This is a genomic window from Pseudomonas sp. NPDC089422 (genome assembly GCF_044749405.1).
Lineage (GTDB): Bacteria > Pseudomonadota > Gammaproteobacteria > Pseudomonadales > Pseudomonadaceae > Aquipseudomonas.
Genome location: NZ_JBIVHW010000014.1, coordinates 1 through 56,891, shown reverse-complemented (window position 1 = coordinate 56,891; position 56,891 = coordinate 1). Strand labels below are relative to the sequence as shown.

The following is a 56,891-nucleotide window of genomic DNA, read 5'->3' as shown; positions in this document are numbered from 1 at the left end:
GATTGGGTAGATGACTAAACGGTGGGAGGAGATGATCTACCTCGTCCTCAGACATGCAAGCTGGATCCACCATCCTTGCGATGGCGATGATTCCCAAACAGTACTGCTGGAAGAGAGCATGCCAAGAAGGATGCGTCGCGCTAGGCGCGAACATCGCTCGATAGATCTCACGCGCGAGGCTAGGCAGTGCCTCACGCATCTCCACAGCATTGATATCTGACCACGCGGTCAACACTGCACCGTAGGCCGTGGCAAACATCCGCTCGGGGACGTATGGGTCTGAAACGGCAACTGACTCCACTGCCAGCCGAAAAAACTCCCTAGGCCGCTTGGCTGCGAATTCGTACAGGGTCTTGGTGGCCACGTCGCGCAGGCTTCTGGACGTCGACGTCAGCGTCCACATTACCCAGCGCGCTCGCCGGATCTCTCGCTCGTCTAGGTCCCCCGACTTCCACTTGGTCGACAGGAATTCGAAGTCGTCTTTAACGTCCTCAGATCTCTCGCGAACCCACTCCGACCAGGAAAGATCGCGCTGCGTATTCGGCATGGCCAACAGAACGCCGTGCAAGAAGTCCATGTCAAACGGATGCGCTCGCGCTGCCCTTGTACTTCGAAGCCTCGTGAAGGCGATCCGTGCAAACTGCTTCGACTCCTGCATCGCGCGCGCGAACCGTTCGACGGTCTCCCGCCCGATGTGCCTTGGGTCTGATTGCGCCGTCAACAATAGTGCGTTCATGACGAGGTTCTCGTCCGACAAGTCTTGCCAAAGCTGGCGCCTGTCAAGGCGTTGCGGATACAGGCCTACCAGAGCCTGGAACACGTCATAGGCGAAGGTATGCGAACCACGCTCACGGAATTGAAAGTGCGCGCGTCCTTCATCGCTTTGCAGCCACTGCGCCAAGGCAGGCCGGGCAAGCAGGTAGTGTGCCATCATATGTCCAGCCATCAGGTCGTACGAAAACGCGATTCCTTGTCCGCCTTCTCCAGAAGTCGTTCGAACAAGGACACCTTCGGACTCCAGTGCGCGAATGATGCTGACGTCCCACCGGCCCACGTCTTGAACTGCCGTCCGAGCAGCTTTGAACTCCACGCTTCTCGCGTTGCCCTCCCAGAGGAGACCCGCGATCGTCAGCAGCGCATCTTGGACTTCATCTTGATAGATGCGATGCGCCGTTGGTGAAAGCTCAGCAACCCGTTCGGCAACCTTGTTGAAGTGCGCTTTAAACAGGCTTGCAAGCGAACTGGGCAGCGCCTCCACTCCGACAACGTGCTGGCGGCGAGGGTTCGCCACCTCGCAGAAAACTCTCAGCGTCAACGGGTGCTGCAAGAACTCGATTGGCAGATCCGCGTCGGTGGCGTCGATCTTGTAGTACTCAAAGTACTTGTCGATGGCCGTCTGCGGATCTTCTTGGAACCCGTTGTGCTCAACTTGAGGAAACTCCTCCGGTAGGCACATCGGTGCGAACTCATTGCGTAGCGTGACAACCAGCATGGCGTACGGAAAGTCTTTCAGGAGCTCATCCGCCCGGAAGAGCTCATCCCTCCAGTTTCTCGGGTCTTCTGCTTCATTCAAACCGTCGATGACAATTGGGATGCGCTTGCCCGCGCGCTGCCCCGCCGCATCAACGGCCTCAACCAGCCGGTCGAAGCTCTCCGCTGGCCTGCCAGAAATCTTGAAGGCAGACACAAGATCGTCAAGCCCCTGGCCTGCATGAAGATTCTTGCCCAGCAGCAAGACACCACCGGTGAGGTCTCCGTCTGGCTGCGTCACCTTGACGGCAAGCTCGGATTTTCCTTCACCCGCAGCTGCAAGTACGGCTACGGCTCGAACGCCGATCGATCTCTCCAGACTGAGCAGCGCCGACGAAACTGCGTGGATATCCGCGACCAGATTTGCGGTTAACGGAGCCCCACCTGAACGAGCCCCACGCAGCGTCGAGAGAAGCCTGTCGTAGCGCACCGGTTGCGGCGGGTTCGCCGCCAGCAATTGCTGTACAGCGTCGAAGTCGCCCTTGCCGAGCGCTGCGTGCAGGTCATCTAGCAGGCCAGCCAATACGATGGCTCGAGCCAGGAGCGAGTCGACTTCGGCCTTGAGTTCGGCTTTGAGTTGCCCCGTGAGCGAAGCGATGTCCGTGCAATTCGTCTTGAGGGCACTTGAGAGTTTCTCCAGTGAGTCCCAGGCACCCTGGCCGCCCAGATTCCTGAGCACCTTTTGCTCTGCTCCTACGACAACATGAACTTCCTGTTGGTATCGGCGCTTGAATGGAGCAGCAGCGAGCCTATGCTGCTCAGCAAGCAATGCAGGCGTCAGAACGAGCTCGCCGAAGTAGGTTTCTCGAAGTAGTGCTCCCGGCCCCACTAGGAGGTCTTCGAGGTCCGTTGCCGTCAGCAGCTCCAACTTCAACTCGGGGAAGCGGTCTTTCTCAAGTGCGAAGAACCACTCTTGGTCCCCCTTTGTCAGCGTGTGGTGCGTCCAAAGCTTCCAATCGGTCACACCTGGGACATGCTTGCGCGTCTTCTCCATGCCCTCGATGATCTTTTGTTTGCGCGTGGCCCCCAAGTCTTGTCCGTTTGCCAGCTCATACCATTTGCATTGCCAGCCAATCCAGCGTGGTGGCGCTCCGAGATCACAAGATTCAGTCAGCTGAAGATGAAACTCTACGCCAGGCTGATTTGCGAGTTGCTTGAAGCGACCGTGGTGTCCGTAGTGTCGGCGCACCAGAGAGCGGCAAAGCTTCTCGAAGTTTTCGTCCGCGGCTCCAGGTAGCTCGCTGAATACATCCCAATTTGCTGCAGGCATCGGCGTTTTCCCTGTCAGCTGGCATCGGCAGAATCGGACGGATAGTCGTGCGCAGAGAAGACCTCAACCTTAGCCCCGGCCTCAATGAAGAGCTTCACGAATGCGGACACCTCCGCCTCGTCAGTCGTGACAGTGATTCTATCGCCCTCACGCGAGAGGTGATGATCGGATACCAACTGTCCGAGATCAGCCGGCCCTAAGGTGTTGAGGTTCAGACTGCACAGCAACGAGAGCATGTTATCTGAAAACTTCTGATTCTCAGGTTTAGCAAAATGGATGGAGTGGCTGTCGTCTTTAGCAGCCTGATCGCTGAGCTTGTCAATGTCCTTCTCGACCTTCTCGGCGTCTTGCGCTCGCTTGAACTTGCCGATGAGAACCAGGTTCATCGAATGCTCAGATCCGTATCCGTTCCAAATCTTCATGATCGCGTCTCTCCTTGGATCTCAATGGTATTTCTGAGTCGCTGAAGCGCTGACAGAACGCCCGCGTCTCCAATCTTCGCGCCGGCGGGCGAGTAAGAACTCGCGCGAAGCATGCCGGATGCATCTATATGCGCATAGGCCTGAAGGCCTCGTTCATCGGGAAGCGGGTCGCAGGTAGGCAGTCCTGAAGCCCCAGCCTCACTGACCGCAAGACGAACCTTACCTCTGTAGTTGGAGACCCAGTCCTGAAGGGCTCGGCCTACCACTTCATCCATGCTTGCGACCGCGGTTGTTGCTTGCTGAGGAAGCAACAGCAATTCGCTAGCTCCAACGTTTTGCGCCAGCTCACTCATCGCGTCAAGTTCCGCGACAGTGCGCTCGTTGACCACGACGTTGAGCCCAAAGGGCGACAAGGTTGCAACCGCCTCTATGCTTCTGAGCAAGCTGGAAAACTGCTTCCCACGCTGTTCTTCATAGGTGCGACCAATCCCGTCGACGCTGATACGTGCGAAGTGGATCGAGCCCTTGAGGCGCTCGACCAGCCGTGGCGTCAGGCGATGACCGTGAGTGGTAAATGTGACCGCGAGCTGAGTCTCCCCCGCAACCTGTTTGCATATGTCGATGAAGTCAGGGTGCAGCGTAGGCTCGCCGCCGCCAAATCCGACGCCGAGGCAACCCTCAGTATCCAGTTCTTTCAACCAGCCGAGCATCTGATCGGTATGCAGCGTCGCCTTGTGCTTCGGCGCGTAGCAGTATGCGCAGTGAAGGTCGCAGACATTGGTAAGTGCAATGGATACCTGGCGGGGGGATGTCGACCAAACTGCCTCTTCCGGGCGCAGCTCGTCCAGCAGGAGATTCAGGCCTGAAATTCGATCGAAAAAATGCACCCCGTTTGGGCCGTATCTGGATTTCATAAGGCATTATCACCGAAAGCAGTTCTAGCTTAAATGGGTGACCGACGCGAATGTACTATCGTTTTGTCACAGGTCTTGGCCTGGTCAAAGATGTTCACCCGCTGTACCTCAAACATTGCTATGACAGCTTCTAAACTCTCGCGACCGTTTTAATTCTCCGTCAAGAGCGCGTTCTTCACCGACCGGGTTCCTCCCACGGGGGCCTTATCCCTTGATGCGAGAGATCGTCGCCGCGCTGCCAGAAGGTAGCGACCTGCTGAAACGTGCGCAAAGTGCGCTGAGCGCCTCGGGCATGGTGTCGGGAGCGTATGGCTTTGCTGGACGGTATGGCGAGCGCAAGCCGCTGCCGCGGCTGGCGCCGGTCAAGAACGCTGACGCCGTTTCTGCTGCAGGGTATCGCGCAGCTGGCCTAACTGCAGGTCCAGGGTCTGCGCACGGGCTTCATGGGCTGCCGCGCAACGCTGCGCCTCCCCCCGTTCCACCTCCGCGCGCTGCAGACGGTCCTGCAAGGCCTGGCGTTGCTCGCCCGCTTGCTGGGCGGTGAGGCGTGCCTGATCCCGCTGTTCGGACAGTGCCACGCTCTGCGCCTGGGCCGTGCTGCGCTGTTCGCACGCTTCGGCCAGGGCCTTCTGCGCGACTGCCAGGGTCTGTTGCACCCCGTGCAACCGACCTTGGGTGTCCTTGAGTTGGGCGCTCAGGCCCTTGCTCTCTTCGCGGGCGCGATCAATCTCGCGATAGGCGCGGTCTTCGACATCGCGGGTATAGCGCTGTTGCTCAACACGCGCCTGCTCGGCCTGTTCGCGGCTGTCGTGCAACTGTTGCCGGAGCTCGGCCACCTGCGTCTGGGATTCGTCACGCTGCGTCTGCAGCGCGTCGCGTTGCCCGCGCAGGTCGTCGATTTGCGCCTGGCGCTGAACCAGCAGCTGTTCCAGATCGGCCAGGCGGGTTTCCACGCGTTGCCGTGTGGTGACTGCCTCAGCGGTCTGCTGCTGTGCCTGGACTACCTCCAGTCGGGCGCGGGCTTCCAGCGCTCCCAGTGCTTCGCGCTCCTCGGTGAGCACCTGCCGCTGGGTATCAAGAGCCTGCTCGGCGACACCTTGCGCCATCAGCGTGGCCTGCTGCCAGATGGCCACGAAGGCTTGCGCCACTTCCGCCGGCAAGCCGGGCAGTCGGGTTTCGCCGCGCAGGCGCCCGGCAAGCTGTTCCCACCACTGATCGAGCAAAGCACCGACCCGCGCCGGGCTGCCGCGCCCTAACTCCAGGCGTACCCTCTCCACCGTTGGCCGCTCTCCACGGGCTAGGACTGCGTCCGCCGCGGCATAAACATCGTTTTCTGGTACGCCTACTGCCATGCCCTACCCTCCACCCAGTTAGGTCTGATAATTAAATCTTATCCGACCTAATTCGATAAAAACCAAATTAATAATACGTTGAACGTAATAAATAATACAGTTGTGCCTGAAGGTACGGCGAAACTACCGCTGGCGCTGGATGCCTTGGCGCATGACGCCCGCGCGGCCGCCGAGGCGTTTATTGCCGCCGGGACCGCCGCAAATACCGTGCGCAGCTACCAGAGCGCCCTCGCCTACTGGTCTGCCTGGCTGCAATTGCGCTATGGTCGGACGCTCGGCGATGGGGAACTGCCGTCCGCGGTCGCCGTGCAGTTCTTCGTCGATCATCTGGCTCGGCCCGAAGTAGACGGCGGCTGGAGTCACCTGTTACCGCTGGACATGTCAACATCCTGATGCACACTGCTTAACCGCCCGATCTTGGTTGGCCAGATTGCTTCTCGTATCATCAGCCCTTTCGATCTGGAATGATTTACGTGAAGCCGTCACCTGGAAGTGCCCAGCCCATCACTGCGAATGCCAAAACCCCAACGTGGGGTTTCGGCGAAGCGGTCAGCCAGCTTTCCTGGGACGACTTGCGGATCATCAAAACGCTGAGTGACTGTGGCAACCGAGCCGCCACAGCGAAGAGGCTCGGCATCAATGTGTCCACGGTCTCGCGCCGTGTCGCGCAGGTTGAGAAGACACTTGGCGTCGCACTTTTCGATCATCGCAAGGCGGGGTATCTGTTGACTGCCGAAGGTGCAGAGCTGCGTGCACTGGCCGAGCGCGTTGAACTGGACATCGTCAGTGTCACCCGCAGAGTGTCTCGTGCCGGCCAGGGCCCCCTGGGGAAACTGCGAATCACCACCAGCGACTCGCTGCTGCTGTACTTTCTCACGCCGATCATCGCGGACTTCAAAGCCCTTAATGAGGGCATCACCATTGAAGTGCTGGTCGGCAACCAGACGTTGAGCCTGGCGAGGGACGAGTCGGACATCGCGATACGTGCGACGAAAAAACCGACAGATACTCTTGTGGGTCGCAAGCTCGCCAACATTGCCTGGGCGCCATATGGCAGCGTCAAGCAGGCAGCGATTGCCGATCCTTTCGCTGAGGGCCAGTCCTGGGTGTCCTACTCCGGAGGCCTGTGCGGATTGAAGGCAACGAGCTACGTCGAATGTCGAGTGCCCCCGGAGCACATTTCCTACCGCACCGATTCCGTGGCGGCAGCCAGCGCTGCTATTGCGGCAGGCCTGGGTTATGGCTTCCTCCCCTGCATGCTGGGCGACATTACCCCAGGATTGGTTCGGGTCGGCTCCGTAGTGCAGGAGCTTCAGGATGAGCTGTGGCTGCTTACCCACCAGGACATCAGAAAATCCTGGCGGGTGAAAGCATTCATGACGTTCTGCGCCGCTGCCGTGGCCGACCTCAAACCGCTGGTCGAAGGTCAGCAGCCCAACCCGGCTTCTTAGTCGAAACCGGGAAAGCCGGTCACTTGGCTTGGGCGCCGATCACAGCACGGCACACAATCTCGATCAACTGGGGACGCTGGGCGAGCCGCGACACACCGATGATGTTGCTGGCCGCCTGTGGGCGCTCGGTGCCATAGGCCTCCTTGCGCACCTTGCCGACAACGGCAAAGGCCGCGTCCATGTCCAACACATACAGCGTCTCTTCAACGACATCCTGCATCGTGGCGCCATACAGGGCCAACAACTTGGCAATATTGTCGTAGGAAACCCGCATCTGTTCGCCCATCGACGAGAAATCGCTTGGACGACCGTCAGCATCCAGTGGCGCCGGCGCTACCAGGTTGCCCTCTTCGTCGTGATTGAACTGGCCCGAGATGAAGATCTCGCTCCCAACTCGCCGTGCCTGCGGGTAGCCATAGCCCTCCTCCCATGAAACGCCCCAGTAGGCGGTGTCGTCGTTGAAAGGTCGTGAAGCGGCCATTGGATTCTCCTTGGCGAAAAATGGATCGACGTGATCCGACTGGCCGAGATCCTAGCATCGGATCGGACGCTATCTGCGGTGCATTAATGCGACTCCAAGGGCGCAAAAGTGCGCCACAGCTTCGCTCAGGGGTTCGCTATCTTGTGCTGGCACTCGGCGACGACCCGCCGAGCAAGCTCTCACCACCGTTCAGCAAAAGGGAAGAACAATGAGCAATCCACACACTGAAGTCCTGACCCCGCTCAACAGCCAACTGATCTTCATTGATCAGCAACCGCAAATGGCTTTTGGCGTGCAGAGCATTGACCGGCAGACGCTGAAGAACAACACCGTCGGCCTGGCTAAAGCAGCCAAGATCTTCAATGTGCCCACCGTCTTCACCACGGTCGAGACCGAGAGTTTCTCCGGGCATACCTACCCCGAACTGCTGGCGGTCTTCCCTGACGCTCCGTTGCTTGAGCGCACGTCCATGAACTCCTGGGACGATCAGAAAGTGCGCGACGCACTGAAGAAGAACGGTCGAAACAAGATCATCGTTTCGGGCCTGTGGACTGAGGTCTGCAACACCACCTTCGCACTGTCCGCCATGCACGATGCAGGCTATGAGATCTACATGGTTGCCGACGCTTCCGGGGGCACGACCAAGGAGGCCCACGACTACGCCATGCAGCGCATGATCCAGGCTGGGGTGGTGCCGGTGACCTGGCAACAGGTGCTGCTGGAGTGGCAGCGCGACTGGAAGAATCGCGGCACCTACAATGCCGTCATGGAACTGGTCAAGGAACATTCCGGCGCCTACGGCATGGGCGTCGACTACGCGTACACCATGGTGCACAAAGCGCCAGAGCGTGTTCAGCACGGCCCCACCCTGGCACCTGTGGCCGCATCTATCTGAGGCATCAGCCCTGCCTTGGTTTCTGATCAACAAGCGGGGCTGGCACAATCTGATCCGGGTGACCAATCGTGACGGGAGTGTTCTGAAGCCTCAGCAGAGGCTTCACCGAACCGTGCTGCCCGGATCAAACTATCTGCAGGTTTTTCAGGATGAATTGATCCCCATGAACAGTGCTAACGGCATCGTTATAGTCACCGTCGCAATTCAGTCGACGGGGCGGCTCAAACCCTGGCAAGTCACCACGGCCAAGCAGATGATGCTGGATCATCTGGATACCGGTATATCTGTCACCGCACTTGCCGAAGCATGCGGTCTGTCACGTAGTCATTTCTCGCGAATGTTCAAAGAATCCACTCAGGTCTCTCCGCAACAGTGGTTGCGTGAGCAGCGGCTCAGGAAGAGCAAAGAACTGCTGGAGGCATCGACGATGATGCTCGCAGAGATCGCCCTTGAGTGCGGCTTCTACGATCAGCCACATTTCTGCCGGACGTTTATGAGATCCGAAGGAACGACGCCCCAGGCATGGCAACAGCAGGCCAATTTAACTGGTAGAGCGGATCCTAGCCTTGCCCTACCAAGCAGCCACCACCTGCACCTTCCTGATTATTCCGACTTGCACAGTCATACTCGGCCTCAGCCCGCGTGGGATAGTTGAAAGCTAGCCGTGTTTTGCCATGGGTATCATAGAGATCGTACCCAGCACCTAGGGCAGCCGGGACGCCAATACGCCGAGGAAATTGCTCTTTCTCTTGTGGCATGGCGGGGATTACAACAAAGCGTGTCTGCATGACCATCCCTCTTCGTAGCAGTCCTTTAGTATTAGTCCGGCCCTGTGAAAGCATCAAGGCAACTGGTAGCTGCTACGACCTTGAAATGCCCCGAGATGATTGAGAGCCCCGATGCAGTCGAAACGGGCTAGGCTGTTCCTGATGGAGATGTAATCAGGAGGCAAGGATGCGACATCGTGGAACAGTATTTTGGGCTTGGGCCGATCCGAGCCTGCAGCACCATTCCCATGAGGAAATGCTCGTGGACGGAGCGAGACTGGATGTCCAAGTGAGGCTTTCCCGCACCGGCGACACACAGTTGTTCATTGGGATTTATGAGCGCTCTGGCCTGGCCCGGATTGAAGAAGCCTATGCCAAGCGGCCTGGCGAGACAGTTACGCGGGCGATGGTATGGGGCGCAGGCAGAGGACGAGCCTTGGCTGAGATTGGGATGGAGTGCAGTGGAGCAAGCTCCCGCCAGAAGGTGAAAGAGGTGGATGCCCATGGCAAATCAGATTGCAGAGCTTGATGCGCACCTGGAGCTTCTTACCCAGGTAGCCGACGAGCTTGAACGGCAAGTAGCGCCCTGCCCCACTACTCGACCGATGCTGATCGCGTGGTTGACTGAGTGGATTCGAAGCCCTGAAGCGTTGGGCGAGATCAGGCGTGAGCTTCCTCGCCTCCCCCATGTGTTGAAGTCGGCGTACAGCGATTGGAATCACCTGAGGGGCGGCCAGTAAGTCGCCGCTACCAACTGCTTAGACCAAGCTTTACGCTAACTGCCGTACAGCAGACTGCTGATTGGTCGCAAGGCATCGAGCACGTCCCACACCCCACGCCAGGGCTTGAGTCATTGACTCACCAGGACACGAAGCGAAGGCTTCTTCATGCAGTACCATCCCCGTCCCGGCATACACCCCGACGAACATGTAAGGCGGAACCCTCGTATCCGTACATCATCTCCGCACAAGGTGAGGAGCTCGCATGCATTGCCGACTGCGGGTACTTCCTGATGTGTTCGAACCCGCAGCTGACCTGGCAGCACATGCAGTACCGGGTAGTGTGATCGTGAAGATATCTGGGCAGCCGGCAGCGGCTGCCCGGGCAGGGGCTCAGCCGCTTGCGCTTGAGTAGGCCTGGCCGCCGCGCAGGCCGGTGTTCTCCTCAACCGCGCCGGTGCCGTCAAGGTAGCCATGCTTACGCAAGTCAGGCATAAGCACGGCAGCCAACAGGGTGATGGCGCTCATGGCCGCCACATAGTAGTAGAAGTACGACTCCACTCCCGCGCCGCGCAATGACAGCGCGACGTACTCGGCCGTGCCCCCACATAGCGCATTGCCCAAAGCATAAGGTAAGCCTACCCCCAGCGCGCGCACAGTGGCGGGATACAGGTCAGCCTTGAGCACGCCGGTCACTGGCGTGTAGAACGCTGCAATCAGCAGCCCGAGCATCACCAGCGCAAAGGCCTCGTACGGGTTGCTAACGCTTTTGAGGCCCGTGAGCAACGGCACGATCAACACGCTCGACAGCAGGCCGAAAGCAATCATGCTGTTACGTGAGCCGATCCGGTCAGCCATCATCCCGAAAACCGGCTGCAGGCACATGAACACCACCAGCGCGGCTGTCATGATAAAGCTGACCTTCGAGGGGTCGAAGCCGGCCGACACCACCAGGTATTTCTGCATATAGGTGGAGAATGTGTAGAAGTGCAGCGAGCAACCGGCCGTGATGGCAATGGTCAGCACCACCGCTTTCTTGTGTTTCATCAGCGCCTTGATCGAGCCGGCTTCCTTGTGCTTAGCCCCCTGGGCATGGGCGGTCTCAAGCATCGAGCGGCGCAGGTACACCACTACCAGTGCGCTGACCGCACCGATGAAGAACGGAATCCTCCAGCCCCAGGCCTTTAGCTCCTCGATTGGCAGCACATTTTGCAGCACCACCACCGTCAGAAGCGCGAGCAACTGGCCGGCGATGATGGTGAAGTACTGGAATGAACCAAAGAAGCAGCGCTTGCCCTTGCGGGAAATTTCGCTGATGTAGGTGGCCCCGGTGCCATATTCAGCACCGACCGAGAGCCCCTGCATCAAGCGGGCTACCAGCAGCAGCACCGGAGCTGCCATGCCGATGGACTCATAAGTGGGCAGTACGGCGATCATCAGCGAGCCGCCACACATCAGGAACACAGAGATGATCATGGAGAACTTGCGACCACGGGTGTCGGCCAGGTAGCCGAAAATCCACCCGCCTAACGGGCGCATGAAGAAGCCTACGGCGAAGATTCCGGCGGTCGCCAGTAACTGCGTAGTCTGGTCGCCTTGGGGGAAGAACAGGGCTGCGAAGTAGATCGAGGTGTAGGCGTAGATGAAGAAGTCGTACCACTCCACCAGGTTGCCGGAGCAGGCGCCGAGAATGGCGCGAATTCGTTGGCGGTTGGTCAGGTTGTGTATATCAGGCGCAGCGGGATTGTTATTGTTGGCGTGCATGGGATAACTCCAGATCTAGGGCAAACGCAAGGCAGGAACGACAGCGTTGGTTTACGTTCGATTGATCGGCTTGGAGTCGTGGTGGGAAAAATCGGGCGGCAAAACGCAAGGCGATGAAACGCGCATCATGGGGGTACCTTCTGGGATCTATTATTTTACAAGTCAGCGGAAGCGCACTGACTTTTATTCCCGAGCAAAGCTACGCCCTCACCTGAATAGCGGCCAGACCAGCTACCCTCTAGCAGTTATGCCTCAATTGAATAGCTGGCGGTGTCAGAGCATATGCCCAGCCCAGATACCTTCGGCCACCAGCTCCGAGGCAATGTCGACGAAAGTCTGGCCGACATAGCGGGTAGCCGGGCTCACCTGGCGATCGGCCGGCAGCACCAACACCAGTTTTCGCATGGGCGTGGGATCAACCAGCGGAGCGGCGCACAGTGTGCCGTCGTTCAGGCGGGAATAAATCGACGCCAAAGGCAACGCGGTGTAGCCAAAACCGTTGCGCACTAGGTCGATCATTGCGCCGAATGAATCCGCCTCGACGCTAGTGGTGATCTTGAAGCCGCGCTCCAGGGCACATTGGTCCATGATCTTGCGTAGCCCGTGACGGGGGCTGGGTAAGACCATCGGTTCACTAGCCAACTGTGCGAAAGGGACCGCCGTATCTAGATTCAGCCCAGAATCGGGAGGGCCAACCAGCACCAGGTTTTCCATCATCACCGGTTCGATGCGCAGTGTATGCAGGGGCTGCGGATCGTAGGAGATGGCCAGTTCCAGTTCGCCCCGCTGCAACCAGTCCAGCAGATAGCCACTGAATGCCGATGAAAAGCGGATGGAGAGATCCGGGTGGGTATCGCTGATGCGCTTGACCAGCGGAACCGTGACGATCTCGGCGATCGTCGGCGTGGTACCGATGGCGACCATGCCGCGGAAGGCCGCACGCCCGCCGGCTACCGAGGTCCGAATGGACTCCAGCTCGTTCATGATGCGGGTGGCCCGCTCAAGTACCTCCAGCCCTGCCGCAGTGATTTCCATGCCACGGCCGTGGCGCTCGAACAGGTAGACACCCAGTTCCTTTTCCAACTGCCGGATCTGCCGACTCAGTGCCGGTTGCGCCACGTGCAGGCGATCCGACGCCTTGCTCAAACTGCCAAGCTCCGCCACGTGGATCAGGGTTTTGAGTTGCGTTACGTCCATCGATCAACCAATTGCAGGGAAGGGAGTGCCGCTGGAGCGGCGTATTTGACAGTCTAAAGACGGCCTCGGGCACCAGCTATAGCATTTGAGCATAGCAGTTAGAACCCATTTGGTAGGTAGCGAGCTAGCCCCGGGATGAGGCCAGCCTAGATGGGTACTTTAATGGTGAGGCAAGCGTTGACCTTAAACCGTTGGCCGTTCTGCACTCGAGACAGTGGCGCGCGGGGTTGCCGACTGCATGTCCGGCTCCTGCAACTCCCCTTCCCACTTGGCCACCACCGCGGTGGCGATCGAGTTACCCACGGCGTTGGTGGCCGAACGTCCCATGTCGAGGAAGGTGTCGATGCCCAGAATCAGCAGCAGCCCCGCTTCGGGAATATCGAATTGAACAAGCGTCGCGGCAATCACCACCAACGATGCCCGAGGCACCCCTGCTAGCCCCTTGGAGGTCAGCATCAAGGTCAGCAGCATCAGGATCTGCGTGCCGATTGTCATGTCGATACCGTACGCCTGGGCAATGAACAGCACGGCAAAGGTGCAGTACATCATCGAGCCGTCGAGGTTGAAGGAGTAACCCATGGGCATCACGAAGCTGGAAATCTTGCGGCTGACCCCAAAGCGGTCCAGCGCCGCGAGGAGTTTCGGGTAGGCCGATTCGGAACTGGCTGTGGCGAACGCCAGCAGAAACGCCTCCTTGATGAGGGCCAGCAAGGCGAACACCCTCCGGCCCAGGAACATCGCCCCAGCCAGGACCAGCAACACCCACAGTAAGACCAAGCCCAGATAGAAGTCGCGCATGAACACGGCGAACGTGGCCAGGATCGACAAGCCATTGACCGCCACCGTGGCAGCCATCGCCGCCATGACAGCCAACGGCGCGAGCTTCATGACGTAGCCGGTGATGAGCAGCATGGCCTGGGCCAGCTCATCGGCCAAGCGTACCAGGCCCTTGGCTTTTTCCCCCAGCGCCGCTAGGGCGACCCCAAAGAACAATGAGAACACCACGATTTGCAGGATCTCGTTGTTGGCCAAGGCCTCGGCGAACGACCTGGGTACCAGGTGGGTGACAAAGGCCTTGAGGGTAAAGGCCGAGGTCTGCAGCGAAGTGGTTTCACTGGCATCCGGCAAGGGCAGCGCCAGGTGCAGCCCCGGCTGCAGGATATTGGCCATCATCAGACCGACCGCCAGCGACAGCAATGAGGCCGTCAAGAACCACATCATGGCCTTGCCGAACACCCGGCCTACCGCACCGGCATCGCCCATGTGGGCGATGCCCACCACCAAGGTGGAAAAGACCAGAGGCCCGATCAGCATCTTGATCAGCCTCAGGAACACGTCCGAGATCACCGAGATGTACCCGGCGGTATGGGCGGCTGCAGCTTTGTCCGGGCTGGTGAGAAAAATGACGTAGCCGACCACCACGCCGAGAAACATGGCCAGCAGTATCCAGCCCGCTAACGGTAGTTTGAGTCTCATTGAGCACCTGTATTCAAACAATAGGATCCGTCACCGCCTGAGCAGTGCATTACGGAGCGAAATAGGACAGTGCAAGGTGCCGGAACCGGCAGGGCGAGGATGGCGTGTCGGCCAATGGCGGCTCAGCAGTGAGCCACCCGGCGAGTGTGCGCAGGTAACGAAGCATCATGGATAACCCTCGATCTTATTGTTGTTTTGATTCGACAGCGGCACTGCCGCAACCGAGTAAACAACCTAACGTCTTCGCCTGCCGCCCATAAGCGCTGCACGTGTCTATCAGCTATGCCCGCTTTCTATAGAGGCAGCCTCCCCTGCGCGAGCCATGCCTGACTTTATGCGGCAGCGGGTCGCGCCGAAGGCTGACCCGCCATCCCATGGGCCAACCTATGCCGACCCGGCATATCTCAAAGAAAAAAACGGTAGTCGTCGTGCACAGCAACTCCCCCCATCATGTGGAAAAACAAAAGCAGCACTGCCGGGAGATACCCATGTCATCGCAAGAAGCTGAACAGAACTGGCAAGAGGACGTGTTCCGTGTCCTCAAGGCCCATGACGTCAAGCACGTCGTGTTCGTCCCGGATGCCGGCCACTCGGCGGCCATCCGCATGTCCTACGCCGACCCGGATATCAAGGCCGTTGTGCTCACCACCGAAGAAGAAGGCATCGGTTACCTGGCCGGCGCCTGGCTGGGCGGCGAACGCGGCGCTCTGCTGATGCAGTCAAGCGGCGTCGGCAACTGCATCAACACCCTTGCCCTGCAGAACTGCGCCGGTTTCCCGCTCTTGATGGTGGTGACCATGCGCGGCGACTGGGCCGAGTTCAATGCCTGGCAGAACCCCATGGGCCAAGCCACCGAAGCCTCCCTGAACCTGATGAAGGTGATGACTTGGCGCGCTGACAAGCCTGAGGATGTGGCGCCCCTTCTCCATGGTGCCGCCACCATGGCCTTCAATGGCGATGCCGCCACTGCCCTGCTGCTCGGCCAGCGTCTAATCGGAGAAAAGAAATGGGTCAAGTAAGCGCCAACCACGTGCTCTGCCGCCGTGAAGTCGTCCGTACCCTGCTCGCCGATCGCAACGATGTGCTCGTGGTCACCGGCCTGGGCTCGGCCTCCTATGATGTGATGGCCGCGGGCGATCACGACAACAACTACTACCTCTGGGCTGCCATGGGCAGCGCCATTACCGTGGGTCTGGGCCTGGCCAATGCGCAGCCGGACAAAAGCGTGGTGGTGGTCACCGGTGACGGCGAGCTGCTGATGGGTTTTGGCGCCCTGGCCACGGTTGCCCTGCAGCAGCCCAAGAACCTGACCATCGTGGTGCTGGATAACGGCCACTTCGGTGAGACCGGCATGCAGGTCAGCCACGCCGGGTTCGGCATCCAGCTGGACCGGGTCGCCGACACCTGCGGTTTTGCCTGGACTGAGGAAATCCGTGAGATGGAAGGCGTGCATGCCTTGCGCGAGCGTTTCGCCAACCGTGATGGCGTCAAGCTGGCGACGGTGAAAATCAAGGCCGAGAACCCGCCCCGCGTACTGCCGCCACGCGATGGTTATTACATCAAGAACCGTTTCCGCGCTGCCCTGGGCTTCCAGCCTATCTGACCGTGTTAAAGGGCCGGCCGGCGGCCGAACCACGATGACGCTGCCGGCCCGGCCCACCCTGGAGAATGATGATGCACGACAACAACAACGAAGAACTCAAGGCCATTCGTGAGGGTGTGCGCGCCCTGTGTGGCGACTTCCCGGCCGAATACTGGCGCAAGATCGACGAGGAAAAGGGCTTCCCTGAAGCCTTCGTCAAGGCGATGACCGACGAGGGTTGGCTGTCGGCGATGATTCCCGAGGAGTTCGGCGGTTCCGGCCTGGGCCTGGCCGAGGCTTCGGTAATTCTTGAAGAGGTCAATGCCTGCGGCGGCAACTCTGGCACCATCCACGGCCAGATGTACAACATGTTTACCTTGCTGCGTAACGGCAGCGACGAGCAGAAGCGCTATTACCTGCCCAAGCTGGCCAGCGGCGAACTGCGCCTGCAATCGATGGCCGTTACCGAGCCGTCCACCGGTACCGACACCACCAAAATCAAGACCACCGCCGTTCGCCAGGGCGACAAGTATGTGGTCAATGGTCAAAAGGTGTGGATCTCGCGTGTGCAGCACTCCGACCTGATGATCCTGCTGGCACGTACCACCCCGCTCGCCGAGGTGACGAAAAAGGTCGATGGCATGTCGATCTTCCTGGTCGACCTGCGTGAGGCCATCGGCAATGGCCTGACCGTACAACCGATCGCCAACCTGGTGAACCACGAGACCAACGAGCTGTTCTTCGACAACCTGGAAATCCCGGCCAGTAGCCTGATTGGTGAAGAAGGCAAAGGCTTCCGCTACATCCTCGACGGCCTCAACGCAGAGCGCACCCTTATTGCCGCCGAGTGCATCGGCGATGGCCGCTGGTTTGTCGAGAAAGCCAGCCAGTACGCCCGTGATCGCGAGGTGTTCGGCCGGCCGATCGGCAAGAACCAGGGCGTGCAGTTCCCCATCGCCGAGGCGCATATCGAGATCGAAGCCGCCGACCTGATGCGCTGGCGCGCCTGCGCCGAATACGACAGCGGGCGCAACGCCGGGGCCGCCGCCAACATGGCCAAGTACCTCGCCGCCAAGGCCAGCTGGGAGGCGGCCAACGCCTGCCTGCAGACCCACGGCGGCTTCGGATTTGCCAACGAATACGACGTCGAGCGCAAGTTCCGCGAAACCCGCCTGTACCAGGTCGCGCCGATCTCGACCAACCTGATCCTGTCCTACGTAGCCGAACACCTCCTGGAGTTGCCACGTTCGTTCTGATCCGGACCGCCCCCGTTAACCACGGGGGCCTGCCATAACAAGAGAGACAACCAGCATGAGCCAGCCCATCCGCCCCCTCGACGGCATTACCGTCATCAGCCTCGAACACGCTATCGCGGCGCCCTTCTGCACCCGTCAGTTGGCCGACCTGGGCGCCCGGGTCATTAAGGTGGAACGCCCTGGCAGTGGCGACTTCGCCCGGGGCTACGACCAGCGGGTCAACGGTCTGGCCTCGCATTTCGTGTGGACCAACCGCTCCAAAGAAAGCCTGGCCCTGGACCTCAAGCAGGAAATCGCCGGCGATATTCTCGACCAACTGTTAGAGCAGGCCGATGTGTTGGTACAGAACCTGGCACCGGGCGCGGCCGCACGCCTGGGATTGAGCTTCGAGGCACTGCACGCACGATTCCCGCGGCTGATCGTATGCGATATTTCCGGCTACGGCGCGGGCGGCCCTTATGAACAGAAAAAAGCCTACGACCTGCTGATCCAGAGCGAAGGCGGCTTCCTGTCGGTCACCGGCGGGCCGGGGGAAGACGGGATGGCCAAGGCCGGCAACTCGATCGCTGATATCGCCGCTGGCATGTATGCCTATACCGGTATCCTCTCGGCGGTCTTGTTGCGGGAAAAGACCGGCATCGGCAGCCAGGTGGAAGTGTCCATGCTCGAGGCCTTGGTGGAGTGGATGAACTACCCGCTCTACTACGCCTACGAAGGTGCCGCACCACCGCCACGTGCCGGCGCGGCGCACGCCACCATCTATCCGTACGGCCCGTTTCCGGTGGGTGACGGGAGCACCGTCATGCTTGGCCTGCAGAACGAGCGGGAGTGGCAGCTTTTCTGTGAACAGGTGCTGCAGCAACCAGAACTGGCCAGTGATGACCGCTTCAGCGCCAACTTCAAGCGCGTGACCAATCGCGATGCGCTGCGTGGACTGATCGTCGAGGCATTTGCTGCGCTGGACTTCGACACGGTAATCGGGCGCCTCGATGGGGCAAGCATCGCCAATGCCAAGGTCAATGACATGCAGGGTGTCTGGGCCCATCCGCAACTGCAGGCCCGCGACCGCTGGCGGCGGATCGACACCGCCGCCGGTTCAGTACCCAGCCTGTTGCCGCCCGCCACAAGCAACGCCTATGCACCGCGCATGGACCCGGTCCCCGCGCTGGGCCAGCACAGCGAAAGCATCCTTACCGGGCTCGGACTGCCCCTTGAACGTATTCAGCAACTGCGCGCTTCAGGGGTCATCTGACCCCTCTTTTTTCACGCCCGTTGCCATCGCTTAAACACAGAGTATCCCTGCCTATGAAAGTGCTCGTCGCAATCAAACGAGTGGTCGACTACAACGTCAAGGTTCGCGTCAAGGCGGACAACTCCGGCGTCGACCTTGCTAATGTCAAGATGTCCATGAACCCCTTCTGCGAAATTGCCGTGGAAGAAGCCGTACGCCTGAAGGAGAAAGGTGTGGCGAGCGAGATCGTGGTCGTTTCCGTCGGCCTGACCACCGCCCAGGAGCAACTGCGTACCGCCCTGGCCCTGGGTGCCGACCGCGCCATCCTGGTCGAAGCCGCTGACGAACTGAGCTCCCTGGCCGTCGCCAAGGCACTTAAAGCCGTTGTCGACAAAGAGCAGCCGCAGTTGGTCATCCTCGGCAAACAGGCCATCGACAGTGACAACAACCAGACCGGCCAGATGCTGGCCGCGCTGACCGGCTACGCCCAGGGCACCTTCGCTTCCAAGGTCATCGTGGCTGGCGACAAGCTGAACGTCACCCGTGAAATCGATGGCGGCCTGCAGACCGTAGCGCTGAACCTGCCAGCCATCGTCACCACCGACCTGCGCCTGAACGAGCCACGCTACGCGTCGCTGCCGAATATCATGAAGGCCAAGAAGAAGCCGCTGGAAACTGTGACTCCAGACGCGTTGGGCGTTTCCCTCGCCTCCACCAACAAAACCTTGAAAGTTGAAGCCCCAGCAGCCCGCAGCGCTGGCATCAAGGTCAAATCGGTGGCCGAACTGGTCGAAAAGCTGAAGAACGAAGCGAAGGTGATCTGATGAGCATTCTGGTAGTTGCTGAACACGACAATCGCACCCTCGCCGGCCCTACCCTGCACACCCTGGCCGCCGCTCGCCAGATCGGCGCTGACATCGTGGTGCTCGTAGCCGGACTGGACGCAGCCGGTGTGGCGTTTGCCGCCGCGCAATGCGCTGGGGTGACCAAAGTGCTGCTGGCTGACGATGCCGCCTACGCCCATCAGCTTCCGGAAAACGTGGCCCCCTTGGTGGCCAACCTGGGTCGCGACTTCAGCCATGTGCTGGCCCCGGCCACCAGCAACGGTAAGAACCTCCTGCCGCGGGTAGCTGCGCTGCTGGATGTCGACCAGATCTCCGAGATCATTTCGGTCGAATCCGCTGACACCTTCAAGCGTCCGATCTACGCCGGTAACGCCATTGCCACCGTCCAATCCAGCGCTGCGGTAAAAGTCATTACCGTGCGCTCCACCGGCTTTGAAGCGGTACCGGCAGAAGGCGGCCGTGCGCCAATCGAGGCCCTGGGTGGCGCTACAGATGCAGGTTTGTCGGCATTTGTCGGCGAAGAACTGGCCACGTCCGACCGCCCCGAGCTGACCGCCGCCAAGATCGTGGTGTCGGGCGGTCGTGGCATGGGCAACGGTGAAAACTTCAGCCACCTGTATAGCCTGGCCGACAAGCTCGGCGCTGCGGTTGGCGCTTCGCGCGCAGCGGTAGACGCAGGCTTCGTGCCCAACGACATGCAGGTCGGTCAGACTGGCAAGATCGTCGCGCCGCAGTTGTACATCGCCGTAGGTATCTCCGGCGCTATTCAGCACCTGGCCGGCATGAAGGACTCCAAGGTCATTGTCGCGATCAACAAGGATGAAGAAGCACCTATCTTCCAGGTAGCTGATTACGGTTTGGTCGGCGACCTGTTCGAGATCGTACCGGAACTGACTTCGACGCTGTAAGGACAATAAAAAATGAGCACACCTGCACCCCAAACGTGGATCGGCCGCAGCGAGACCGTCCATGACTGCATCAGCCATAACCTGGTCAGACGCATTGCCGCCACCTTTAGCGAGCCAGCCCCCGCGCCTGGTGATGCCTTGCCAGCGCTCTGGCACTGGGCGTTTTTCCAGGAGCCTGTAGAAGCGGCCGGCCTGGGGGCCGACGGCCATCCCGCGCGGGGCGGCTTTCTGCCGCCGGCGGACAATCGCAACCGCATGTGGGCCGGGGGGCGCTTGGAGTTTATCCGCCCGCTGCGGGTCGATGCCCAGGTATCGCGCCGCTCGACCATCCTCAATGTCGAGGAGAAGCACGGGCGCACCGGCTCCCTGATGTTCGTCACCGTGCAGCATGAATATGTGCAGGACGGGCAGCGAGCACTGGTTGAAGAGCAGGACATCGTCTACCGCGAGCCCTCACCGCCCAAGCTTGGCGGCACCGAGCCGATGCCCCACGGCGATTGGAGCGAAAGCGTGCAGCCAGATCCGACGCTACTGTTCCGCTATTCGGCGGTGACCTTCAACGGACATCGTATCCATTACGACTGGCCATACGTCACCGAAACCGAGGGGTACCCGGGCCTGGTGGTCCACGGCCCCCTGATCGCTACCCTGAACCTGCGCGCCTTCGTGCGCGCGAACCCGCAACTGAACGTCCGCCGCTTCAGCTATCGCGGTGTGCGCCCGCTGATCTGCCCGGATGCGTTCCAAGTCGGCGGGCGGTTGACCGGTGACGGTAAGGCGCAGGTCTGGGCGGGCAATCAGGCCGGTCAGGCGCAGGTTGGCGAAATCGAATTCGCCCAGGGGGGACGCCCATGAACGCCGAGATCGTACGCAGCGCGCTGTTCGTGCCGGCTACCCGCCCAGAGCGCATACCCAAGGCATTGGTCAGTGGCGCAGATCGAGTCATCGTTGACCTTGAGGATGCCGTTGAAGAGGCGCTGAAGGAACAGGCGCGCGACAACCTCGAGCAGTTTCTCAGCGATCAACCCCAGGCCCGAGTGCTTGTGCGCGTCAACGCGCCGGGCCACTGGGCCCATGAGGCCGACCTGGCGCTGTGTCAGCGCCACACCGGCGTCATTGGCATCCTGCTGCCGAAAGCGGAAACCGCCGGCCAGATCGAACGTGCCCATGCCACTGGCAAAGCGGTATGGCCAATCATTGAAAGTGCCAAGGGCCTTGCCGCGCTGCCCCTCCTGGCGGCGGCGCCAGGCGTCGACCGTCTGTCGTTCGGCAGCCTGGACCTGGGCCTGGACCTCGGTCTGAACACTGGCAGTGCCGCTGCCGAACAGGTACTGGACCATGCCCGCTATGCGGTGCTGCTGCACAGCCGTGTCGCCGGGCTTGCCGCGCCGCTGGACGGCGTGTTCCCTGCCATTCAGGACACCGACGGGCTGCAGCGCCAAGTGCGTTTTGCCCGGGACATGGGCTTTGCCGGCGCTCTGTGCATCCATCCTGGCCAGGTCAACGTGATTCACGCCGCGCTCAAGCCCTCGGCTGCCGAGCTGGACTGGGCGCAGCGGGTGGTTGACCAAGCTGAAACTGGCGCCGGCGTATTCACCCTCGATGGCCAGATGGTCGACGCCCCCGTGATCCTTCGCGCCCGGGCCATGCTGCTCCGAGTCGGCTGAAGCCTCCGCTATCGCTCCCGGCACCGCACACCACCTCTGTTCTGACGCGCAGCGGTGAGCGGTACCGGGGGCACTTATCCAGAGAGGTGCCCCCATGTGTCTGCTCACTGGTACATCCCGGCCCCGGCGCCACTGCAAACGCCTGCTCTGCCGGGTACTGCGCGCACTTTCGAGGTTGCCGGCCTATGCTTGAAGCCGCCCGTGACTGTCCCTCCTCCCTGACCCAGGCTGCAACCGAACTGATGGTCGAGATTGGCTATACCGCCATGACCATGAGAAAGCTGGCCCTGCGCGTCGGCATTCTTCCCGGCAGCCTTTACCATCACGTCGATTGCAAACAGGATCTGCTGCTCAATGTAGTGCTCGACATCATCGAACGCCGCAAGCAGGCCTGGGAAAACGGCGCCCAACCTCAAGATCTGCATGCTTATGTGCGTTTTGCGCTGGCACGGCAAGTGGCCCTTCCCCAAGAGGAGATGGTCCTTCGTCACGAAGTCAGGCACCTGGACGACCGCCACCGGCTCTGGCTGGAGCGGGCAATGGGGCAACTGGCCGAGCCACTCCGCCAGATTATCGAGGGGGGGGGCGCTATGGGCCTGTACCGCGTGAGCGACCCTACCCGAACTGCCGTTGCCATCTTGGCTATCATCGAGAGCAGCAACAGTCTGCGGGTTGGCAATACGGCCTTCGATGAAAGTTGGATCGAGCAGCACATCTTGCGGATGTGCAATGCTTTGCTGAAGCCCGAGCAATGCCCCGCCTGACAAACTGCCTTGAATGTGCGCCCGCCATGACCTTGCCGGCGGCGCTGCCTACCTGAATCACAATGTCCTAAGACCTCTCTGGCGGCCTTATCGCGGGCTGTCGCTAGCCCCCACAAATGAAGTGCCAGCTCCGGGCTCGCCGGATACCTGTGGAAGCTAGCGACAGCCCGTGATAAGGCCATAAGAGGGACACCAAGGTGGGGAGGACATGCTCTGGCGGATCAGCGCCCACCAGAGCCAGCTTCAAGCGGCATCAGGTATCGCGATGGTTCTTGGCCTGCAGCCGTTGCCGGAACGCTTCAAACGCCTGCGGATTGACCATGCGTGGCCCCGGCTCCCCGCGCAGCAACTGCAGAATCTGCTCTGCCGCCCACGCGCCCATGCGCTTGCGGGCCTCACGCGTGACGCCTGCGGTGTGATACAGGCCGACCACATTTTCAAGGCCAAGCAGAGGATGATCCAACGCAGGCGGCTCTTGGTCCCAAACGTCGATTCCCGCAGCGCCAAGATGGCCGCAGGCCAACGCGTCATAAAGTGCGACCTCGTCATGCAAGCCGCCACGTGCAGTATTGATGAATACAGCCCCTTTGTGCATCGCTGCGAAAGCCGACGCGTTCATGAGGTTCAAGGTCGAAGCCAGACGTGGGCAATGCAGCGAGACTACATCACTGTGCTGTAACAGGCTCTGCAACGTGCAACTGGTAGCGCCCCGCTGGCCGATCTGTTCCGCGCTCAGCAGGGGATCATGGGCCAGGACCTGCATGCCCAGGGCCTGGGCTATGCGTGCGACACGTGTACCAATCTCACCGATACCGATGAGACCCAAGCTTTTGCCGCACAACTCGCTACCCATCAGATCTTCGCGAGAAAACCCGCGATCCCGGCGCAGGCGCCGGTCCGATTCGCTGATCCGCCGCGCGCAATCGAGCATCAACCCCACCGTGGCCTCGGCCACCGACTGGGCGTTGGCGCCCGATTGGTTGACGACCAGGACACCCGCGTGGGTACAAGCTTCGACATCCACTGTGTCAAAGCCTGCACCATTGGTCGAGACACAGAGCAGGTCAGGCAACTGGCGGAGCAGCGCCTCGGTGACACACCACTGCCGCGGGAGCTCGTCCCGCGCCGAGGGTACCTGGTACACCTGGCAGTTACGCAGCGCCTGCAAGATGACGGCAGGCGGCTGGTCACGTGCGACAGTCTGCAGCACGACATCGGGCGAAGTTTCGAGGATCTGAGCCATCACCGGGTGATACCAGACGTCGAAGCGCACGATCTTCTTCCTTTCAGTAGTCATGCTTGCCTTGCCTCAATGGCTGGGGTGAGTAGGCAGGGATTTGCGCCCCATGAACTTGCGTACGCCGATGTTCTCTTCGACCTTGCCGTCCCCATCGAGATAACCGTGTTTGCCAAGATCTGGCATCAGCAGGGCCGACACCAGGGTGATGGCGCCGATCGCGGCCACGTACAGGTAGAAGTACTGTTCCATTCCCACAGAGCGGAAGGACAGCGCCACATACTCGGCCGAACCGCCGAACATCGCGGCCCCTACTGCGTAAGGTAGGCCCACACCCAGCGCGCGCACAGTCGGCGGATAGAAGTCGGCCTTAAGCACACCGGTGACCGGTGTATAGAAGGCTGCGATCAGCAACCCGGCGAGCACCAGCCCAAAGGCTGCGAGCGGGTCTTGCACTGTCTTGATCGCAGACAGCAACGGGATTACCAGGAAGGTCGATAGCAGGCCGAACAAGATCATGTTGCGGCGCACGCCGATTTTATCAGCGAGCATGCCGAACACCGGCTGGGCCAGCATGAAGATCACCAATGCACAAGCCATGATGATGCTCACCGTGGGGGCCGGGATGCCGACACTCACTACCAGGAACTTCTGCATGTAAGCGGTAAAGGTATAGAAGTACAGCGAGCAGCCAATGGTGATGGTGAACGTGAGCAGTACCGCGCGACGGTGTTGCATCAGGCCTCGGAGCGAGCCAGATTCCTTGCTCTTCATTCCTTCTTCAGTGGCTGTCTCGCGCATGGTACGGCGCAGGATCACCACCACGATCGAAGCCAGCGCGCCAATCAGGAACGGCACCCGCCAGCCCCAAGCCTTGAGGTCCTGCTCCGACAGCACCAGTTGCAGCACCGCAACGGTCAGCAGCGCCAGCAGTTGCCCGGCAATGATCGTCATGTACTGGAACGAGCCGTAGAACGATCGCCGCCCGGCACGGGATACCTCGCTGATGTAGGTGGCGCCGGTGCCGTACTCGGCGCCCACCGACAACCCCTGCATCAGCCGTGCGATCACCAGCAGAACCGGCGCTGCGACACCTACCGTGGCATAAGTGGGCATGACCGCGATCATCAGCGAGCCACCGCACATCATGAACACCGAGATGATCATCGAGATCTTGCGCCCACGGGTATCGGCGATGTAGCCGAAAATCCAGCCACCCAGCGGGCGCATAAAGAAGCCGACAGCAAAGATACCGGCCGTGGCCAGCAGTTGGCTGGTCTGGTCGCCAGCGGGGAAGAACAGTGATGCGAAATAGATCGACGTGTAGGCGTAGATGAAGAAGTCGTACCACTCCACCAAGTTGCCGGAACACACACCCACAATTGCGGTTGTGCGCTCTTTGCGCGTCAACGGACGTGCCGTGCTCATGTCTGCATTCATGATCGCTTACCCTTGTTGTTATTGTTTTGCCAACTCGGGTACAGCTTTGCATAGCGTCGTTTTGGGGGAAGAGGGGCCACAGGTCTAACAGCTATGCCTGACAGGCATGGCCGTCTAGGCTGGGCGTTCGGGCCCTTTGTCCTGCAGGTAGCGGCAGACTTCTTCTCCGACCCGGCTCAGGCAGCCTTTGAAAAAGTGGTCGGCGCCGGCGTATACCGATACGCGGCGGTGTTCGCCAGCGGCCCAGTCCATTAGGCTGACCAGGGGCGCCATCTGGTCATACCCGCCGTGCACCAGCAGGCAATCGTCGGGCAGGTCCGGCGCCGGGTAATGGCGGCCCCCTGGTACATCGCCGACCGGCAGCCCCAGCAGGGCCAAGGCGTCAAACTCTCCTGCCGCTACGCTGACCAGCCGGGCGAACACATAGGCGCCAAAGGAGAAGCCGATCAAGGCGATGGGCAGCCCTGGCATGATTCCCGCCATGTGCTTGAGCACCACCTGGCTGTCCGTAGTCTCGCCGATGCCGCCATCATGACTGCCCTCGCTTAACCCCACGCCGCGAAAACTCGGCCGCACCACCAGCCAGCCGCTGGCACACAACTGTCTGGCAAGGGTCACTGGCACGATGTGCCGAGGGCTGCCGCCCAACAACGGCTGCGGATGGCTGACGATAACCACCCCTTTCGGTGAAGTTGATGGATGGTCGAGCAGCAAGTGGAGCTTGCCCACCGGGCCATCGATTAGTAGTTCTTCACGGTCCAATTGTGACATTGCAATTGACTCCTTGATGGTTGGCGCTCACGCGGGCCGGCCCGGCAGTGACCGCATGACCAGTAGCACCAGCACGACATTGACGGCGGCCAAAGCAGCGAGCGTTGTCAGCACACCCATGGCACCAAAGTGCTGAAGCAGGTAGCCACCGACCAGCGGCGTCAGCGCCTGACCGATGAGCGAAGGCCGCGACATCTTGCCCATCAGCGCGACGTACTGCGCCGGCGGCATCAGCGCAAGGGGCAGCAAACCCCGGACGATGGCCCGCAGGCCATTGCCGCAGCCGTAAAGCAACAGCCCCAGTGCCGTTGCGCCAGGCGCCAGCGCAACCAGTGCCACGCCCACGGCCACTAGCACTGAAGACACCAATGCGGTCCAGATCGGGTGACGTTTGCGGGCGACTATCTGCAGCACGCGCGAAGCCACTTGGCTGGGCCCCAATAGCGCACTCAGGGCGATCGCCGTAGCCAGACTGTGGCCCAACCCCTGCAGCACTGCCACCAGTTGCACTGAAACCGCAGTCATGATGATTGCGCCAATCGCGAAGATCCAGATGAGCAGCAGGTACTGACGTCGTTCCACGCTGACATCAGTCGCCGCCGCCACAGGCTTGCTTGTGGCCCCGTGCGGGCCCGCAGGCAGTACCCAGAGGTACAGAGGCGCGACCACGACAATCAGCATCACCGCATAAGCGGTACAGGTAACTCGCCAGCCGAACTGCTCTATTGCGAACGCCACCAACGGCCAGGTGATGGTGGTGGCGAAACCAGAGATCAAGGTGATGCCAGTGATAGCCCTGCCCGCCCGCTCGGCGTACAAGGCGCCGAGAGTGGCAAACAGGGCTTCGTAAAGACCAATGGCCATGCCGACGCCAATGACGACCCAGGCGAGCAGGAACACTTGCAGGCTGTGAGCGTTTGCTACGATCAACAGCCCCGCCCCCACCACGACTCCGCTCGCGGCCATCTGCAGGCGACCACCGTAGCGAACCACCAGGCGGCTGGCCAGCGGCGCAAGCAGTGCGGACACCATCAAGCTGAGCGACAGCGCTCCATAGACCCAGTGGCCATCCCAGCCGGTCTCGCGCAAGATGGGCTCACCCATCACCGCCAAAATGAAGAAGGACCCACCCCAGACCATGATCTGGAGTACTCCCAGGCAAAAGATGCCGACAGGTCCGGGGAGGCGTAGAGGAGCGTTCACAAACGGCCTTCATGTACGGAGAAGATCGACGCGGGTGAGTACCGTCGCCAACGTGTTTCGAGGGGCACTGTTGCGCGCAAAGCGCATCGCGCGACTACAGAATTCTACTGGGATGAACAAATGGCTGCTATTCAATCCCGGCATTTCAGCTATGCAGGGCGACGCAGTGTTGACGCAATTAGTCGCGGGAAAAACGGCAGGCTCGCCTGTAGTGAAGCGCGCCTGCCTGAGTGAGCGGGCCTGCCTGCGGCAGGCTCTCGTGGCCTTACCCTTTGCGCTGTAGGGTGTGGTAACCGAGGTCTTCGCGGGCCTGCTTTAAAGTTTTACCCTGGCTGATGGCGGCGCGGATATCGGCTTCAACTGCTTCGATCTGGCGGGCAAGCTGGGCAACATCACGGGCACGTCCGCGTGGCACCACCACCACGCCATTGGCGTCAGCCACGACGATATCCCGAGGGCACACCCGCGCCTGTCCGATGGACACCGGCTCGTTGACCGCGCCCACCTCGACCCGGTCCTTGCCGGTGCGCATGAATCGGCCTTTGGTGAACAGCGGGTAGCCATCACCCAATGCCTTGTTGACATCCCGACATACGCCGTCGATCACAGTCGCGGCGATTTTCCGCGAGCCGGCGTACTGGGTCATGATGTCGCCCCAGACGGTGCAATCGGTGCGGCCGTCATTGTCGATCACCACCACATCGCCCTCGCCCACCTCCTCGATGAAATCACCCACGGTCCCGGGCGGCACACTGGCAGACACATAGCGGACGGTGAATGCTGGGCCGACCACCACTTGCTTGTAGTCGACCAACGGCATCACGCCAAAGCAGTGCCCCGGCAAGCCCAGTTTGTCCATGGCATCGGATACGCCGGGGGTGTCGAGGCCCTCGAACAACGCGACCAGTTCTTTGTCTTCGGTATTCATCTGCAGCTCCTTGGAACGGTAATCAAATGGCGGGAGTCGGTACCGGGTCGATTCAGGATGCGGTAGCGCGGGGCGCCGGCTCGATAATGGTCAACAGCAACACGAAACTGACGAACGAACCGATCGCCAGGTAGGAGAAGACGTAGCTCCAGCCGTAGCTATCAAGCAACAGACCGGTCAGGAATGGGGTGGCTGCGGCGCCCAGTTGGCCAACCATGTTGACGATGGCATTGGCAATCGGAAACGTCTGTTTACTGGCCAGCGCCATCGGGTAGACCATATAGGACGAAAAGCCCAGGCTCAGCACCACGCCCGTGGTCATCAGCAGCAGCCCATACGCCAACGGGTCAGCCGGCGAGTTGATCAAAAGGTACATCATCACCGAGGTGCCCAGCGCCGACAGCAGCATCCCGGGCTTGCGACGCCCGGCCAGCCAGCGGTCCGAACAGTAACCGCCCAATAGGTTGCCCAGCACGGCGCCGACCCACGGGGCCGCCGATACCAGCCCCATGTTCATCACAGAGAAGCCCTTGACGGTCATCAGGTAGGTCGGGATCCAGGCCAGCAGCACGCTGGATACACCCAACTGGAAGCAGTAACTCAGGGCGCTGCCCCAGATCTGCCAGGAGCCGAAAACCTGGCGTCGAGTTTCAAGCTGCGAAACTTCGCGGCGACGAATGAAGGCATCCAGCCGACGGAAGCTAACCGCTGTGGCTCGCCCGGCATTGCTGCTAGCGCGTGCCTGGGTGCCGCCGACCGCGGTCGGATCGCTGATGTAGTCCAGTTCAGCCTGGTTGACGAAGCGGCTCCTGGAGGGGTGATCAGCGACCATGAAATACCAGGCGATCGATAGCAGGATCCCGGGTACCGCAAAAAAGTAGAACACCTCGCGCCAGCCCCACACCGAGATAATCACGGCGCACAGGGGCGGTACGATGACAGGGCCGAACTTTACCGCCGACAAAAAGATCCCTGACGCAATGCCTTTTTCCCGAGGCGGGAACCAGTTGTTGATGGTGGTCGTCATGCTGATCGGTAATGGGCCCTCCGCCACGCCCAGGCCCAGGCGATAAAGCTTCAATGCCAACAGCGAGCCTGCCGTGCCGACCAGACCGGTCAGCGCAGAGGTCATGATCATTGCCCCGGGCAGGATACGGCTGACGCCAAATTTGCTGAACGCCAGCCCGGCCGGAATCTGCGCGAGTGCGTAGGCCAGCAGGAACAGGCTCATGAGCCCGCCAGCCTGGGCGTTGCTCATCTCGAACTCCTGCCGGATGAATGGTAGGGCGACACCCAGATTGGCCCTGTCCGCCGCTGCGATGGTGTAGATGGAAAAGATCATTCCGGCAACGATCCAGCGGTAACTGCTGCGCCCTTTGGCATGGGCCACTTCAGCGGTCGACATATTCTGCACACCCTTGTTGTTGTAATTCGGCGGGTAATCTAGGCACGGCAATAGAAGAAAAAAAGCGACAAAAACTCAACTCTAATCATCGCTTTTGGTGGACAATTAGCACCCCACTCGTCCTACAGCAGTCTCGCCGAGGAACCCACGTGATCACGCTTAAGCAGATCGAAGCCATTTACTGGATTGTCGAGCTGGGCAGTTTCGAGGCCGCGGCCGCTAAACTGAATATGTCGCAGTCGGCGATTTCCAAGCGGGTACAGGAGCTCGAGGACGCCTTCGGTGTATCGATCTTCGATCGCTCTAAGCGCAGTGCTCGGCTTACACAGAAAGGCATCGAATTGCATGGCTGCGCGGTAGATATGCTCCGCCAGCGTGACGACATGCTTGAACGCATCAGTTCGAAGGAAACCTTGATCCGGCGGTTTCGCCTTGGGGTGACGGAACTCACCGCGCTTACCTGGCTGCCCTCCCTGGTGGAGCGCATTCATCAGACCTACCCACGGGTCGATCTGGAGCCCTCCATTGAACTCAGCACCGACCTGTTGCGTCGGCTGGAAGACGATGAGCTCGACCTCATCGTGGTGCCCGACATCTTCCATGATCCGCGCTTCATCAGCACGCCCTTGCAGGCCGTTGAAAACGCATGGATGTGTGCACCAGCCTTGTATCCAGGCGAAGGCGCCATCGACCTGCACACTCTGTCGACCTTCACCGTATTGACTCAGGGCGGCAGTTCCGGGACTGGCCGGACCTACGAACGCTGGCTGGCCGAGCATGACATCCGCTTGGGCAAGACCCTGACCAGCAACTACCTCGTTGCACAAGTTGGCCTGACCATCTCAGGTGTGGGCATCAGCTACCTGCCGCTCGCCTGCATGGACACACTGATCGGCCAAGGGCGCTTGAAGGTGATTCACACGCAGCAGCCACTGCCAACCATCAACTATGTCTGTGTTCATAGGGCCGACCGATATCAGGGGTTGGCGGTGGAAGTGACACGCCTCGCCCAGCATGCGTGTGATTTCAACCGACTTATCATCACCTGAGGCGATGATTTTTTATAAAAAAATATCGCTAAAAGCAAAGGCTTTTCTCTCCTACCATCGCCGCACATCACGATGGTTACCCGTCATCCAGGAGATTGAGCATGTCATTACCCGGGTCCCGAATCCTCGCTTCACCCGCTCTGGCCCCCGCCTGGCTCATTGAAGCGTTCGCTTCGGTAGTCACCCCGCACATCAGCGACAACCTTGGTCGCCACATCGGCGCTCGGGGCCTTACCCGCTACAACATGACGGGCAAGCTGGTGGGTACCGCACTGACCATCAAGACTCGTCCCGGAGATAATCTGTACATCTACAAGGCCCTGACCTTGCTTGAACCGGGCCACGTGCTGGTGATCGACGCCCAAGGCGACACCAACAATGCGGTGATCGGCGAACTCATCAAGCTGTACGCCGAACAACGCGGCTGCGTGGGGTTCATCGTAGATGGCGCGATTCGCGATGTGGATTCCTTCCGCTCCAGCCCCTGCTATGCGCGCAGCGTAGTGCATTGCGGCCCCTACAAAACCGGCCCAGGCGAAATTAACGTACCGGTGTCAGTTGGAGGCATGGTGGTGAACCCTGGCGACATCATCGTCGGTGACGAAGATGGCGTCGTGGCATTCCCACAGGCGGTAGCCGAGCAGGTGCTGTCCCAGGCCCGCGCTCATGAAGCCCATGAAGAGCGGGTAAAAGCTGAAATTGCAACTGGGGCGTTGGATCAATCCTGGTTGGACAAGGTGCTGGAAAAGGCCGGGTTAACAGATTGATACGACAGGTGTGATCAGCGCCAGTCTGACGTGGAGAATGCCCCCGCGGGCGGCTTCAAGACTTTCATACTGGCACTGCTCGCCCAGCCCATGCACAACAGTTACTGATTCGTGCTGTACAACACCTTCAGCGCATCATTCATGGGGAAGTTCAAGTTCATGGACTTGGGTGGGATTGGGCTGGTGAACCACTTTGCATACAGCGGCTCGATGGCTTTGGTCGAATAGAGCTCCTTGATGGTCCTATCGACCACACGTTTGAATCGCGGGTCATCCTTGCGCAGCATGCAGCCGTAATTCTCAAAGGAGATCGGCGTCCCCGTGATGATCCAGTCGTCCGGTTGCTTTGCCCGCGTTCTCAGGCCTGCCTGAAGCACATCGTCGATCATCAACGCCGACGCTCGGTTCGACTCGACCATGATGAAAGCCTCGCCAATATCTTTCGCCGAGATCACATTCATGCGCATGTCTTTGTCAGCATTGAGCGCTTTGATCAGGCGCTCAGATGTCGACCCGGCGGCCGTTACCACGTTCTTGCCAGCAAGGTCCGGATAGTCGATCACGCCGGAGCTCTTGCGCGTGAGGAGACGGATGCCGACTGCGAAAATGTCCGTCGAAAAGTCTACCTGCATACGCCGCTCCGAGTTGTTGGTGGTGGCACCACACTCAAGATCGACAGTACCGTTCTGTAACAAAGGGATGCGTGTCTGTGCCGTGACCAGGTTGGAGCGTATCTGCAAGTCTGGCATGCCCAACTCTTTCTTCACCTCTTCGGCAATGGCCAACGCGATATCCCATGAGTACCCCATGGGTTTCTGCCCAATCCCGACATACGAAAATGGGATTGCGGTATCACGGTAGGCTAAGACGATTGCCCCGTTGTCCTTGATCTTCTTCAATGTGCCGGTCAGTTCTTCGGCATTGGCGGCCGACATGGCAAAGCCAGTCGATAGCGCAAGCGAAAGTAGAGAGAGTGCAAGTTTCATGGAACGCCTCGTTGATTGTAATTAGGTTGAGGTACGTCATTACTTTCGGCAACACTTTCCCACCAGGCCGTCTTACAGGGCGTGGGGATGTGGTCGACAGAGGCCTTGCGCCCGCCGGCGCAAGGCTATTGAAACTCAAGAAGCTACATAGGCAGTCTTCACGGTGGTGAAGAATTCCTGTGCATAACGTCCTTGTTCTCGTGGGCCATAGCTTGAGTTTTTGCGGCCGCCAAACGGCACGTGATAGTCAACACCTGCCGTAGGCAAGTTGACCATCACCATTCCGGCCTGGGCGTGCCGCTTGAAGTGTGTGGCGTACTTCAAGCTGGTGGTCGCAATACCTGCAGAAAGACCGAATTCGGTGTCATTGGCTATGGCCAGCGCTTCTTCGTAATCGGTGACGCGAATCACACTGGCGACCGGTCCGAACACTTCTTCCCGGTTAATGCGCATGTCGGGACCGGTATGCGTAAACAGTGTTGGGGCGACGAAGTAGCCTGGCTCGCCGCTACCGGTATGACACGCCACGCGATCTCCTCCCGCCACGAGCTCGGCGCCCTCGGCACGCGCGATTTCGATGTACTGCAGGTCCTGATGTAACTGCGACTCGCTGGCGGCCGGGCCGATATCGGTACCCTCAGCCAAGGCATCACCTATGCGCAGCAATGCCATACGCTCCGTCAGGGCCTGCACGAAACGATCGTGGATGTTCTCCGTCACAATCAGGCGACTGGAGGCGGTGCAGCGCTGCCCTGTCGAGAAGAAAGCGCTCTGGACGCTGAGCTCGACGGCGACGTTCAGATCAGCGTCATCGAGAACCACCTGCGGATTCTTGCCGCCCATTTCCAGCTGCACTTTCTTGCCGTGCTCGGCGCACTGCAAGGCGATACGCCGCCCCACATCGACTGATCCAGTGAAACTCACAGCAGCGATGCCCGGATGGGTAACCAGGGGGTCGCCAATCACGCTGCCTCGCCCCATCACCAGATTGAACACACCTGCCGGGATGCCGCTGCGATGTATGATCTCGGCCAGTGCCCATGCCGAGGCCGGGACCAAATCAGCAGGCTTGAAGACCACGCAGTTACCGAAGGCCAAGGCAGGCGCAATTTTCCATGCAGGAATGGCAATCGGAAAGTTCCAGGGGGTGAGAATCCCCACGACGCCAACAGGCTCGCGTGTGATTTCCACACCAACCCCCGGCCTCACGGAAGGCAAGACCTCGCCACTCAGGCGCAGACATTCGCCAGCAAAGAAGCGGAAAATGTGTCCTGCACGGGTGACCTCACCGAGCGCCTCGTTGCGGGTCTTGCCCTCCTCCCGGGCCAGCAAGCTTGCCAACTCTTCCTTGCGCGACAGAATCTCGCTGCCGATTCGATCCAGCGCGTCACTGCGTGTTTGGATTGGGCCGGTGGACCACTGTGGGAACGCCTTGAGCGCAGCAGCCACGGCTATATCCAGCTGCGCCGAATCCGCCTGCGCAAACTCACCAATGATGTCGTCCGGGTTCGACGGATTGCGGTTCAGGCCATATTGAGCGCCTGCAACCCAACTGCCGGCAATCAGGTTTTCAAATGGCATCGTCAGTTCACCTGGGTCAACAACGGCTGGCCTGCGAAGTGACGCTCGGCGTTCTCCAGAAAGCGCACGACAGAGGCGTGAATGGCCTCAGGAGAAATGCCGCCGATGTGCGGGGTGAGCACCGCGTTGTCAAACTCCAGCAGCGGCGCCGGCGGGGTGGGTTCGTTCTCGTAACAGTCGAGCGCACACGCCCAGATACGGTTGTCGCGTAAGGCATCGGCTACCGCATCGGTATCGACCAAGGTCCCTCGCGCAACGTTGACGATGACCCCTTGAGGGCCCAGCGCATTGAGCACGTCATGGCTGACAATGTGATAAGTCGCTTTACCGCCCGGCGCAGCCACTACCAGGAAGTCACACCACTCTGCCAAGCTGACGATGTCATCGAACCAGCGGAAGCCAGTTTCGTCCCGGCGCGTACGGCTGTGATAGCCGATTTCCATGTCAAAGCCCATGGCACGTTTGGCTACTTCCTTACCGATCGAGCCCAGGCCAAAGATCCCCAGCTTGCGACCGGAAACATGAGGTGGGCGCGGGATGTCATCTCGCCACAATCCCGTCCGCACGCCACTGTTGAGGAACGGAACGCGGCGGATGGCCGCCAGCAAAATGGCCATGGCGTGGTCGGCTACAGCAGGAGCATTGGTTCCTGCAGCGTTGCACACGGGAATGCCGCGATCACGAGCAGCGCCGAGGTCGACGTTCTCGAATCCGACGCCCAAGGTACAGACGATCTCAAGGTTCGGCATCCCTGCGATTTCTTCGGCGAAAAGACCATTGGTGCCATTGGTCAGCACCACCCGGATATCGTTACCTCGGGCGGCGATCTGCGCGGCGCCGTTACTGCGATCAGCCCCCAGATTCTGATTGGGAGCGTAGATGAGTTCGTACTGCTGCGACACCAGCTCGCGGTGCTCTTCGGAAATGAACACCAGGACAAGTAGCGTTGGCTTCTTTCCGGCTACGTCGGCTTGCGGGGTCGATGGCGGCTGCATAGCGGATCGCTCCACGGCATGTCTCCTTTTTCTTATTGAACGGGCCCTTGCAGGAAGCGGGACGAGCCCGCTCTCCAGCCGCAAAGGCCAAATGCACTTTTAGCCAGACGCTCTGTGCTTAGCGCTGACCGTCCCCTACCGAAATCTGCTCAGGGCGCAGGCCACCCAGACGCTCATGGACGCGGCTACCAGTCGACATCACCAGCGCGAACAGCAGCTCGTCAGGACGCGGGCCATCGACGGTGCCGACTTCAACGGTGCTGAAGTGGCTGCGTACATAGGCAGCTTCGATATGGTGCACAGGAATGTACAGGCGAGTGCCTGCAGCCGCGACGATCTTCGCCGAAGGAACGATCGATTTGGCTTTCGGCAGCGCGGCACGCATCGGCCAGCCACCGGCTTCGTGCCAGGTCGCGCCGTGTTCGAGCTCGCCGTTCAGGCCCACGATCGCACCCTTGCCGTAACCCTGGATCTTGTCGACGCCACCCAGAGCTTCAATGAGCTCCTGAACCAGTACTTCGGACAGCGCCTTGCCTTCATTCACCAACTGCGAGAGGTCTTCAACATAGCGGCCAGCATATGGGTTCTGGATGATGACCGAGATCGAGCCCTGCTTGATGGGTTCCTGACGTACCGGACCGCCTTCGTGATAGATGTTCTCGACGTTCAGAAGCTTCTTGCGGATCTTGATGAAGGACATGGTTTTTCCTTGGTTTCTTGGAAGTGATGGAGGAAAACGGTGCAGTTATTCGGCATCGGCCGGCTTCGAGCCGAACTCGACACCCGCCCATTGCTCGATATGACGAATCGGGTAAGCATTGTCTTTGTCGCCGTCGCCCTGGGACAGGGCAAAGGCCAAGAACTGACGGGTCGCTGGGTTGACCTGCATTGGCACTCCGAGCTTCTCGGCTTCGTCCATGCACATCTTCACGTCCTTGTGCAGCAGTTCCGTGGTGAAACGTACGGGGAAACTGCGGTCAAGCACGCACTGCGGGATACGCTCAAGCGTGGCGAACGAACGGCCGCTGGAGACGTTGATCACATCGAGCATGGTTTGGGGATCCAGACCGGCCTTTACCCCATAAACGAGGGCCTCACTGCTGGCGACCATGGTGGTGGCATACAACGTGTTGTTGATGATCTTCATGGTTTGGCCGAGGCTAGGGTCGACCCCGAGGTAGAAGATGTTCTTGCCCAGTACCTGCAGCAACGGTTCGATGGTTTTGAACGCTGCTTCAGGGCCTGACGGCATGATAGCCAAGGTGCCTTTCTCGGCCGCGACGGTCCCGCCGCTTACCGGCGCGCCGACCAGCGAGATTTCGCGCGCCTTCAGGAGCGCTTCGACTTCATGGGTTACGGTCGGGCCGGTGGTGGAAAGATCGACCACGATGCGCACTGCACTGCCCTCGGCGACCTCTGCCGCCACTTGGGAAACGATGCGCGGCAAGGGCAAGCAGAGCAGCACGATCTCGGCGCGGGAGGCCAGCTCTTTCGCGCTCTCGACAATGGTTGCACCCTTGGCGGCAAGCTTTTCAAGCGCGACCGGGTTGCGGTCATTCACCAACAGTTCATGGTCTGCTGCCAGCAGACGGTTGGCAAAGTGAATACCGATGTTGCCGACCCCGATCAATCCGATCTTCATGTTGAAGAACTCTCCAGTTGAAAGGCCCCATTAGCACAGGGCGATGACTAGAGATACTAGGAGTGTGGCAGCTCGCAGACGAGTGCTGTTTTGACCACACCCTATGCCTTTATGTTAATCGCCACCCTGCTTTCCAACACAATCTGAGCAACAAGCACACCCCGGACAACTGACGCTGCCCAGGGCACCTGACCGTGTAGAAATCTAGTTTGCAAGGCGCGAAAGCGGCCCTCGCTCCTTCTCAACCTGCTGTAGCAGCAATTCGACGAACTTGTCAGCGTAGGTTCGACCATGACTGAACCTGGAGCGAACGATGCTCGGCGTAAGCTTGATCTCATCCGCAAGGGGAATGACTTGTAGCTCATCCCACCCCAGGCCCTCCACGGTAAACTCGTCGACAATCGCGATACCCGCCCCGGCTCGCACAAACGAGCACGCCACATCGGTTTGGTGGATATCGATTCTGCTGGTGAACGACACATCGGCCTTCTTGAAGGCCGCAGAGACCAGTTGGCCGAACGGCACCCCTGGGTCATGGGTAATGATGGTGTAGCGCGCCATGTCGGCCATGCTTACCTGATGCTGTTGCCCTAATTCATGCCCGCGCGGCACGACACACACCATCCGTCCCTCTGTGAAGGGTGTCGCTGTCAGGTGAGCATGCTCTAGAGGTAGGACCGACACCGCCATATCCACCTTGTTACTCAGCACCTCTTGAACCATGTTGTTCAGCAGCGTTGCATGGAAGTGAATACGAATTTTTGGATAGCGCTTCTGGAAGTTAGTGATGACCCGAGGCATCAAACCTTTGCTCAGGCAGGGGCTGGTGGAAATGCTCAACGTACCCGAGGGCCCTTCTGCCAGATTCTTCGAGAATTCATCAACTCGCAATGCGTGCTGGTAAAACTCCTCCACCTCTTGGAACAAGGCTTCGCTTTCCGGCGTAGGGATCAGTTTACCCTTGACCCGATCAAAAAGTTTTAGCCCCAGCGTCTGTTCGGTGTGAGAGACGATCCGGCTGATCGCAGGTTGCGATGTAAACAACAACTTGGACGCACCATTGATAGAGCCTGTGAGCATGACCGCTCGGAAGACTTCCATCTGACGCAGGCGAAATTTCATTGCGGTACCCGACTGATTACAACCCGCGGCAGGAGAGACTTCCCTGCCTTTCGGTCAAAACTAGCACGCCCGGCCCTGACAGCCTACGGATTATCCGCAGGCTTTCGAGCTGGGCTCGTGATAAGTGCAGGGTGGATGCCTATGCATTACGCAGTGCGCAGCAGAAGCGCACGATCGCATCGCAAGCCTGGTGCAATGAGTCATCATCGAGGGCGTAGGCAATTCGGATATATGGACCAAGGCCAAACGCGCTGCCGTGCACCAACGCTACATCGGCCTCGTCCAACAGTGCATTGACCACATCCTCGTCACTGCGCAGCACCGTCCCCTTGGGCGTGACCTTGCCGAGCAGCTCTGCACAACAGGCAAACACGTAGAACGCGCCCTGCGGCACTTCACAACGCAGGCCAGGTGCATCCGCCAACCACTTAAGCACCTTGTCCCGGCGCTGTTGGAAAATTACGCGGGATTGTCGGATAAAATCTTTTGGCCCCGACAACGCGGCGAGCGCCGCCCGCTGGGAAATCGTGCAAGGCCCAGATGTTTGCTGGCCCTGCAGCTTCTCCATGGCCTTGATGAGCCAGGCCGGCCCTGTCGCATAACCGATGCGCCACCCGGTCATTGCATAGGCCTTGGACACACCATTCATGGTCAATACTCGCTCGGCCAATAGCGGGGTGACTTGAGCCAGGGTGAAGAACTCGAGATCATCGAAGATCAGGTGCTCATAGATATCATCACTTAGCACCATCACATGCTCGTGACGCAGCAGTACTTGCCCCAGTGCTTCAAGCTCCTCTCGGCTATATACAGCTCCACTAGGGTTGGACGGTGAGTTGAGAATCAGCCAGCGAGTGCGCAGTCCGATCACCGCTTCCAGTGCCTCAGCAGTCAGTTTGAAATTGCTGTGCGCGGTGCAAGGCACGATGACCGGTTCTCCTCCGCACAAATGCACGATTTCCGGATAGCTCACCCAGTAAGGCGCAGGCACGATGACTTGATCGCCTTCATTGAGGGTTGCCGCCAGCGCATTAAAGATCACCTGCTTACCGCCGCTCGACACCAACGTGTTGCGCCAGTCCACCTGCAGCCCGTTCTCGCGCTGAAACTTCTCAGCAACGGCCTCACGGAGTTGCTGCAGCCCCGCTACCTGCGTATAGCGCGTGTGCCCCGTTTTGATAGCCGCGATACCCGCTTCACTGACATGGGGCGGCGTATCGAAATCTGGCTCACCAGAACTGAGGGAGATGATGGAGGCTCCTCCGGCTCTGCGGGCGGCGACGCGGTCCATGACCTGATAGGTTGCCGAAGGGCGTGCCGCTTGCAGGAATCGATTCAGGGTGACTGGCATGGGAATCCTTTGTCATTGGAGTTATCGAGGGCACCAGTAGGATGCTGTTGTTTTCCTCCGATGATAGGGTCGCGCCCCTTCAGCACCCTATGCTTAATCTGCTGTAGGTTATGCCTTTAGGTTAATGGATACCGTGATTGAACACCCGCTTCGGCATGCTCTGAACGAGCAGTAGTCCTCAGTTCCCCGGGCACGGCTTGACCGGTCCAACCCCCGCCACTACGGGCCTTTTGCCTCACATGACCGAGTCTGGCTAGCGCGCACTGATAGCCGTTCGCACCTCAAAGCTCAAGTAAACATCCCTCACCAGCACCTGAAATAGGGTCAAGTCGGACCTCAGCACGTCTCCGGTCTTGCGTGCTAGGTTAGCTTCGGTCGGTCTTCACCGTTAGGGGCCGCCATCCAACACTGCGTATTATTCGGAGCATGGGTTCAAGAGATGAGCAAGACTTCCCTCGACAAAAGCAAAATCAAATTTCTCCTCCTCGAAGGGGTGCATCAGAACGCGGTCGACACTCTCAAGGCTGCCGGCTACACCAACGTCGAGCACCTGACAGGTTCACTGCCCGAGGCGGAGCTCAGAGCGAAGATTGCGGATGTCCATTTCCTAGGTATCCGTTCACGTACTCAACTCACGGATGAACTGTTCGAGCAGGCGAAAAAGCTCATTGCGGTGGGCTGCTTCTGCATCGGTACAAACCAGGTGGATTTGAAGGCTGCTAGAGCGCGTGGGATCGCCGTTTTCAACGCGCCTTACTCCAACACCCGCTCCGTGGCCGAACTGGTATTGGGCGAGATACTGGTCCTTGCCCGCGGCATTCCGGAAAAGAACGCATCTTGCCACCGTGGTGGCTGGATCAAGAGTGCCGCGAACTCCTTTGAGGTCCGAGGCAAGACCTTGGGCATCGTTGGTTACGGGTCTATCGGCACGCAACTTTCTGTAATGGCGGAAAGCCTGGGCCTGCAGGTGATCTACTACGATCCTTTGACCAAACTGCCTCTTGGTAATGCCACTCAGGTCGGCAGTTTGATGGAGTTGCTCCAGACCTCGGACATCGTCTCCCTGCATGTCCCTGAGCTGCCATCCACGCAGTGGATGATCGGTGAAAAGGAAATTCGCGCCATGAAGAAGGGCGGCCTGTTGATCAACGCTTCCCGTGGCACAGTAGTCGAACTCGATCACCTGGCAAGCGCAATCAGGGACAAGCATCTGGCTGGTGCTGCCATCGATGTGTTCCCGGTGGAGCCTCGCTCCAACCAGGACTCCTTCGACTCTCCTCTGCGCGGCCTGGATAACGTGATCTTGACCCCCCACGTTGGTGGCTCTACGGCCGAAGCCCAGGCCAACATAGGCTTGGAGGTTTCAGAAAAACTGGTTAAGTACAGCGACAACGGCACTACCATTTCCTCGGTAAACTTTCCTGAAGTTGCCCTGCCCTCTCATCCTGGCAAGCATCGCCTTCTGCACATCCATAAAAACGTGCCAGGGGTGCTGAGCGAGATCAACAAGGTCTTTGCAGAAAACAGCATCAACATCTCTGGTCAATTCCTCCAGACCGAAGAGAACGTTGGTTACGTGGTCATCGACGTGGATGCCGAGCACTCTGATCTGGCGCTCGCAAAGCTTCAGGACATCAATGGCACCATCCGTTGCCGCGTACTGTTCTGAAATTTTTGTCTGCAGTAAGCACAAATGGCCCGTACGCGGGCCATTTTTTGTTGAGCCTCACAAGCGATTGAGCAGGCAGTACGGCCTGCACGGTGGTGAGCATTGTCCTGAAGCTATAACCCGGCACATATCTAGCAATCGTCAGTCTCGGCCCCTGCCCATACCATCAAAAACGATCCACAAAACGAAAGCCCTACCAAAAATAAATCCGAGGCTTTGATGATGACTGTTCACACCTGTTGCGGGTATGCCTGCTCGCTCCCTAGCCTGATCCCGACTCGTTTGGTTAACGGGGAGGCACTATGAACAACTCCGCCAGCACCCCCGCCACAAACCACCGTCGCCAAGCCGTTTTTTGGCTAATGATCGGCGGAATGATCAACTACTTCGACCGTGCCACATTGGCCATCGCAGCACCAGAGATGTCACGAGACCTAGAGCTGAGTGCCACCCATATCGGCATGATGGGTACCGCATTCGCCTGGTGCTATGCCCTCGCCCAACTGCCGTCCGGATGGATCATCGACCGCTTCAATTCGCGCCTGGTTTTTGCTGGCTCAATGCTGCTCTGGAGCTTGGCAACACTGGCGACAGGCTTTGCCAGTGGCCTCATCGTGCTGATCCTCTTGCGAGCCTTGCTTGGAGTTACCGAGGCACCTTGCTGGCCAACGGCGACCAAGGTCATTTCTGTCTGGTACCCCAAACAGGAACGGGGCATCGCAACCGGAATTTTTACCAGTTCTGCCAAATGGGGAGCCGCCATCGCGCCTCCTGTGCTGGTCACCATCATGGTCTACTTCGGCTGGCGCGGCTTGTTCATCGTCAGCGGGCTGGCGGGGATCATTTATGCGATCATCTTCTACGCGTTTTTCCGCAACCCGGACAAGGCGCGCAGGCTTCCGGCTGACGAACTCGAGTTCATCAAGGCTGGTGGAGGCGGTGTCGAGCGCACCGGCGGCAACAAAGCATCGGGTATACCGTGGTCAACGCTATTCACCTACCGCGCGGTATGGGGCATGATCCTTGGGTACTTCTGCAACATCTGGATCTGGAACATGTTCATCGTGTTCCTCCCCTCCTACCTGTCAAAGACCTACCATGTGTCACTGGCCCAAATGGGTATTTACGCATCCCTGCCGTGGATCGGTGGCGCGATTGGGGCGGTACTCAGCGGCTTTGCGGTCCGCAGCATAGCCGAACGTTTCAACCTGACTTCGCTCAAGGCCACCAAGACAATGATCGGTCTGTCCACCACGCTGACCGTCATCACCGTATGCTGTCTGCCGCTTACTACCACGCTCCACTCGACAGTCGTGACAATGATCGTGGCACTGTTTTTCATCTCAGTGACCAACTCGCTTGCGTGGGCACTAGCCACCGAAATCGCCCCCCAATCTATGGTGGGGTCCGTCAGTTCAATCCAGAACTTCGGCGGCTACTTCGGTGGGGCATTCTCTCCTCTGGTGGCTGGTCTCATCGTCGATGCTACCGGTTCGTACGCATTGGCATTTCTCAGCGGCGGCCTGGTAGTAGTCGGCGCAGCGGTCGCTTACCTGTGGATCGTCGACAAACCTATTGAGGCGCGGGAACTCAAGGAAGATCTCGGTAATTTGGCGGTACCGCGTACCTGACTGCCGCTTCAATCAAAGGGCCAGAATGAACGCTGGCCCTTTGTACTTACTGCCCCCATACCCCTATACGGTGTTCACAGAGAAACCAGCATGGCCAAAGCAGCAGATGTTGTAGTGCAGTGTCTTGAGAATGAAGGCGTCCAGTATGTGTTCGGTATCCCAGGCGAGGAAAACCTCGACCTGCTCGAATCCCTGCGCAAGTCGAAGATCAAGCTGGTGCTGACCCGCCACGAGCAGTCCGCGGGCTTCATGGCCGCCACCTATGGCCGCCTGACCGGCAAGACCGGCGTCAGCCTGTCGACCCTGGGCCCTGGCGCGACCAACCTGGTGACCGCCAGTGCCTATGCGTATCTCGGCGGCATGCCGATGATGATGATCACCGGCCAGAAACCGATCAAGAAGTCCAAGCAGGGCCGCTTCCAGATCATCGACGTGTGCGGCATGATGGCCCCCATCACCAAGTACACCCACCAGTTCGCCTCGGCCGACAACATCCCGGCGCGCATGCGCGAAGCCTTCCGCCTGGCGGAAGAAGAAAAGCCGGGCGCCGTGCATCTGGAACTGCCGGAAGACATCGCCGCCGAACAGACCGACGCCCTGCCGATCCCGCCCAGCCTGCATCGTCGCCCACTGGCCGAGCACAAGGCTATCGAGGCCGCGATCGAGAAGCTCCAAGCGGCTCGCAACCCAATACTGGTGATCGGCGCCGGCGCCAACCGCAAGATGACCGCCAAGGTCCTTCAGCAACTGATCGACAAGACCGGCATCCCGTTCATCACCACCCAGATGGGTAAAGGTGTGGTCGACGAGCGTCACTCGCGCTTCCTGGGTAACGCCGCGCTGTCGTCCGGTGATTTCGTTCACCGCGCTGTCGAGGCCGCCGACCTAATCATCAACATCGGCCACGACGTGATCGAGAAGCCGCCGTTCTTCATGGTCCGTGGCGGCACCGAAGTCATCCACATCAGCTTCCGCTCTGCCGAAGTCGATGCCGTGTACTTCCCGCAGGTCGAAGTGATCGGCGACATTGCCAACGCCGTCTGGCAGATCAGCGAAGCGCTGACAGACACCGCACATTGGGACTTCACCCGCCTGATGGCGATCCGTGAAGCCAACGAAGCCCAGATCGCCGAAGGCGCTGACGATGGCCGCTTCCCGGTTTACCCCCAGCGACTGGTCGCGGACATCCGCCGCGTGCTGCCCTCCGAAGGCATCGTCGCCCTGGACAATGGCATCTACAAGATCTGGTTCGCCCGCAACTACAAGGCGCACAGGCCCAACACCGTGCTGCTCGACAACGCTCTGGCGACCATGGGAGCCGGCCTGCCATCGGCGATGGCGGCGCACCTGGTGCATCCGGACCGCCCGGTGATCTCGGTGTGCGGCGACGGCGGCTTCATGATGAACAGCCAGGAGCTGGAAACCGCCGTGCGTCTGGGCATGCACATCACCGTGGTGATCCTGCGTGACGACGGCTACGGCATGATCCGCTGGAAGCAGGCCAACATGGGCTTCACCGATTTCGGCCTGGACTACGGCAACCCGGACTTCGTCAAATACGCTCAAGCCTATGGCGCCAGCGGCTATCGAGTGGAAAGTGCGGATGCCTTGCTACCGCTGCTCGACCATTGCATCTCCAACCCGGGCGTACACGTGATCGATTGCCCGGTGGATTACAACGAAAACGACCGCATCCTCAACCAAGAACTGCGCGAGCGCAGCCTCGCGATCTAAGAAATTCTCTTCGGGTGCCCAGATTAGGCACCCTTTTTTTGGCCTGGGTATCCGGTAACGCGCAAATCACCCGTCCAGCCAGGCTTGCGTCAGCCGCACCCAGAAGCTGGCACCGACCGCAAGAATGTCGTCGTTGAAGTCATACTCCGGATTATGGACCATGCACCCTCCCCGGCTGCCAATTCCATTGCCGATATAGGCATAGCAGCCGGGCACCTGTTCCAGCATGTAGGCAAAGTCCTCGCTGCCCATTACCGGCCTGGATTGCGCCTGCACACGCGCCTCGCCCAGCAGATCGAATGCGACTGCCGTGGCGAACTCGGTCATGTGCCGATCGTTGACCAATACCGGGTAACCCCGGTCATAGTGGATTTCGGCATGCAGCCCGAAGCTTTCCGCCTGGCCGATCACCAGCGCACGGATGCGTTGCTCGACCCGCTGCCGCACCGTGGCATCCAGCGTGCGCACAGACAGCCTCATCTCGACAGTCTCGGGGATGATGTTGAAGGCCTCCCCCGCATGCACACTGCCCACCGAGATCACCGCGGCATCGAGCGGATCGACGTCACGCCCGACAATGGTCTGTAGCGCAACCATGATGGCTCCGGCCGCAGGCATCGGGTCGCACGCACGGTGGGGAAATGCGCCATGCCCGCCTACGCCACGCAAGATGATGGTCACGTTGTCGGAGGATGCCGCCATTGGCCCCACGCAGAAGGCCATGTCACCGGCGGCGATGCCTGGCATGTTGTGCAGCGCGAACACGGCATCGCAGGGAAATCTGTCGAACAGGCCGTCATCCATCATCGCCTTGGCGCCACCGAAGCCTTCCTCGGCCGGCTGAAAAATCAGGTTCACGGTGCCGCTGAACGCACGGGTCTGCGCCAGGTGGCGGGCCGCACACAGCAACATGGCGGTATGACCATCATGCCCGCAGGCATGCATCTTCCCCGCATTCACGCTCGCATAAGGCAGGCCGGTGTGCTCGGTGAGCGGCAAGGCATCCATGTCCGCACGCAGGCCGACGCTGCGGGTGGCGCTGCCGGCTCGCAGCACGCCGACCACACCGGTGCCGCCCAGGCCTCGATGAACCTCGTAACCCCAAGCCGTCAAGCACTCGGCCACCAGATCACTGGTAACGGTTTCTTCAAAGGCAAGTTCAGGGTGCGCATGGATGCGTCTGCGCAGCTCGATCGACTCTGGCGCAATGGCAGCGATGTCGGGCAAGACGGGTGACATGGTGTTTCCTCATGGGCGGGTTCTTGTGTGAGCGGAGCCTATCCCCCATGGCTGCAGCTCATAAGCCAATGAATGGTGTTGGTGTTCACCGACGATTGCCGCTGGGCAGCCACCCGCACAGCACAGATAATCCGCTCCCCCGTCCAGGCCACGGATCGTCCATGAAATACCACCAGCTCAAAGCCTTCGTCACCATCGTCGAGGAAGGCAGCATTCGTGCGGCAGCACGGCATCTGCACCTGTCGCCTGCTGCGCTGACCAAAGCCATCAAGGAACTCGAGCACGTCCTGGGCGTGTCGTTGATCGTGCGCACCACCCGGGGCGTGCAACTGACCGCCATCGGGCAGCAGCTCAACGTCCGCGCCCGGCTCATCGTTGCCGAGATGCAGCGCGCCCGCGAAGATGTCGAGCAAGCACGCGACGGGGCCGTCGGCTCGCTGGCGGCCGCCATCACCCCGGCCACGGCCCTGACCATCCTGCCGGAGGCCTTTGCCGCCTTCCGCCGTCGCTTTTCGGGCGCACGGGTTAACATCAGCGAGGGCTTCCCGGGTACCGCGTTACGGCAACTGCACGACGGCACACTCGATTTTGCCGTGTTGGCGATGGGGGCCGAGACGATCGCCGACGAGTTCGAGCACGTGGAGTTGTACAGGAGCGAGCTGGTGGTGGTCGCAAGGCTCGGGCATCCCCTGTCGCATGCAACCAGCCTGGCAGAACTGGCCGATGCCGACTGGCTGCTCAACCTGGCGCCGGACAGCTCTTCCCAGGTGCTGTTCGATGCCTTCCACCGGCAGGGCCTGCCCACACCGACGCGTATCGTTGAATGCCTGAGCTACGGCGTTTCCCATGGCCTGGTCCAGGGCTCCGACCTGATCACGGCCATGCCCCGCCAGTTGCTGGATTTCAAGTGGCAAAGCTCGGTGTCGGTGCTCCCCCTTGAAGACACCATCCCGCCGATATCGATGCAGATCGTCACCCGGCGCAACAGCCCACCCACACCAGCGGCCAGCATGTTGATCGATTGCCTGCGCGACGCTGCCAGAAGACGGGGGCTGGACTGAGCGTCGAGGGTGGCAAACCACGGTTAACACCGTGGCTTTTTGTTGGCTCGTTAACCCGTCGTGGAGATCGTAGCCTTGCCCCTGCGTCGCCCAAGGTCAAACGGGAGCGGCGCCTGTGCTCGATCACTCGAAAAACAATAATCGGAGAGCCGCCCTTCATGCGCCCGACATCGAAACACCGCTCCTTCACTACCGTCTTCCTGGTCGAGTTGTGGGAACGCTTCGGCTTCTACGGCATGGCCGCGCTGCTGGTGCTGTTCATGATCGACAAACTCGGTTTCGAGGACAGCCGTGCCAACCTGACTTGGGGCGCCTTCAGTGCCCTGGCGTTTGCTGCCCCCGCCATCGGCGGCTGGATCGGCGACCGGGTACTCGGCGCCCGCCGCACCATGATCGCTGGCGCCGTGGTGCTGTGCAGCGGCTACCTGATGCTGGCCCTGGCGCGGCAGGAACTGCCCTACCTGTTTGCCGCCCTAAGCGTGATCGTGGTCGGCAACGGCCTGTTCAAGGCCAATGCCGCCAGCCTGGTTCGGCGCATCTATGAAGGCGATGAGGCACGCATCGACAGCGCCTTCACCACCTACTACCTGGCGATCAACCTCGGTGCGGCTGCCTCGATGTTGGCGACGCCCTGGATCAAGGACCACTGGGGCTGGAGCGCAGCCTTCGCGGTATGCTGCGCAGGCATGGCCTTCGGCATCCTCAACTTCCTGCTGATGTACCGCACGCTGGCGCACATTGGATCGCCCGCCGATAGCCAACCGGTGTGCTGGAAGCGTGTCGCCGGGATAGTCGCCGGAGCTGTGGCACTGAGCTTGTTCACCGCCCTGGTACTCGAACACACCTTGCTGGCCACCTTCACCATCTGGGCCGCCGGGCTCACCGTACTGTCGATCTTTCTCTACATGACCGTCAGGGCGGCGCCAGCGGAACGCGCCGGTCTGCTTGCAGCACTCATACTGACCCTGCAGGTGTTCCTGTTCTTCATCTTCTACCAACAGCAATACACCTCCATCACGCTGTTCGCACTGCGCAATGTCGACCCACGGTTCACCTTCTTCGGGCACACGCTGTTCACCTGGAGTGCTGCTCAGTTCCAGGCGCTCAGCGCTATCTGGATCATTGTGCTGGGGCCGTTCCTGGTCTTGCTCTACAACAGGCTGGCCAGCCGTGGTCACGATGCCCCGGTCGCGGTGAAGTTCACCCTCGGCTTCGCTGCGGTAGCGGCCAGCTTCTTCCTACTCGCGGTCAGCGGCCAGTTCGCGGTGGACGGTAGAGTGTCGTCCTGGTTCGTGGTCTGGAGCTATGCGCTGTACGCACTCGGCGATTTGCTGATCAGTGGCCTGGGCCTGGCGATGATCTCGCGCTATGTGCCAATACGGATGAGTGGCTTCATGATGGGCGCCTACCTGGTAGCCGCTGGCGTGGCCCAGTACCTGGGCAGTGCGGTGGCGAACCTTGCGCAATTGCCGCCAGCAGGCATGCAGGCGGCCCTGTCGCTACCGCTCTACATGCGCTTGTTCAACGGGCTTGGGTGGGCAGCTCTAGGGGGAATGACGCTGGCGTTACTGTTGTTACCGTTGCTGAAAAGACTGTCGCGGGCTCATCAGAGCAATACGACAGAACAGGAAGAAGCAAGTACTACTATTGAGCGTCCAGCAGTTACTGGCTAGCCGCTAGCCTGGCACCATTTCAAATGGCCGCGATAGGGATACTAGCCCCCCGCATTGGAAGTGAACGCCCATGCGGGGGCTTTGTAAGCTTCTATCCAGTCTCAAGTTCCTGAACCCGGGCTAGAGAATTGCTGTGCGACGTGACGGTAATCGGTCCTACTTCAGGGTTGGGCAAATGAGGAGGTCAAATGCCTTAAGCGAAGCGCTGAACGACACTTCGCATTGCGACTTCACCCGCCTGATTGCAATCCGTGAAGCCAATGAAGTGCAGATCACGAATGCGGCGACGACAACCGCTTCCCAGTGTACCCGCAGCGAGTTGCTGACATCCCTGACTTGGCCCGACTCAATGGCCCAGAGCGGACATTGACTGCGTCCAAAAAAAGGCTGCACCACCTGTTTCGCACGTATGCAATCGAGGAGGTGCAGCCTTTCGCTGCTCTAGTTGAGCGTGGTTATCTAGCTATCGCGCGTCCTCGCAGAAGCGGTGGATAGCCTGACACGCCGCACGCAGAGAATCGTCATCGAGCGCGTAAGCAATACGGAGGTAGCCAGAAAGACCAAAAGCACTGCCCTGAACGACTGCAACGTTGGCCTCCTCTAGCAACGCCAGGGCCACCGCCTCATCATTGACCAACTCACAACCGGCGGGAGAACGCTTGCCGATCAGCCCAGAACAGTCGGCGAAAGCGTAGAAAGCCCCTCCCGGAACTTCGCAACTAATGCCCGGCGCTTGGTTGAGCAACTCGACCATAAAGTCGCGACGTTGCTGGAAGACTTCGCGGCTATGAGCGATGAAGTCTTTCGGACCGTCGAGGGCAGCGATTGCTGCGTGCTGCGAGATGGAACAGGCACCTGAGGTCTGTTGCCCCTGAAGCTTCTCCATCGCCTCGAGCAGCCAGCGGGGACCGGTAGCAAACCCGATTCGCCAACCCGTCATGGCATAGGCTTTCGACACGCCGTTCATGGTCAACGTTCGTGCAGCCAGACGTGGTTCAACCTGGGCAAGCGTGAGGAATTCACGGTTGTCGAAAATCAGGTGCTCGTAGATGTCGTCAGCGAGAATCAGAACCTGCGGATGGGCCAGCAACACCTCAGCCAGAGCCTGCAGTTCGTCGCGATCGTACACGGCGCCCGTGGGATTGGACGGCGAATTCAGGATCAGCCAGCGGGTGTTCGGGCCGATGGCTTCGGCCAGTGCTTGCGGGGTCAGCTTGAAGCTCGATTCGGCGCCGCAAGCGAGAATGCGCGACTCGCCACCACAAAGCTCAACCATTTCTGGATAGCTGACCCAGTACGGCGCGGGGATCACAACTTCGTCGCCTTCGTTGAGGGTTGCGGCCAGGGCATTGAAGATGACTTGCTTGCCGCCGCTGCAGACCAGCGTGTCCTGCCAGCTGACGTCCAGACCATTCTCACGCTGGTATTTACGCGCGATGGCTTCTCGCAACGTACGAAGGCCGGCCACCTGGGTGTAACGAGTATGACCATTGTTGATTGCACTGATGGCTGCGGTACGGATGTGCTCCGGCGTATCGAAGTCAGGCTCACCCGCGCAAAGCGAAATGATCTTCGCCCCTTCTGCGCGTCGCGCAGCCACGCGGTCGATGATCTTGTAGGTTGCCGAAGGCTTGGCAGCCTCCAAGCGACGGTTCAGCGTTTCCAGGCTCACGCGTGTTCCTCCGGATGAGTAAGGCCCATCAGGTCCATGGTGGTGTGACCCTCGCGCAGCTTGGCCATGAACGCTGCTTCTTTGTCCGCACGTTTCTGGCCTTCGCGTAGCGTGCGTTCGACTGCATCCGCCGGGATGATGATCACACCGTCCTCGTCCGCGACGACCAGATCGCCGGCGCTTACTTGTGCACCGCTGAAGTCGAACGGTTTACCTACTGAAGGCGTAGTCGCCTTGACAGTACCTTTGACCGATATACCCCGCGCGAACACCGGGAAGCCATGCGCTTCAAGCGCGGCGATGTCGCGTACGCCGCCATTGATTACCAAACCGACAATGCCTGCGGCTTCCGCCGCCACCGTGAGCACTTCACCCCAGTAGCCAGCAATGAAGTCGGCGCAATCACAGACCAGGACGCTACCGCGCGGCGCTTTTGCCACGGCCAAGTGCAAGCCCAGGTTGTCACCAGGCGAACACTGCAGCGGGTAAGCGGGGGCGGCAATGAAGGCGCCCTTCCAGACAGCGCGAATCGCGCGGTCGACTGCAGATGGCAGCCCAGAGGCCTCATACAAGGTGGAACTACCGAGGACCTTTGCAATGTTCTGATAATCGTGTGGAAGGCTCATGGCTGTTTGCTCTGCAGGGAGTGGTAACCGAGGGCGGCACGAGCTTCTTTGAGGCTCTTGCCAGTGGCGATCTGTTCGCGGATCTGTGCTTCGACATGTTCGATGCGACGTGCCGTTTCAGCGACCTCCTGCGCACGATTGCGCGGGACGATGACGACGCCATTGGCGTCAGCGACAACGATGTCGCGGGCGCAAACCCGAGCCTGGCCAACCGACACTGGCTGGTTTACAGCCACGACTTCCACGCGGTCCTTGCCGGTACGCATGTAACGGCCTTTGCTGAACAGCGGGTAGCCTTCACCCAACGCCTTGTTCACATCGCGGCAGACACCGTCGATGACCGTACCGGCAATACCCCGGGCCAGTGCGTATTGGGTCATGATGTCGCCCCACACCGTGCAATCAGTACGACCGTCGTTGGCGATGACCACTACGTCGCCTGGTGCTACTTCATCAATGAAGTCACCGACAGTGCCGGGCGGTGTGCTCGCGCTGACGTACTGAACAGTGAAGGCAGGACCGACGACGACCTCGCTGTAGTTGGCCAATGGCGCGATACCGAAGGCCTGGCCTGGAAGGCCCAGTTTATCCATCGCGTCGGACACACCCGGGGTATCCAAGCCTTCGAACAAGGCGACCAGGTCTTTATCAGAAAGGCTCATATCAGTGCTCCACCTTGATGGCTTCGAATTGCGTGTCGTGCATGACTTCTTCGACCGAGCGACCGGCGCGAACAGCGTCGACCATGCCGGCTTGGCGGCGGTCAATACGCTCAGCCAGATCAAGCACTTTCTCGATGGCATTGGCCGGGACGAAAACGGTGCCGCATTCATCGGCGATCACGTAATCGCCCTCATCAACTTCAACACCGGCCATGCGAACTTTGACGGCCGCGTCGATCTGGATGAGTCGGTTGCGCGCGCTGATCATGGTCACGCCGCGTCCGAAGACCGGGTAACCGATATCCGCGCTGCCGCAGATGTCGCGGCTGAAGCCATCGATGATTGATCCACGAATGCCTTTGCGCTGGGCTGCGTTGGCGAGGATGTCGCCCCAGCTGGAGATACCGTCGACACCACCGGCGATCACCAGCACGCGGTCATCGGTGGTGACCTGCTCCACGACCGGGGTAATCAGGTGAACGGTGGGCGCCACGTCCTGCTTTGGCCCCAACTGCACGGTGCTGGCTCGGCCGACAATTTTGGGGCAGTTCCAGAGCGGCATCAGGCCATTAGTGGCGCCAGGCAGTTCGAGGAAGTCCAGAGCGTCCGACACTGTGTTGGTATCGAGCGCAGCCAGGCGTTCAAGCGGGGCTTTCAAGCTCATCTGTTGCAGGCCTCTTGTAGGTGAGGCTTGAGTATCGGCGCCGAGATTTGATACGTATATTACGAATAAGCTAAGCTTGTTATATCCTAAACCTATGGAAAAGCGCTGTGATCAACTTTCGCTTGATACGCCACCTTTGGCTGTTCCTGGCTGTGGCAGAAGACCAAAATTTCAGTCGCGCGGCCAAGCGGCTGGGTATGTCGCAACCGCCGTTGACCGAGCAGATCCAGGCGCTCGAACAGTCGCTACGCGTTCAACTTTTTACCCGTTCTCGCCGCGGAGCACAGCTTACTGCCGCCGGCGCCGCGATTCTTCCCGCGGTCCGGAAATTCGCTGATCAACTGGAGCGACTAGAGTTGGCGGTTCACGAAGCCGTCGCAGGACATGCCGGCGTGGTGACCATCGGGGCCATTACATCGGCGATGATCGACGTGCTACCCCCGTTGATCGAGCGCTTCAAACAGAACCATCCGTTGATTACGGTATCGGTTCGGGAGATAGATAGCGCGGAAGCCATACCCGCACTGGAGGCAGGTGATATCGACATTGCATTCGCACGCCTGGAAGGGAATCTCGGTCGACATATTCAATCCTTGCCGTTGTCCGAAGATAGGCTGGCTGTAGCACTACCCAAAGACCATCCCTTGGCTGCCAAGGAGTCAATCTCTCTACAAGCCCTCGCGGACGAAACCTTGGTCATGGCTTCACGGGATGTGAGTCCTGTGTACTTTGACTACCTGGTTGGGCAGTGCAAAGCCAGCGGCTTCGCACCGCGCATCGTCCACCAGGTGCGGTCCGTATCGTCACAAGTCGCCTTTGTCAGTTGCGGACAGGGCATCGCATTGGTGCCGACGTCTATGGGTAAACTCGCGCCGGAGAACGTCCTTATCCGCCCCCTACATCCCGAAGTGAAAGTGGTGATCACGGCCATGGCCTGGCATAGCGAGCACAAAAACCCATTGGTGGAGGGAATGATCGACCATGCAAGGCAAGATTTGCAGTCATAGGCCAGGCGTATGACAGGGTTCGTGGCTTCGTATTTTACAAATCATTTGGCGAGTTCAACATTGGGGACTCTGTTATAGGAGTTTGTATCCGTGTCCCATGCAGCTCGCTTCACGTACGAGAAAGTCCCATTGAACATCGATGGTGTACAGCTCGATCTGGCGGTGATACACCGCACCGGGCCAAAAACGCCCATCCTGTTCCTCCACGGTTTCGGTTCCACCAAAGAAGACTACGCCGATATCACGCTGCAAGCGTCTTTTGAAGGAAACCCCTTCATTGCCTATGATGCGCCAGGCTGCGGTGAGACGGAGTGCGCCGACCTCTCGCGCATCAACATCCCATTCCTCGTGAAAACCGCGCAGGCCGTGCTCAGGCATTTCGGAGTCGACAAGTTTCATCTGGTAGGCCATTCCATGGGGGGGCTGACCGGCTTGGTATTGGCTCACGAAGAGCCTGATCGCATTCAAAGCTTCGTTGATATCGAAGGCAACATTGCACCTGAGGATTGCTTCCTCAGTCGGCAGATCCATGATCATGATCGTGAGGACGACGCGGGCTTCTTCCGTGATTTTATCAATCGCACCCGGTTGGCTTCTGATCCTGCAAGTGCACTCTATGCCGCCAGCCTCGCGCATAAAGTACGGACCGGCGCAGTGCGTGGCATTTTCGAATCGATGGTGGACTTGTCCGACAATGCTCAGCTGATGGACAAATTCCTCGCACTACCCTTCCCGCGCCAATACATGTATGGGATAACCAACTCACACCTGTCCTACCTCGACCATATCGCTGCACAAGGCGTGGAACTGGCGTGCATCCCTGATTGCGGTCATTTCCCGATGTATTCGAACCCTGCCCTGATGTGGAAGCACATCAAGGCTTTGCAAGACCGCGCCTGATCGGATCATATCTTCACCACGCGGCTGAGTCGGCCGCGTGATGCTCGCACTACCCCCAGTAAAAATAACAATGAGGTTGCGCCATGCTCGAAGCCATCAATGGTTTTCTTTCGGGAAAGCTGCTCATCGTCCTGGTCGTCGGACTAGGGACTTATTTCACCATCAAGACACGCTTTGTGCAGCTTCGCTATTTCCTGCACATGTTTAAAGTTTTCAAAGACAGCCTCACCAGCAGTTCAGCGCAAATTAGCTCGTTTCAAGCGCTTATGTTAAGCCTCGCGGGCCGGGTAGGTGCAGGCAACATTGCCGGCGTTGGGGTTGCTGTAACAATGGGTGGTCCGGGTGCTGTTTTCTGGATGTGGGTCACAGCTCTGGTTGGAATGGCGACCACGCTTATGGAATGTAGCTTGGCCCAGTTGTACAAGCGTAAAGATGCCAGCGGCCAATTCTATGGCGGACCTTCCTTCTACATTGAATACGGGTTGAACAAGCGATGGCTCGGCGTACTGATGGCAATTTTGCTCATCGTCACCTTCGGCTTTTCATTCAACGGTCTTCAATCGCATGCCGTAACGCACTCCCTGCAAAATGCCTTCGGCATCGATCCTACTCATTCGGGCATCGTCCTGGCCGTCGTGCTGGGGCTGGTATTTGTAGGCGGCATCAAGCGTATCGCGAAGGTGGCAGACCTATTGGTACCGGTGAAGACGCTAGCCTACGTGGCGGTAACATTCTACGTGATTGTTTTGCAGTTCGATCATGTGCCAATGATGCTGCTGACCATCATCAAAAGCGCCTTCGGCCTGGACCAGGCTTTCGGCGGCCTCATTGGCAGCGCCATCGTGATGGGGGTCAAACGCGGCGTGTTCGCCAATGAAGCCGGCCTGGGCAGTGCTCCAAACGTGGCGGCAGTGGCCGAGGTCAGACACCCAATTTCTCAAGGTGTGGTACAGGCGTTTAGCGTGTTCTTCGACACGTTCGTCATTTGTACCTGCACTGCTCTGCTGATCCTGCTGTCCGGCTTCTACACCGCCGGCTTTGCCGGTGACGGTCTGGTTCTGACCCAAAACTCACTAGCTGCGGTTGTGGGCGACTGGGGGCGCATTTTCATTAGCGCTGCACTGGCATTGTTCGTGTTTACCTCGATCCTCTACAACTACTACCTCGGCGAGAACAACCTGAAGTTTATCCTTGGTGAAAGTCGCAAGGTACTTCTCGGCTACCGCGCAATCGTGCTAGCACTCATTCTCTGGGGCTCAATGGAAGACCTATCAACCGTATTCGCGTTTGCCGACATCACCATGACCCTTTCCGCCTTGGTAAACCTGATCGCCCTGACGCTGCTGTGCAAAGTTGGCCTCAGGCTGCTCGCAGACTACGACAAGCAACGTAAAGCGGGTGTTACCGAACCAGTCCTGACTGCTAGTGCTTTTCAGGATGTGAATATCGACCAGGGTATCTGGGCTCAACAACCCCCAGCCCCCGTAGATAACCCAGCAGTTGTGGTTAGCCACCGCTAAATCTGGCTGTGGCGATGGGGTCCATTACGAGGTCCCATCGCCTGCGTAACTTAGGAGGTTCAATATGAATGCGAGCCCGCTACCTACTCCGCAAATCTGCTTTCCCGGAGGGAACTATCTGCACTTCGACGTAACCGCCAAAAATTTCAACGTGCCGGTTCAGGATCAGCTCACACGGATCAAAACAAAGGTATTGAAAACAATCAAGGGTATTGAGGACATCCACCTCGGCCTTAACCACATGACGATCCTTTACAACCCCTTTTTGATTTCTCCGATCAGCTTGGCTAACGATCTGCGGAAACACTGGCTTGCCACATGATCGCCGAAGGTAACTCCGACTCAAACCTTTTGTACTCCAAAGCGACGCCCGGCAAGAAGATCGGACGTCGTAAGGAGTCGATCTTAACCGTGGAGGGTTACGCTTTGCGAAACCGGAATTCGACCTACGGTGATGTCATTGGCAACTGCAGCTCGGTCTGCATAGCCGAAAGAAATACCAAAAAGCATTTTCATCTCCAAGTCGATGCCCAGCACCTCGCGGACAGTATGGGCATACATTCCCAAAAGCGTCTGCGGGATACCTGCCAATCCATGAGCAGTCAATGACAACAAGAATGTTTGGCCGTACATGCCTAGGTCACTGGCCACCCGAACGCTATCCCCTAGCGCAGGCATGAAGAGTAAGGCCACATGTGGCGCGCCGAAGAAATTCAAGTTCTGACGCATAGCTTTAGCACGGCCCTCTTTATCCTCACGAGTGACATGAATGGCATCGTAGCGCGCTTTCGCGCTGGATCGAGCCCGCTCCGCATAGATTTCAGGGTATTCAGTCATATCAAAGTAGTAGTCCGGTGTGAAGCGCTCGGCATCATCAGCAGCCGACAGTGCCATAGCGAGCTCGTCACGTTTAGCGCCTGACACCACGTGGACCTGCCATGGCTGTGTGTTGCAGTTGGAGGGGGCCTGCTGGGCGTCTTCTAGCACCGCCTGGATCAGATCGGAAGGAATAGCCTGCGGCAGAAACTCACGCATGGATCGACGATGACGTACTACATGGCTGAAATGGTGGCTCGACATATTCATTGAATTGACTCAGGTAGTGAAAAGGTCGAGCAGGCTAAGCCGGTTCAATGTGTGGATAAATAGTTAACGGGTCACAACTTTAACTACTCGCAGTTGTTAATAGATTAGCGCCGAAGCGGTATGTATCGGCGCTGCCGTGCGCTCGGATCACGCCAGCTTGGTAGGTCAGGACCTGCGTTAATCGGGCGCGCATCTGGGAGCAGTTCCGAATCTAAATACTGACAGCACCTCCCTCACCTCGCTATATTAGGTCTGATAAGCACAGGTTATCGGTATCTATTAGCGTCGCCGTCGGCGCTTGCGTCAGACCACCAATCCATGCACCGGGTGCGGTAACCGTAGTGAAGCCAGCCATGTTCAGCCAGGCCCTATTCTGCGGTGTGCCGGGTGCGTTGGACGCCAATTAGACGGGACTTTCAGGGGTGGATCAGCGGCACGACCGACTGGCTTTAGCAGCTTTCCTCGGAACTCGATAAACTCAGGGTATTTTCAGATAGCAGTCCGCAGTCGCTCCCCTTACCTGCAAGATCGGTGGCGAGCAACCCCGCCTGACGTCTTAGTGTTAGAGTTTCTCGACTGTCGCCTTCGGAACACTTGCCATGAAGAGTTTCACGATCCACGGACTTAGCGAGCAGCCCTCAACGAGCTGCTGGACCTCTGCTCATGGGGCTTTTTTAACAAGGCTGTCCCGTCCTGAATAAGGTTTACACCTCCCATCCCGAATTTCCGGAGAGTCAGATGGAGCAAGGTGTAAAGCGCACACAGCGTGATTACTCACT

51 protein-coding genes and 3 pseudogenes (1 of these 54 running past the window's edge) are annotated in these 56,891 nt (G+C 59.4%); 26 read left to right on the top strand and 28 right to left on the bottom strand.

Annotation, left to right across the window (positions count from 1 at the left end):
• From ACIPZ8_RS23540 to ACIPZ8_RS23525, 4 genes are all read right to left on the bottom strand, one after another.
• Positions 1-2,800 carry the 5' portion of a hypothetical protein gene (locus tag ACIPZ8_RS23540; protein ID WP_400728253.1) on the bottom strand. Its footprint begins 1,235 nt before the window's first position, so only the first 2,800 of its 4,035 coding nucleotides appear in the window; it begins with the start codon at positions 2,798-2,800; its stop codon lies beyond the left edge, outside the window.
• Positions 2,801-2,814: 14 nt separating this feature from the next.
• A complete protein-coding gene (locus ACIPZ8_RS23535; protein ID WP_400728250.1) occupies positions 2,815-3,222 on the bottom strand; it encodes a DUF6375 family protein in 408 nt (135 codons plus the stop codon).
• On the bottom strand, positions 3,219-4,136 hold the full coding sequence (locus tag ACIPZ8_RS23530) for a radical SAM protein (RefSeq protein WP_400728247.1): 918 nt from the start codon (positions 4,134-4,136) through the stop codon (positions 3,219-3,221). Before ACIPZ8_RS23530 ends, ACIPZ8_RS23535 begins: the two co-directional genes overlap by 4 nt.
• 362 nt (positions 4,137-4,498) lie before the next feature.
• Positions 4,499-5,488, bottom strand: coding sequence for a DNA-binding protein (locus ACIPZ8_RS23525; protein WP_400728244.1), 990 nt, complete (start codon positions 5,486-5,488; stop codon positions 4,499-4,501).
• 87 nt (positions 5,489-5,575) lie between these two features.
• Here ACIPZ8_RS23525 and ACIPZ8_RS23520 point away from each other — a divergent pair.
• Positions 5,576-5,860: pseudogene (locus tag ACIPZ8_RS23520) on the top strand (integrase); the annotation flags it as partial.
• Positions 5,861-5,952: 92 nt separating this feature from the next.
• Positions 5,953-6,939 carry a LysR family transcriptional regulator gene (locus ACIPZ8_RS23515; RefSeq protein WP_400728241.1) on the top strand — a complete coding sequence of 329 codons (987 nt, stop codon included), beginning with the start codon at positions 5,953-5,955 and terminating at the stop codon, positions 6,937-6,939.
• Positions 6,940-6,958: 19 nt separating this feature from the next.
• Here the strand turns inward: ACIPZ8_RS23515 and ACIPZ8_RS23510 are convergent, their stop codons facing one another.
• Complete coding sequence (locus ACIPZ8_RS23510; protein ID WP_400728238.1) at positions 6,959-7,420, bottom strand: RidA family protein; 462 nt, start codon at positions 7,418-7,420, stop codon at positions 6,959-6,961.
• Between the two features lie 208 nt (positions 7,421-7,628).
• Here ACIPZ8_RS23510 and ACIPZ8_RS23505 point away from each other — a divergent pair, with 208 nt between their 5' ends.
• Both ACIPZ8_RS23505 and ACIPZ8_RS23500 read left to right on the top strand, forming a co-directional pair.
• Positions 7,629-8,315: a hydrolase gene (locus ACIPZ8_RS23505; protein ID WP_400728235.1), complete on the top strand. Its 687-nt coding sequence runs from the start codon at positions 7,629-7,631 to the stop codon at positions 8,313-8,315.
• A 163-nt stretch (positions 8,316-8,478) separates the two neighbouring features.
• Positions 8,479-8,853: pseudogene (locus ACIPZ8_RS23500) on the top strand (helix-turn-helix domain-containing protein); the annotation flags it as partial.
• 22 nt (positions 8,854-8,875) lie between these two features.
• Here the strand turns inward: ACIPZ8_RS23500 and ACIPZ8_RS23495 are convergent.
• The gene (locus tag ACIPZ8_RS23495) at positions 8,876-9,109 is read right to left on the bottom strand and encodes a hypothetical protein (protein WP_400728232.1); all 234 of its coding nucleotides are present in this window, start codon (positions 9,107-9,109) and stop codon (positions 8,876-8,878) included.
• A gap of 160 nt (positions 9,110-9,269) precedes the next feature.
• Here ACIPZ8_RS23495 and ACIPZ8_RS23490 point away from each other — a divergent pair, with 160 nt between their 5' ends.
• Positions 9,270-9,611, top strand: a complete 342-nt coding sequence (locus ACIPZ8_RS23490; protein ID WP_400728230.1) for a hypothetical protein — start codon at positions 9,270-9,272, stop codon at positions 9,609-9,611.
• Positions 9,612-10,194: 583 nt separating this feature from the next.
• Here the strand turns inward: ACIPZ8_RS23490 and ACIPZ8_RS23485 are convergent.
• From ACIPZ8_RS23485 to ACIPZ8_RS23475, 3 genes are all read right to left on the bottom strand, one after another.
• Positions 10,195-11,565, bottom strand: a complete 1,371-nt coding sequence (locus ACIPZ8_RS23485) for an MFS family transporter (protein ID WP_400728227.1) — start codon at positions 11,563-11,565, stop codon at positions 10,195-10,197.
• Positions 11,566-11,838: 273 nt separating this feature from the next.
• Positions 11,839-12,762, bottom strand: coding sequence for a LysR family transcriptional regulator (locus ACIPZ8_RS23480; RefSeq protein WP_400728224.1), 924 nt, complete (start codon positions 12,760-12,762; stop codon positions 11,839-11,841).
• 183 nt (positions 12,763-12,945) lie between these two features.
• On the bottom strand, positions 12,946-14,238 hold the full coding sequence (locus ACIPZ8_RS23475; RefSeq protein ID WP_400728222.1) for a dicarboxylate/amino acid:cation symporter: 1,293 nt from the start codon (positions 14,236-14,238) through the stop codon (positions 12,946-12,948).
• Between the two features lie 488 nt (positions 14,239-14,726).
• On the opposite strand from ACIPZ8_RS23475, the gene ACIPZ8_RS23470 reads away from it, so the two are divergent.
• The 9 genes from ACIPZ8_RS23470 to ACIPZ8_RS23430 all read left to right on the top strand — a co-directional run bounded on the left by ACIPZ8_RS23470 (position 14,727) and on the right by ACIPZ8_RS23430 (position 22,491).
• A complete protein-coding gene (locus ACIPZ8_RS23470) occupies positions 14,727-15,257 on the top strand; it encodes a thiamine pyrophosphate-binding protein (protein ID WP_047602690.1) in 531 nt (176 codons plus the stop codon).
• Positions 15,245-15,841, top strand: a complete 597-nt coding sequence (locus tag ACIPZ8_RS23465) for a thiamine pyrophosphate-dependent enzyme (protein WP_400728219.1) — start codon at positions 15,245-15,247, stop codon at positions 15,839-15,841. Before ACIPZ8_RS23470 ends, ACIPZ8_RS23465 begins: the two co-directional genes overlap by 13 nt.
• 71 nt (positions 15,842-15,912) lie before the next feature.
• Positions 15,913-17,076 carry an acyl-CoA dehydrogenase family protein gene (locus tag ACIPZ8_RS23460; protein WP_400728213.1) on the top strand — a complete coding sequence of 388 codons (1,164 nt, stop codon included), beginning with the start codon at positions 15,913-15,915 and terminating at the stop codon, positions 17,074-17,076.
• Between the two features lie 55 nt (positions 17,077-17,131).
• Positions 17,132-18,328, top strand: a complete 1,197-nt coding sequence (locus ACIPZ8_RS23455) for a CaiB/BaiF CoA-transferase family protein (RefSeq protein WP_047602687.1) — start codon at positions 17,132-17,134, stop codon at positions 18,326-18,328.
• Positions 18,329-18,381: 53 nt separating this feature from the next.
• Complete coding sequence (locus tag ACIPZ8_RS23450; protein ID WP_400728209.1) at positions 18,382-19,131, top strand: electron transfer flavoprotein subunit beta/FixA family protein; 750 nt, start codon at positions 18,382-18,384, stop codon at positions 19,129-19,131.
• The gene (locus ACIPZ8_RS23445; RefSeq protein ID WP_400728206.1) at positions 19,131-20,060 is read left to right on the top strand and encodes an electron transfer flavoprotein subunit alpha/FixB family protein; all 930 of its coding nucleotides are present in this window, start codon (positions 19,131-19,133) and stop codon (positions 20,058-20,060) included. The genes ACIPZ8_RS23450 and ACIPZ8_RS23445 overlap by 1 nt, the downstream gene beginning before the upstream one ends.
• A 12-nt stretch (positions 20,061-20,072) precedes the next feature.
• A complete protein-coding gene (locus ACIPZ8_RS23440; RefSeq protein WP_400728204.1) occupies positions 20,073-20,915 on the top strand; it encodes a MaoC family dehydratase N-terminal domain-containing protein in 843 nt (280 codons plus the stop codon).
• Entirely contained in the window at positions 20,912-21,727 is an 816-nt protein-coding gene (locus ACIPZ8_RS23435; protein ID WP_400728202.1) for an HpcH/HpaI aldolase/citrate lyase family protein, read from the top strand. The genes ACIPZ8_RS23440 and ACIPZ8_RS23435 overlap by 4 nt, the downstream gene beginning before the upstream one ends.
• Positions 21,728-21,912: 185 nt before the next feature.
• Positions 21,913-22,491 (top strand): TetR/AcrR family transcriptional regulator, encoded by a 579-nt coding sequence (locus ACIPZ8_RS23430; protein ID WP_400728199.1) that lies wholly within the window; start codon positions 21,913-21,915, stop codon positions 22,489-22,491.
• A 253-nt stretch (positions 22,492-22,744) separates the two neighbouring features.
• On the opposite strand, the gene ACIPZ8_RS23425 is transcribed toward ACIPZ8_RS23430, so the two are convergent.
• The 6 genes from ACIPZ8_RS23425 to ACIPZ8_RS23400 all read right to left on the bottom strand — a co-directional run bounded on the left by ACIPZ8_RS23425 (position 22,745) and on the right by ACIPZ8_RS23400 (position 29,475).
• Complete coding sequence (locus ACIPZ8_RS23425) at positions 22,745-23,788, bottom strand: hydroxyacid dehydrogenase (RefSeq protein WP_400728196.1); 1,044 nt, start codon at positions 23,786-23,788, stop codon at positions 22,745-22,747.
• Between the two features lie 12 nt (positions 23,789-23,800).
• A complete protein-coding gene (locus ACIPZ8_RS23420) occupies positions 23,801-25,156 on the bottom strand; it encodes an MFS family transporter (protein WP_279839052.1) in 1,356 nt (451 codons plus the stop codon).
• A 126-nt stretch (positions 25,157-25,282) separates the two neighbouring features.
• Entirely contained in the window at positions 25,283-25,939 is a 657-nt protein-coding gene (locus ACIPZ8_RS23415; protein ID WP_400728192.1) for an alpha/beta hydrolase, read from the bottom strand.
• Positions 25,940-25,966: 27 nt separating this feature from the next.
• Positions 25,967-27,079, bottom strand: coding sequence for an MFS transporter (locus tag ACIPZ8_RS23410; protein ID WP_400728190.1), 1,113 nt, complete (start codon positions 27,077-27,079; stop codon positions 25,967-25,969).
• 328 nt (positions 27,080-27,407) lie between these two features.
• Positions 27,408-28,070, bottom strand: coding sequence for an RraA family protein (locus ACIPZ8_RS23405; RefSeq protein ID WP_400728188.1), 663 nt, complete (start codon positions 28,068-28,070; stop codon positions 27,408-27,410).
• A gap of 52 nt (positions 28,071-28,122) precedes the next feature.
• Complete coding sequence (locus ACIPZ8_RS23400; RefSeq protein ID WP_400728185.1) at positions 28,123-29,475, bottom strand: MFS transporter; 1,353 nt, start codon at positions 29,473-29,475, stop codon at positions 28,123-28,125.
• A gap of 149 nt (positions 29,476-29,624) precedes the next feature.
• Between ACIPZ8_RS23400 and ACIPZ8_RS23395 the strand changes: the two genes are divergently transcribed.
• Positions 29,625-30,524 (top strand): LysR family transcriptional regulator, encoded by a 900-nt coding sequence (locus ACIPZ8_RS23395; RefSeq protein ID WP_400728182.1) that lies wholly within the window; start codon positions 29,625-29,627, stop codon positions 30,522-30,524.
• Positions 30,525-30,625: 101 nt separating this feature from the next.
• On the top strand, positions 30,626-31,291 hold the full coding sequence (locus ACIPZ8_RS23390) for an RraA family protein (protein WP_279839042.1): 666 nt from the start codon (positions 30,626-30,628) through the stop codon (positions 31,289-31,291).
• Positions 31,292-31,392: 101 nt separating this feature from the next.
• Here the strand turns inward: ACIPZ8_RS23390 and ACIPZ8_RS23385 are convergent, their stop codons facing one another.
• The 7 genes from ACIPZ8_RS23385 to ACIPZ8_RS23355 all read right to left on the bottom strand — a co-directional run bounded on the left by ACIPZ8_RS23385 (position 31,393) and on the right by ACIPZ8_RS23355 (position 38,968).
• On the bottom strand, positions 31,393-32,277 hold the full coding sequence (locus ACIPZ8_RS23385; protein WP_400728179.1) for a transporter substrate-binding domain-containing protein: 885 nt from the start codon (positions 32,275-32,277) through the stop codon (positions 31,393-31,395).
• Positions 32,278-32,412: 135 nt separating this feature from the next.
• Positions 32,413-33,858: an aldehyde dehydrogenase family protein gene (locus ACIPZ8_RS23380; RefSeq protein ID WP_400728176.1), complete on the bottom strand. Its 1,446-nt coding sequence runs from the start codon at positions 33,856-33,858 to the stop codon at positions 32,413-32,415.
• Positions 33,859-33,860: 2 nt separating this feature from the next.
• Complete coding sequence (locus ACIPZ8_RS23375; protein WP_400728173.1) at positions 33,861-34,868, bottom strand: 2-hydroxyacid dehydrogenase; 1,008 nt, start codon at positions 34,866-34,868, stop codon at positions 33,861-33,863.
• Between the two features lie 103 nt (positions 34,869-34,971).
• Positions 34,972-35,553 carry an amino acid synthesis family protein gene (locus tag ACIPZ8_RS23370; protein ID WP_400728170.1) on the bottom strand — a complete coding sequence of 194 codons (582 nt, stop codon included), beginning with the start codon at positions 35,551-35,553 and terminating at the stop codon, positions 34,972-34,974.
• 45 nt (positions 35,554-35,598) lie between these two features.
• Positions 35,599-36,495, bottom strand: a complete 897-nt coding sequence (locus tag ACIPZ8_RS23365; RefSeq protein ID WP_400728167.1) for an NAD(P)-dependent oxidoreductase — start codon at positions 36,493-36,495, stop codon at positions 35,599-35,601.
• Positions 36,496-36,699: 204 nt separating this feature from the next.
• Positions 36,700-37,617, bottom strand: a complete 918-nt coding sequence (locus ACIPZ8_RS23360; RefSeq protein ID WP_400728164.1) for a LysR family transcriptional regulator — start codon at positions 37,615-37,617, stop codon at positions 36,700-36,702.
• Between the two features lie 139 nt (positions 37,618-37,756).
• Positions 37,757-38,968, bottom strand: coding sequence for a pyridoxal phosphate-dependent aminotransferase (locus ACIPZ8_RS23355; RefSeq protein WP_400728161.1), 1,212 nt, complete (start codon positions 38,966-38,968; stop codon positions 37,757-37,759).
• A gap of 439 nt (positions 38,969-39,407) precedes the next feature.
• Between ACIPZ8_RS23355 and serA the strand changes: the two genes are divergently transcribed.
• The 3 genes from serA to ACIPZ8_RS23340 all read left to right on the top strand — a co-directional run bounded on the left by serA (position 39,408) and on the right by ACIPZ8_RS23340 (position 44,002).
• Positions 39,408-40,637 carry a phosphoglycerate dehydrogenase gene (serA, locus tag ACIPZ8_RS23350; protein WP_400728158.1) on the top strand — a complete coding sequence of 410 codons (1,230 nt, stop codon included), beginning with the start codon at positions 39,408-39,410 and terminating at the stop codon, positions 40,635-40,637.
• A gap of 302 nt (positions 40,638-40,939) precedes the next feature.
• A complete protein-coding gene (locus ACIPZ8_RS23345) occupies positions 40,940-42,268 on the top strand; it encodes an MFS transporter (protein ID WP_400728155.1) in 1,329 nt (442 codons plus the stop codon).
• A 90-nt stretch (positions 42,269-42,358) separates the two neighbouring features.
• Positions 42,359-44,002, top strand: coding sequence for an acetolactate synthase large subunit (locus ACIPZ8_RS23340; RefSeq protein WP_400728152.1), 1,644 nt, complete (start codon positions 42,359-42,361; stop codon positions 44,000-44,002).
• A 66-nt stretch (positions 44,003-44,068) separates the two neighbouring features.
• Here the strand turns inward: ACIPZ8_RS23340 and ACIPZ8_RS23335 are convergent, their stop codons facing one another.
• The gene (locus tag ACIPZ8_RS23335; RefSeq protein ID WP_400728150.1) at positions 44,069-45,241 is read right to left on the bottom strand and encodes a M20 aminoacylase family protein; all 1,173 of its coding nucleotides are present in this window, start codon (positions 45,239-45,241) and stop codon (positions 44,069-44,071) included.
• A 161-nt stretch (positions 45,242-45,402) separates the two neighbouring features.
• Here ACIPZ8_RS23335 and ACIPZ8_RS23330 point away from each other — a divergent pair, with 161 nt between their 5' ends.
• The 3 genes and pseudogenes from ACIPZ8_RS23330 to ACIPZ8_RS23320 form a co-directional block, all read left to right on the top strand.
• Complete coding sequence (locus tag ACIPZ8_RS23330; RefSeq protein ID WP_400728147.1) at positions 45,403-46,302, top strand: LysR substrate-binding domain-containing protein; 900 nt, start codon at positions 45,403-45,405, stop codon at positions 46,300-46,302.
• A 158-nt stretch (positions 46,303-46,460) separates the two neighbouring features.
• Positions 46,461-47,975: a peptide MFS transporter gene (locus ACIPZ8_RS23325; protein ID WP_400728144.1), complete on the top strand. Its 1,515-nt coding sequence runs from the start codon at positions 46,461-46,463 to the stop codon at positions 47,973-47,975.
• 193 nt (positions 47,976-48,168) lie between these two features.
• Positions 48,169-48,305: pseudogene (locus ACIPZ8_RS23320) on the top strand (hypothetical protein); the annotation flags it as partial.
• A 133-nt stretch (positions 48,306-48,438) separates the two neighbouring features.
• On the opposite strand, the gene ACIPZ8_RS23315 reads toward ACIPZ8_RS23320, so the two are convergent.
• The 4 genes from ACIPZ8_RS23315 to ACIPZ8_RS23300 are packed head-to-tail and all read right to left on the bottom strand — an operon-like array spanning position 48,439 to position 51,599.
• On the bottom strand, positions 48,439-49,647 hold the full coding sequence (locus tag ACIPZ8_RS23315; protein WP_400728141.1) for a pyridoxal phosphate-dependent aminotransferase: 1,209 nt from the start codon (positions 49,645-49,647) through the stop codon (positions 48,439-48,441).
• The gene (locus tag ACIPZ8_RS23310; protein WP_400660518.1) at positions 49,644-50,273 is read right to left on the bottom strand and encodes an RraA family protein; all 630 of its coding nucleotides are present in this window, start codon (positions 50,271-50,273) and stop codon (positions 49,644-49,646) included. The genes ACIPZ8_RS23315 and ACIPZ8_RS23310 overlap by 4 nt, the downstream gene beginning before the upstream one ends.
• Entirely contained in the window at positions 50,270-50,935 is a 666-nt protein-coding gene (locus tag ACIPZ8_RS23305) for an RraA family protein (protein WP_400728138.1), read from the bottom strand. Before ACIPZ8_RS23305 ends, ACIPZ8_RS23310 begins: the two co-directional genes overlap by 4 nt.
• Position 50,936: 1 nt before the next feature.
• Positions 50,937-51,599, bottom strand: a complete 663-nt coding sequence (locus tag ACIPZ8_RS23300; RefSeq protein ID WP_400728135.1) for an RraA family protein — start codon at positions 51,597-51,599, stop codon at positions 50,937-50,939.
• Between the two features lie 107 nt (positions 51,600-51,706).
• Here ACIPZ8_RS23300 and ACIPZ8_RS23295 point away from each other — a divergent pair, with 107 nt between their 5' ends.
• The 4 genes from ACIPZ8_RS23295 to ACIPZ8_RS23280 all read left to right on the top strand — a co-directional run bounded on the left by ACIPZ8_RS23295 (position 51,707) and on the right by ACIPZ8_RS23280 (position 55,348).
• On the top strand, positions 51,707-52,606 hold the full coding sequence (locus ACIPZ8_RS23295) for a LysR family transcriptional regulator (protein ID WP_400728132.1): 900 nt from the start codon (positions 51,707-51,709) through the stop codon (positions 52,604-52,606).
• A gap of 90 nt (positions 52,607-52,696) precedes the next feature.
• Positions 52,697-53,506 (top strand): alpha/beta fold hydrolase, encoded by an 810-nt coding sequence (locus ACIPZ8_RS23290; RefSeq protein WP_400728129.1) that lies wholly within the window; start codon positions 52,697-52,699, stop codon positions 53,504-53,506.
• A gap of 83 nt (positions 53,507-53,589) precedes the next feature.
• Entirely contained in the window at positions 53,590-55,026 is a 1,437-nt protein-coding gene (locus tag ACIPZ8_RS23285; protein ID WP_400728126.1) for an alanine/glycine:cation symporter family protein, read from the top strand.
• Positions 55,027-55,090: 64 nt separating this feature from the next.
• A complete protein-coding gene (locus ACIPZ8_RS23280; protein WP_400728123.1) occupies positions 55,091-55,348 on the top strand; it encodes a hypothetical protein in 258 nt (85 codons plus the stop codon).
• Positions 55,349-55,431: 83 nt separating this feature from the next.
• On the opposite strand, the gene ACIPZ8_RS23275 is transcribed toward ACIPZ8_RS23280, so the two are convergent.
• Positions 55,432-56,106 (bottom strand): nitroreductase, encoded by a 675-nt coding sequence (locus tag ACIPZ8_RS23275; RefSeq protein WP_400728501.1) that lies wholly within the window; start codon positions 56,104-56,106, stop codon positions 55,432-55,434.
• Positions 56,107-56,891: the final 785 nt, after the last annotated feature.

Excerpts from the sequence above, each read along its gene's own strand:
- ACIPZ8_RS23535 (WP_400728250.1), bottom strand. The coding sequence starts at position 3,222 with ATGAAGATTTGGAACGGATACGGATCTGAGCATTCGATGAACCTGGTT.
- ACIPZ8_RS23530 (WP_400728247.1), bottom strand. The coding sequence starts at position 4,136 with ATGAAATCCAGATACGGCCCAAACGGGGTGCATTTTTTCGATCGAATT.
- ACIPZ8_RS23525 (WP_400728244.1), bottom strand. The coding sequence starts at position 5,488 with ATGGCAGTAGGCGTACCAGAAAACGATGTTTATGCCGCGGCGGACGCA.
- ACIPZ8_RS23515 (WP_400728241.1), top strand. The coding sequence starts at position 5,953 with ATGATTTACGTGAAGCCGTCACCTGGAAGTGCCCAGCCCATCACTGCG.
- ACIPZ8_RS23510 (WP_400728238.1), bottom strand. The coding sequence starts at position 7,420 with ATGGCCGCTTCACGACCTTTCAACGACGACACCGCCTACTGGGGCGTT.
- ACIPZ8_RS23505 (WP_400728235.1), top strand. The coding sequence starts at position 7,629 with ATGAGCAATCCACACACTGAAGTCCTGACCCCGCTCAACAGCCAACTG.
- ACIPZ8_RS23495 (WP_400728232.1), bottom strand. The coding sequence starts at position 9,109 with ATGGTCATGCAGACACGCTTTGTTGTAATCCCCGCCATGCCACAAGAG.
- ACIPZ8_RS23490 (WP_400728230.1), top strand. The coding sequence starts at position 9,270 with ATGCGACATCGTGGAACAGTATTTTGGGCTTGGGCCGATCCGAGCCTG.
- ACIPZ8_RS23485 (WP_400728227.1), bottom strand. The coding sequence starts at position 11,565 with ATGCACGCCAACAATAACAATCCCGCTGCGCCTGATATACACAACCTG.
- ACIPZ8_RS23480 (WP_400728224.1), bottom strand. The coding sequence starts at position 12,762 with ATGGACGTAACGCAACTCAAAACCCTGATCCACGTGGCGGAGCTTGGC.
- ACIPZ8_RS23475 (WP_400728222.1), bottom strand. The coding sequence starts at position 14,238 with ATGAGACTCAAACTACCGTTAGCGGGCTGGATACTGCTGGCCATGTTT.
- ACIPZ8_RS23470 (WP_047602690.1), top strand. The coding sequence starts at position 14,727 with ATGTCATCGCAAGAAGCTGAACAGAACTGGCAAGAGGACGTGTTCCGT.
- ACIPZ8_RS23465 (WP_400728219.1), top strand. The coding sequence starts at position 15,245 with ATGGGTCAAGTAAGCGCCAACCACGTGCTCTGCCGCCGTGAAGTCGTC.
- ACIPZ8_RS23460 (WP_400728213.1), top strand. The coding sequence starts at position 15,913 with ATGCACGACAACAACAACGAAGAACTCAAGGCCATTCGTGAGGGTGTG.
- ACIPZ8_RS23455 (WP_047602687.1), top strand. The coding sequence starts at position 17,132 with ATGAGCCAGCCCATCCGCCCCCTCGACGGCATTACCGTCATCAGCCTC.
- ACIPZ8_RS23450 (WP_400728209.1), top strand. The coding sequence starts at position 18,382 with ATGAAAGTGCTCGTCGCAATCAAACGAGTGGTCGACTACAACGTCAAG.
- ACIPZ8_RS23445 (WP_400728206.1), top strand. The coding sequence starts at position 19,131 with ATGAGCATTCTGGTAGTTGCTGAACACGACAATCGCACCCTCGCCGGC.
- ACIPZ8_RS23440 (WP_400728204.1), top strand. The coding sequence starts at position 20,073 with ATGAGCACACCTGCACCCCAAACGTGGATCGGCCGCAGCGAGACCGTC.
- ACIPZ8_RS23435 (WP_400728202.1), top strand. The coding sequence starts at position 20,912 with ATGAACGCCGAGATCGTACGCAGCGCGCTGTTCGTGCCGGCTACCCGC.
- ACIPZ8_RS23430 (WP_400728199.1), top strand. The coding sequence starts at position 21,913 with ATGCTTGAAGCCGCCCGTGACTGTCCCTCCTCCCTGACCCAGGCTGCA.
- ACIPZ8_RS23425 (WP_400728196.1), bottom strand. The coding sequence starts at position 23,788 with ATGACTACTGAAAGGAAGAAGATCGTGCGCTTCGACGTCTGGTATCAC.
- ACIPZ8_RS23420 (WP_279839052.1), bottom strand. The coding sequence starts at position 25,156 with ATGAGCACGGCACGTCCGTTGACGCGCAAAGAGCGCACAACCGCAATT.
- ACIPZ8_RS23415 (WP_400728192.1), bottom strand. The coding sequence starts at position 25,939 with ATGTCACAATTGGACCGTGAAGAACTACTAATCGATGGCCCGGTGGGC.
- ACIPZ8_RS23410 (WP_400728190.1), bottom strand. The coding sequence starts at position 27,079 with ATGGTCTGGGGTGGGTCCTTCTTCATTTTGGCGGTGATGGGTGAGCCC.
- ACIPZ8_RS23405 (WP_400728188.1), bottom strand. The coding sequence starts at position 28,070 with ATGAATACCGAAGACAAAGAACTGGTCGCGTTGTTCGAGGGCCTCGAC.
- ACIPZ8_RS23400 (WP_400728185.1), bottom strand. The coding sequence starts at position 29,475 with ATGTCGACCGCTGAAGTGGCCCATGCCAAAGGGCGCAGCAGTTACCGC.
- ACIPZ8_RS23390 (WP_279839042.1), top strand. The coding sequence starts at position 30,626 with ATGTCATTACCCGGGTCCCGAATCCTCGCTTCACCCGCTCTGGCCCCC.
- ACIPZ8_RS23385 (WP_400728179.1), bottom strand. The coding sequence starts at position 32,277 with ATGAAACTTGCACTCTCTCTACTTTCGCTTGCGCTATCGACTGGCTTT.
- ACIPZ8_RS23380 (WP_400728176.1), bottom strand. The coding sequence starts at position 33,858 with ATGCCATTTGAAAACCTGATTGCCGGCAGTTGGGTTGCAGGCGCTCAA.
- ACIPZ8_RS23370 (WP_400728170.1), bottom strand. The coding sequence starts at position 35,553 with ATGTCCTTCATCAAGATCCGCAAGAAGCTTCTGAACGTCGAGAACATC.
- ACIPZ8_RS23365 (WP_400728167.1), bottom strand. The coding sequence starts at position 36,495 with ATGAAGATCGGATTGATCGGGGTCGGCAACATCGGTATTCACTTTGCC.
- ACIPZ8_RS23360 (WP_400728164.1), bottom strand. The coding sequence starts at position 37,617 with ATGAAATTTCGCCTGCGTCAGATGGAAGTCTTCCGAGCGGTCATGCTC.
- ACIPZ8_RS23355 (WP_400728161.1), bottom strand. The coding sequence starts at position 38,968 with ATGCCAGTCACCCTGAATCGATTCCTGCAAGCGGCACGCCCTTCGGCA.
- serA (WP_400728158.1), top strand. The coding sequence starts at position 39,408 with ATGAGCAAGACTTCCCTCGACAAAAGCAAAATCAAATTTCTCCTCCTC.
- ACIPZ8_RS23345 (WP_400728155.1), top strand. The coding sequence starts at position 40,940 with ATGAACAACTCCGCCAGCACCCCCGCCACAAACCACCGTCGCCAAGCC.
- ACIPZ8_RS23340 (WP_400728152.1), top strand. The coding sequence starts at position 42,359 with ATGGCCAAAGCAGCAGATGTTGTAGTGCAGTGTCTTGAGAATGAAGGC.
- ACIPZ8_RS23335 (WP_400728150.1), bottom strand. The coding sequence starts at position 45,241 with ATGTCACCCGTCTTGCCCGACATCGCTGCCATTGCGCCAGAGTCGATC.
- ACIPZ8_RS23330 (WP_400728147.1), top strand. The coding sequence starts at position 45,403 with ATGAAATACCACCAGCTCAAAGCCTTCGTCACCATCGTCGAGGAAGGC.
- ACIPZ8_RS23325 (WP_400728144.1), top strand. The coding sequence starts at position 46,461 with ATGCGCCCGACATCGAAACACCGCTCCTTCACTACCGTCTTCCTGGTC.
- ACIPZ8_RS23310 (WP_400660518.1), bottom strand. The coding sequence starts at position 50,273 with ATGAGCCTTCCACACGATTATCAGAACATTGCAAAGGTCCTCGGTAGT.
- ACIPZ8_RS23305 (WP_400728138.1), bottom strand. The coding sequence starts at position 50,935 with ATGAGCCTTTCTGATAAAGACCTGGTCGCCTTGTTCGAAGGCTTGGAT.
- ACIPZ8_RS23300 (WP_400728135.1), bottom strand. The coding sequence starts at position 51,599 with ATGAGCTTGAAAGCCCCGCTTGAACGCCTGGCTGCGCTCGATACCAAC.
- ACIPZ8_RS23285 (WP_400728126.1), top strand. The coding sequence starts at position 53,590 with ATGCTCGAAGCCATCAATGGTTTTCTTTCGGGAAAGCTGCTCATCGTC.
- ACIPZ8_RS23280 (WP_400728123.1), top strand. The coding sequence starts at position 55,091 with ATGAATGCGAGCCCGCTACCTACTCCGCAAATCTGCTTTCCCGGAGGG.
- ACIPZ8_RS23275 (WP_400728501.1), bottom strand. The coding sequence starts at position 56,106 with ATGTCGAGCCACCATTTCAGCCATGTAGTACGTCATCGTCGATCCATG.